Origin of the sequence: Jatrophihabitans sp., from assembly GCF_036388195.1 — a bacterium.
GTDB lineage: Bacteria > Actinomycetota > Actinomycetes > Mycobacteriales > Jatrophihabitantaceae > Jatrophihabitans_A.
In genome coordinates, this window is record NZ_DASVSG010000150.1 from 1 (window position 1) to 43,144 (window position 43,144).

At 70.4% G+C, this 43,144-nt stretch carries 39 protein-coding genes and 1 riboswitch; of the genes, 15 read left to right on the forward strand and 24 right to left on the reverse strand.

Going from position 1 to position 43,144, the window contains the following annotated elements; genetic code table 11:
- Positions 1-541 (forward strand): Na+/H+ antiporter NhaA (locus VF612_RS15105; RefSeq protein WP_408660677.1); only part of this gene is annotated, 541 nt, incomplete at its 5' end.
- A gap of 118 nt (positions 542-659) precedes the next feature.
- Here the strand turns inward: VF612_RS15105 and VF612_RS15110 are convergent.
- Positions 660-3,317: an AMP-binding protein gene (locus tag VF612_RS15110; protein ID WP_408660678.1), complete on the reverse strand. Its 2,658-nt coding sequence runs from the start codon at positions 3,315-3,317 to the stop codon at positions 660-662.
- A gap of 122 nt (positions 3,318-3,439) precedes the next feature.
- Positions 3,440-4,639, reverse strand: a complete 1,200-nt coding sequence (locus VF612_RS15115; protein ID WP_408660679.1) for a cysteine desulfurase-like protein — start codon at positions 4,637-4,639, stop codon at positions 3,440-3,442.
- A gap of 65 nt (positions 4,640-4,704) precedes the next feature.
- On the opposite strand from VF612_RS15115, the gene VF612_RS15120 reads away from it, so the two are divergent.
- Positions 4,705-5,463 (forward strand): SDR family NAD(P)-dependent oxidoreductase, encoded by a 759-nt coding sequence (locus VF612_RS15120; protein WP_408660680.1) that lies wholly within the window; start codon positions 4,705-4,707, stop codon positions 5,461-5,463.
- Between the two features lie 174 nt (positions 5,464-5,637).
- Here the strand turns inward: VF612_RS15120 and VF612_RS15125 are convergent, their stop codons facing one another.
- The 6 genes from VF612_RS15125 to VF612_RS15150 form a co-directional block, all read right to left on the reverse strand.
- Positions 5,638-6,549, reverse strand: a complete 912-nt coding sequence (locus VF612_RS15125; protein WP_408660681.1) for a S1 family peptidase — start codon at positions 6,547-6,549, stop codon at positions 5,638-5,640.
- A gap of 311 nt (positions 6,550-6,860) precedes the next feature.
- Positions 6,861-7,571 carry a S1 family peptidase gene (locus VF612_RS15130; protein WP_408660682.1) on the reverse strand — a complete coding sequence of 237 codons (711 nt, stop codon included), beginning with the start codon at positions 7,569-7,571 and terminating at the stop codon, positions 6,861-6,863.
- Positions 7,572-7,664: 93 nt separating this feature from the next.
- Positions 7,665-8,084, reverse strand: coding sequence for a DUF4232 domain-containing protein (locus VF612_RS15135; RefSeq protein WP_408660683.1), 420 nt, complete (start codon positions 8,082-8,084; stop codon positions 7,665-7,667).
- A gap of 307 nt (positions 8,085-8,391) precedes the next feature.
- Positions 8,392-9,336 (reverse strand): ROK family glucokinase, encoded by a 945-nt coding sequence (locus VF612_RS15140; RefSeq protein ID WP_408660684.1) that lies wholly within the window; start codon positions 9,334-9,336, stop codon positions 8,392-8,394.
- Between the two features lie 48 nt (positions 9,337-9,384).
- Positions 9,385-9,822, reverse strand: a complete 438-nt coding sequence (locus VF612_RS15145) for an SRPBCC family protein (protein WP_408660685.1) — start codon at positions 9,820-9,822, stop codon at positions 9,385-9,387.
- A gap of 66 nt (positions 9,823-9,888) precedes the next feature.
- Positions 9,889-10,272, reverse strand: a complete 384-nt coding sequence (locus VF612_RS15150) for a polyketide cyclase / dehydrase and lipid transport (RefSeq protein ID WP_408660686.1) — start codon at positions 10,270-10,272, stop codon at positions 9,889-9,891.
- 96 nt (positions 10,273-10,368) lie between these two features.
- Here VF612_RS15150 and VF612_RS15155 point away from each other — a divergent pair, with 96 nt between their 5' ends.
- The gene (locus VF612_RS15155) at positions 10,369-12,177 is read left to right on the forward strand and encodes an AMP-dependent synthetase/ligase (protein ID WP_408660687.1); all 1,809 of its coding nucleotides are present in this window, start codon (positions 10,369-10,371) and stop codon (positions 12,175-12,177) included.
- Positions 12,178-12,282: 105 nt separating this feature from the next.
- On the opposite strand, the gene VF612_RS15160 is transcribed toward VF612_RS15155, so the two are convergent.
- The 4 genes from VF612_RS15160 to VF612_RS15175 form a co-directional block, all read right to left on the reverse strand.
- Complete coding sequence (locus VF612_RS15160) at positions 12,283-13,410, reverse strand: glycosyltransferase family 4 protein (RefSeq protein WP_408660688.1); 1,128 nt, start codon at positions 13,408-13,410, stop codon at positions 12,283-12,285.
- Positions 13,407-14,666 carry a hypothetical protein gene (locus tag VF612_RS15165; RefSeq protein ID WP_408660689.1) on the reverse strand — a complete coding sequence of 420 codons (1,260 nt, stop codon included), beginning with the start codon at positions 14,664-14,666 and terminating at the stop codon, positions 13,407-13,409. Before VF612_RS15165 ends, VF612_RS15160 begins: the two co-directional genes overlap by 4 nt.
- A 104-nt stretch (positions 14,667-14,770) precedes the next feature.
- Positions 14,771-15,859 carry a C40 family peptidase gene (locus VF612_RS15170; protein ID WP_408660690.1) on the reverse strand — a complete coding sequence of 363 codons (1,089 nt, stop codon included), beginning with the start codon at positions 15,857-15,859 and terminating at the stop codon, positions 14,771-14,773.
- A gap of 69 nt (positions 15,860-15,928) precedes the next feature.
- Positions 15,929-16,088, reverse strand: a riboswitch (cyclic di-AMP (ydaO/yuaA leader).
- A 151-nt stretch (positions 16,089-16,239) separates the two neighbouring features.
- Positions 16,240-16,455: a hypothetical protein gene (locus VF612_RS15175; RefSeq protein ID WP_408660691.1), complete on the reverse strand. Its 216-nt coding sequence runs from the start codon at positions 16,453-16,455 to the stop codon at positions 16,240-16,242.
- 206 nt (positions 16,456-16,661) lie between these two features.
- On the opposite strand from VF612_RS15175, the gene VF612_RS15180 reads away from it, so the two are divergent.
- The gene (locus tag VF612_RS15180; protein WP_408660692.1) at positions 16,662-18,449 is read left to right on the forward strand and encodes a DEDD exonuclease domain-containing protein; all 1,788 of its coding nucleotides are present in this window, start codon (positions 16,662-16,664) and stop codon (positions 18,447-18,449) included.
- Positions 18,446-18,733 (forward strand): Lrp/AsnC family transcriptional regulator, encoded by a 288-nt coding sequence (locus VF612_RS15185; protein ID WP_408660693.1) that lies wholly within the window; start codon positions 18,446-18,448, stop codon positions 18,731-18,733. The genes VF612_RS15180 and VF612_RS15185 overlap by 4 nt, the downstream gene beginning before the upstream one ends.
- 93 nt (positions 18,734-18,826) lie before the next feature.
- Here the strand turns inward: VF612_RS15185 and trpD are convergent, their stop codons facing one another.
- The 3 genes from trpD to VF612_RS15200 all read right to left on the reverse strand — a co-directional run bounded on the left by trpD (position 18,827) and on the right by VF612_RS15200 (position 21,389).
- A complete protein-coding gene (gene trpD, locus VF612_RS15190; protein ID WP_408660712.1) occupies positions 18,827-19,840 on the reverse strand; it encodes an anthranilate phosphoribosyltransferase in 1,014 nt (337 codons plus the stop codon).
- 95 nt (positions 19,841-19,935) lie between these two features.
- The gene (locus tag VF612_RS15195) at positions 19,936-20,352 is read right to left on the reverse strand and encodes a hypothetical protein (RefSeq protein ID WP_408660694.1); all 417 of its coding nucleotides are present in this window, start codon (positions 20,350-20,352) and stop codon (positions 19,936-19,938) included.
- Positions 20,352-21,389 (reverse strand): cytochrome c oxidase assembly protein, encoded by a 1,038-nt coding sequence (locus VF612_RS15200; RefSeq protein ID WP_408660695.1) that lies wholly within the window; start codon positions 21,387-21,389, stop codon positions 20,352-20,354. The genes VF612_RS15195 and VF612_RS15200 overlap by 1 nt, the downstream gene beginning before the upstream one ends.
- Positions 21,390-21,473: 84 nt before the next feature.
- Between VF612_RS15200 and VF612_RS15205 the strand changes: the two genes are divergently transcribed.
- The 4 genes from VF612_RS15205 to VF612_RS15220 all read left to right on the forward strand — a co-directional run bounded on the left by VF612_RS15205 (position 21,474) and on the right by VF612_RS15220 (position 25,876).
- Positions 21,474-22,151 carry a cytochrome c oxidase subunit 3 gene (locus tag VF612_RS15205; protein WP_408660696.1) on the forward strand — a complete coding sequence of 226 codons (678 nt, stop codon included), beginning with the start codon at positions 21,474-21,476 and terminating at the stop codon, positions 22,149-22,151.
- 199 nt (positions 22,152-22,350) lie between these two features.
- The gene (locus VF612_RS15210; protein WP_408660713.1) at positions 22,351-23,097 is read left to right on the forward strand and encodes a c-type cytochrome; all 747 of its coding nucleotides are present in this window, start codon (positions 22,351-22,353) and stop codon (positions 23,095-23,097) included.
- Between the two features lie 2 nt (positions 23,098-23,099).
- Positions 23,100-24,215, forward strand: coding sequence for a ubiquinol-cytochrome c reductase iron-sulfur subunit (locus VF612_RS15215; protein ID WP_408660714.1), 1,116 nt, complete (start codon positions 23,100-23,102; stop codon positions 24,213-24,215).
- Positions 24,212-25,876 carry a cytochrome b gene (locus tag VF612_RS15220; RefSeq protein ID WP_408660697.1) on the forward strand — a complete coding sequence of 555 codons (1,665 nt, stop codon included), beginning with the start codon at positions 24,212-24,214 and terminating at the stop codon, positions 25,874-25,876. Before VF612_RS15215 ends, VF612_RS15220 begins: the two co-directional genes overlap by 4 nt.
- Before the next feature lie 162 nt (positions 25,877-26,038).
- Here VF612_RS15220 and VF612_RS15225 read toward each other — a convergent pair whose 3' ends face one another.
- From VF612_RS15225 to coxB, 3 genes are read right to left on the reverse strand one after another with little or no spacing between them, the layout of a single operon-like run.
- Positions 26,039-26,464 (reverse strand): hypothetical protein, encoded by a 426-nt coding sequence (locus VF612_RS15225; protein WP_408660698.1) that lies wholly within the window; start codon positions 26,462-26,464, stop codon positions 26,039-26,041.
- A gap of 49 nt (positions 26,465-26,513) precedes the next feature.
- Entirely contained in the window at positions 26,514-26,939 is a 426-nt protein-coding gene (locus VF612_RS15230) for a cytochrome c oxidase subunit 4 (protein ID WP_408660699.1), read from the reverse strand.
- A 10-nt stretch (positions 26,940-26,949) separates the two neighbouring features.
- The gene (gene coxB, locus VF612_RS15235; RefSeq protein WP_408660700.1) at positions 26,950-27,816 is read right to left on the reverse strand and encodes a cytochrome c oxidase subunit II; all 867 of its coding nucleotides are present in this window, start codon (positions 27,814-27,816) and stop codon (positions 26,950-26,952) included.
- Positions 27,817-28,060: 244 nt separating this feature from the next.
- Between coxB and VF612_RS15240 the strand changes: the two genes are divergently transcribed.
- The 4 genes from VF612_RS15240 (at position 28,061) to VF612_RS15255 (ending at position 32,620) form a co-directional block, all read left to right on the forward strand.
- The gene (locus VF612_RS15240; protein ID WP_408660701.1) at positions 28,061-29,503 is read left to right on the forward strand and encodes a cysteine desulfurase/sulfurtransferase TusA family protein; all 1,443 of its coding nucleotides are present in this window, start codon (positions 28,061-28,063) and stop codon (positions 29,501-29,503) included.
- 110 nt (positions 29,504-29,613) lie between these two features.
- A complete protein-coding gene (locus VF612_RS15245) occupies positions 29,614-30,198 on the forward strand; it encodes a dTDP-4-dehydrorhamnose 3,5-epimerase family protein (RefSeq protein ID WP_408660702.1) in 585 nt (194 codons plus the stop codon).
- A 2-nt stretch (positions 30,199-30,200) separates the two neighbouring features.
- A complete protein-coding gene (asnB, locus tag VF612_RS15250) occupies positions 30,201-32,126 on the forward strand; it encodes an asparagine synthase (glutamine-hydrolyzing) (RefSeq protein WP_408660703.1) in 1,926 nt (641 codons plus the stop codon).
- A gap of 116 nt (positions 32,127-32,242) precedes the next feature.
- Positions 32,243-32,620, forward strand: a complete 378-nt coding sequence (locus VF612_RS15255) for a type II toxin-antitoxin system PemK/MazF family toxin (RefSeq protein ID WP_408660704.1) — start codon at positions 32,243-32,245, stop codon at positions 32,618-32,620.
- A 147-nt stretch (positions 32,621-32,767) separates the two neighbouring features.
- Here the strand turns inward: VF612_RS15255 and VF612_RS15260 are convergent, their stop codons facing one another.
- Both VF612_RS15260 and VF612_RS15265 read right to left on the reverse strand, forming a co-directional pair.
- Positions 32,768-33,499: a hypothetical protein gene (locus VF612_RS15260; RefSeq protein WP_408660705.1), complete on the reverse strand. Its 732-nt coding sequence runs from the start codon at positions 33,497-33,499 to the stop codon at positions 32,768-32,770.
- A 24-nt stretch (positions 33,500-33,523) separates the two neighbouring features.
- Positions 33,524-34,273, reverse strand: coding sequence for a helix-turn-helix domain-containing protein (locus VF612_RS15265; protein WP_408660706.1), 750 nt, complete (start codon positions 34,271-34,273; stop codon positions 33,524-33,526).
- Between the two features lie 296 nt (positions 34,274-34,569).
- On the opposite strand from VF612_RS15265, the gene hrpB reads away from it, so the two are divergent.
- Both hrpB and VF612_RS15275 read left to right on the forward strand, forming a co-directional pair.
- Complete coding sequence (gene hrpB, locus VF612_RS15270; protein ID WP_408660715.1) at positions 34,570-37,047, forward strand: ATP-dependent helicase HrpB; 2,478 nt, start codon at positions 34,570-34,572, stop codon at positions 37,045-37,047.
- Positions 37,048-37,322: 275 nt separating this feature from the next.
- The gene (locus VF612_RS15275; RefSeq protein WP_408660707.1) at positions 37,323-39,473 is read left to right on the forward strand and encodes a DEAD/DEAH box helicase; all 2,151 of its coding nucleotides are present in this window, start codon (positions 37,323-37,325) and stop codon (positions 39,471-39,473) included.
- A 10-nt stretch (positions 39,474-39,483) separates the two neighbouring features.
- Here the strand turns inward: VF612_RS15275 and VF612_RS15280 are convergent, their stop codons facing one another.
- The 4 genes from VF612_RS15280 to VF612_RS15295 all read right to left on the reverse strand — a co-directional run bounded on the left by VF612_RS15280 (position 39,484) and on the right by VF612_RS15295 (position 42,831).
- Complete coding sequence (locus tag VF612_RS15280) at positions 39,484-40,155, reverse strand: DUF998 domain-containing protein (RefSeq protein WP_408660708.1); 672 nt, start codon at positions 40,153-40,155, stop codon at positions 39,484-39,486.
- A gap of 36 nt (positions 40,156-40,191) precedes the next feature.
- Complete coding sequence (locus VF612_RS15285) at positions 40,192-41,166, reverse strand: carbohydrate kinase family protein (RefSeq protein ID WP_408660709.1); 975 nt, start codon at positions 41,164-41,166, stop codon at positions 40,192-40,194.
- 96 nt (positions 41,167-41,262) lie between these two features.
- Complete coding sequence (locus VF612_RS15290; protein WP_408660710.1) at positions 41,263-41,649, reverse strand: HesB/IscA family protein; 387 nt, start codon at positions 41,647-41,649, stop codon at positions 41,263-41,265.
- 159 nt (positions 41,650-41,808) lie between these two features.
- Positions 41,809-42,831 carry a DoxX family protein gene (locus tag VF612_RS15295; RefSeq protein ID WP_408660711.1) on the reverse strand — a complete coding sequence of 341 codons (1,023 nt, stop codon included), beginning with the start codon at positions 42,829-42,831 and terminating at the stop codon, positions 41,809-41,811.
- Between the last annotated feature and the right edge of the window lie 313 nt (positions 42,832-43,144).

The following is a 43,144-nucleotide window of genomic DNA, read 5'->3' on the forward strand; positions in this document are numbered from 1 at the left end:
TGTGCATGCCACCGTTGCGGGGGTGCTGCTGGCATTAACCGTGCCAGTGATCCGCAGCCAGGCTGCCGGCGGTAAGGACGCCGGCCCAGGGTTGGCCGAGCATTTCGAACATCGACTCCGGCCCATATCTACCGGCTTCGCGGTGCCGGTGTTCGCGTTCTGCTCTGCTGGCGTGGCGGTGGGCGGCTGGTCCGGGTTGACCTCCTCGCTCACCAACCGGGTTGCTTTGGGCATCGCGGCGGGGCTGGTGATCGGCAAGAGCGTCGGCATTTTCGTCACCGCCTATCTCGTGGCTACCTTTACCAAGGCCGACCTCGACGATGGCCTGGCTTGGAGCGACGTCGCCGGCCTGTCACTGCTGGGTGGGATCGGATTCACCGTGTCCCTGTTGATCAGCGAACTCGCCTACGGCGCGGGCAGTCCACGCGATGAGTACGGCAAAGTCGGCGTTCTTGCCGGCTCCCTGCTCGCCGCTGTGCTGGCCGCCATTGTGCTCCGTTTGCGCAACCGCGCCTACCGCCGCGCTGCTCGCCACGCCTGATCGTTCCTGGTCGATCAGCCTGGCACTGCGACCGCCTGTTCTGTCCGCAGGTGATGACTCCAGACGCTCCGATCTGACCTCCTCGAACCGTCCAGGCTAGGCCCCTGTCGCCTCGCCCCTACCTAGCAGCCGCATAGGTACGCCGAGCCGACAGTTGCTCATGCTGGTCTACGCCGGATGCATCCCCGGCACCACCTTTCCGGGTCGCGCGCGCCAGCCGGGTGACGGTCTGCTCGAGCCGGTTCACCGTTGTGCTGGCGAGCACTCCGACAACCAGGCAGGCGACCACGATGAGGGGTCGCGGTAGGCCGAGGCCGAGCAGGGGCGGCCAGACGAGCCAGTGCGTCAGGTAGATCCACAGCGACGCCGACGCCAGCCGGCTGAGCAGCGGCGCGAGGAGCCGCGGGAGAGGCAGACACGGCAGCCAGGTGAGCAGCAACAGTCCGGCCTGCACGGCCACCCCACGCGAAGGCTCGTCCGGGAAGTACCCGGCGAACGTGACCAGCACCGCCGCGCTCACCAGCAGCCGCCCGGCGACCCCGGAGCTGACCTGGACCAGCCAGCCGAGCACGAAGACCCAGAACACCAGGTGGGTGCGGCTGTAGCGCAGCGTGGTCTCGCCCGTGCTCAGCACGTCGGCGCGCAGCAGCAGCCCGACCGCCAGCAGCAGGGCCGGCAGCAGCACCCGGTGCCGGCGTTCGAACCGCCGCACGGCCGGCACCGCCAGCAGGATCGCCAGCGCGCCCAGGATGGTCACCAGGGCTTCGATGAACCAGAAGTTCCAGCTCTGGGCCCACCTCGGCGGGCCGAGGACCTGGTTGAGCAGCACGGCATTCGTCCAGCCATAGCTGTCGCTCGCGGCTGCCACTGCCCCTATGAAGAGCACACTCGGCACCGCGAACCGGGCGAGCGAGCGCAGCAGCCCGCCCACCCGGTCGCTGTCGCGGACGGCGGCCAGCGGGAAGCGCGCGAAGGTGTAGCCGGCCACGCCGAGCAGCAGATGCGCCCCGCCGCGAACGCTGGTGACCTTCAGATGCACCAGGACCACCATCAGGATCGCCAGCGCGCGCAGCACCATGCTGGTGTCCAGGTCGGCCACCCACCGGCGCCGTCGTGCGCGCGCGGCCACCGACTGCTGCGGTGGCTGGCAGTCGGACTCCGCTGGGGCCCCGCTGGCCGAGGCCCCCCGATCACAGCCGGCGGCCAGCTCGCGGATGCTCAGCCGCGGCCAGTCCAGCGGCAGCCGCCCCAGCAGCTTCTCCAACCGGAACGCCATCTCGACGAAGCTGAGGGAGTCCCCACCCAGCTCGACGAAGCTCGCGTGCGGGTCCACCCGGTCATAGCCAAGCACCTCTGCATAGGCGGCCCGCACCGCGCTTTCGGAGTCGGCGACCTCAGGGGCCCCGCTCTGGAAGCCGGTGTCCGGTTCGTCGAGGCCGCACAGCGCGGCAAGGTCAGGCTTGCCATTGGGCAGCAGCGGCAATTCGGGGTACTGGCGTACCGACACCAGGCCGGGAGGCAGGCCGGTCAGCCGGGCGGCAGCGTCGCCTACCCTCAGCGGGTCAGCGGTCGTCACCCCGACCAGCAGTCGCTGATCGTCGCTGTGGCAGACCAGCGTCGGATCGAGGGCGGCCAGCGCCGACTGGAGCCGGTCCAGGTCGATCCGGTGGCCGAGCAGCTTGGCGAAGCGACGGGTTCGGCCCACCACCTGGAACAGCCCGGAAGCCGGCTGCCGGCCGAGGTCGCCGGTTCGCAACTCGGTCAGCACCGGAGCCGCGGCCAGGTCACCGGAACCCTCGGCGTAACCCATCATCACGTTCGGGCCCGAATAGACGAGCTCTCCGACCCCATCGGCATCCGGTTGGTCGACCCGGAGCACGCCGCCGGGAAGCGGGTGCCCGATGCACTCCGGGTGGGCCCGTGCCTGCGCCGGCGGCAGGTAGGCCATCCGGGCGGTGGCCTCGGTCTGTCCGTACATCACGTACAGCTGCCAGCCGTGCCGATCACCGAGGTTCACCAAGCGGCGGACCTCCGCCGGGTCCAGCCGTCCGCCGGCGCATGTCACGTACCGCAGGCTCGCAACGTCGTACCAGCGCTCGGACGTCCGGTTGAGCAAGGCGAAGGTGTGCGGGACGGCGGCGAAGGAGGTCACCGAGTGCGAGCGGGCCAGCGACCACAACCCGGGATCGAGAACCGAGTGCTCGGTCAGCACGACGCTCGCCCCCACCTGGAGATGGCTGTGTAGCACGGACAGCCCGTAGCTGTAGGCCAGCGGCAGACTGGTCATCGCCCGATCCTCTGCCGTCAGGCCGAGGTAGTCGGCAATCGCGGCGGCGTTGCTCTGCAGGTTGCTCGCCGACAGCCGGACGAGCTTGGGCGACCCGGTCGAGCCCGACGTCGACAACAGCAACCGCAGGTCCGGATGCAGTTCGTGCCGGCTGGTCAGCCGCCGTTCCTGCCAACCGCCCGGCTCCACCACCAGGTCGGGATCGAACCGGGCACAGAGCTCAGCGACCTGCTCCCTGCGGGCGACGTCGACCAGGATCACCGGATGGCCACCTCGCAGGGCGGCGAGATAGGTCACCACGGACTCGAGCGTGTTGCTGCCATGCAGCAGGATCAGCCTTCGGTCGGCTCCCAGCCGCTCCAGGGTCTCCTCGACCCGAACGTCGAGGTCGGCATAGGAGACGACCTCGTCGCCACTCAGCAGCGCGGGGGCCTGCTCGAAGTCGGCCAGCCGGTCGACGAAGCTGTCGCTGAGGATCGACGCGCGCACAGCACCCCCACCGTCGTGATCAAGTAAGGGAACCCTAACCTAAGTGCAGGCCGCTACGCCCTCGGGGTGGGTCGGACTTTGCCGGACGAGCCGCGCGACGCTGGTTGCGGCTCGCTGGTCGGTTAGCCGACGAACTTGGCCAGCCCGTCGAGCAGCCGGTCTACGTCGGAGTCGTCGTTGTACGGGGCGAGCCCGACGCGCAGCCCGCCGTCGGCCAGGCCCAGCCGGCGCGCGGGCTCGTAGGCGTAGAACGTCCCGGCCGGCGCGTTGACGTCGAGTTCGGCGAGGAACCGGTAGGCATCGCCGGCCGACCGGTCGGCGAAGGTGAGCAGCAGCGTCGGAGTGCGATGCCGGGCGCGCGAGTGCAGCGTCACGCTCTCGAGCTCCGCGAGACCCGCCTCGATGCGCTGGCGCAACCGGTCCTCGTGCTCGTCGACCGCGGCCATCGACGCCAGGATCCGCTCCCGCCGGTCACCGGCAAGCTCGCCACCGAGGCCGGCGATGAAGTCGACCACCGCGGTGGCGCCGGCCAGCAGCTCGTACGGCAGCGTGCCCAGCTCGAAGCGCTCGGGCACCGCATCGGTCGAGGGCAGCAGCTTGTCCGGCTGCAGCGTCTCGAGCAGGGCCGGGCTCGCGGCCAGCACCCCGAAGTGCGGGCCGAAGAACTTGTACGGCGAGCAGGCGAAGAAGTCCACCCCGAGCGCGGCGATGTCGATGCCGGCGTGCGCGGCCAGGTGCACCCCGTCGACGTAGAGCAGCGCGCCCGTGCCGTGCACCTGCTCGGCGATCGCGGCGAGATCCGGCCGGGTGCCGATCAGGTTCGAGGCGCCGGTCACCGCGACCAGCCGGGTGCGGTCGCTGAGCTGGTCGGCGACGTGCTGGGGCGTCAGCTCGGTCGACTCGGGGTCGAAGTCGATCCAGCGCACCGTGGCGCCGGCCTTCTCGGCCCAGATCACCCAGGGCCGCACGTTGGCGTCGTGGTCCAGCCTGCTGACCACCACCTCGTCACCGGCGGACCAGGAATCGGCCAGCGTCCGGGCGATGTCGAAGGTCAGCTGGGTCATGCTGCGCCCGAACACGATGCCGCCCGGGTCGGCGCCCAGCAGGTCGGCCAGCGCTGCCCGGGACCCTCCCACGATGGCCTCGGCGCTGCGCTCGGCCCGGGTCACCGTGCCCCGGTTCGCGATCGGCGAGACCAGCGTGTCGTGGATGGCGCGGGCCACCACTCGCGGCGTCTGCGAGCCGCCCGGCCCGTCGAAGTGCGCGGCGCCGGCGGCCAGCGCGGGGAACTCGGCACGGACCGCGGCGACATCGAAGCTCATGGCCTTACTCTCTCATCCGCGACGCTCGCCCTCCACCCGCGGCGACGCCCGGTAACGTCGCGGCCGTGACCACCTGCAGCCTGGTAACCGGAGCCAGCCGCGGCATCGGCGCCGCCATCGCGCACGCGCTGGCCGCGGCCGGCCACCGGGTCGCGGTGCACGCCGGGCGCGACACCGCCGCTGCCCAGCGGGTACGCGACGCGCTGCCCGGCGACGGGCACCTCGCCGTGACCGGTGACCTGACCTCGGCCGACAGCTGCGCGCGGGTCATCGCCGAGGTCGTCGAAGGGCTGGGCGACCTGGACGTGCTGGTCAACAACGCCGGCATCTACACCGCGCACCCGATCGACGCCACGTCCTATGCCGACTGGCAGCAGGCCTGGCGGACGACGCTGGAGCTGAACCTGATGGCTCCGGCGAACCTCTCCTGGCTGGCCGTGGACCACCTGCTGCGCCGCCAGGCCGGCCCGGTGGGCGGCCGGCTGATCAGCGTCGGCTCCCGGGGCGCGTACCGCGGCGAGCCCGCCAACCCCGCCTACGGCGCCAGCAAGGCGGCGCTGCATGCCATGACGCAGTCCCTGGCGGTTGCCCTGTCGCCGCACGGCATCATGGCGGCGGCGGTGGCCCCCGGCTTCGTCGACACCGAGATGGCGCGCGGCGTCCTGGACGGCCCGGACGGCGTCGCGGTGCGGGCGCAGAGCCCGTTCGGACGGGTCGCCTCCCCATCCGAGATCGCGGCGGTGGTCGGCTGGCTCGCCACCGAGGCGCCCGAGTGGGTCAGCGGCTCGGTCCTCGACGCGAATGGGGCCTCCTACCTCCGCTGAGCCGCAGGGACGGCCGAGCCATCCGGAGGCCAGAGCCCGCGGGAGCATGACAGGACCGGCCGCCCGCGCGAGGCGCGAGCGGCCGGCCTGGTGCTACTTACTGGAGGGACTTGCTTACTTGGAGGGACTTGCTACTTGCCTGGAGGGAATGCAGTACTTGGTTTCCGGGACGGACTAGTAGACGTTGACGCCGTACACCGACAGCGCCTCGGTCACCGGCTGGAAGTACGTGGTTCCACCGCTGGAGCAGTTGCCGCTGCCGCCGGAGGTCAGGCCGAGCGCCTTGGTGCCGTCGAACAGCGCGCCACCCGAGTCGCCAGGCTCAGCACAGACGGTGGTCCTGATCAGACCGGTGACCGTGCCCTGGGCGTAGTTCACCGTGGCGTTGAGCGCGGTCACGCTGCCGCTGCGGAGACCGGTGGTGCTGCCGCTGCGCTTGACCGCTTCACCGACGTAGGCGTTCGCCGCGGAGGTGATGTCCTGGGTGGAGCCGTTGTACAGGTTGACGGTGCCAGGCTTGGAGATGGAGGTGTTGGTGTACTGCACGATCCCGTAGTCGTTGCCCGGGAAGCTGCTGCCCACCCGGTTGCCCAACACCGTGCTCTGCGAGGAGTTGGCGTACCAGGTCGAGGCGATGTTGGTGCAGTGGCCGGCGGTCAGGAAGTACGTGGTGCCGGCGCTGTTGCGCACGTTGAAGCCGAGCGAGCAGCGTGAGCCACCGCCGTAGATGGCGTCGCCACCGGCGATGTACTTGGTGAGGGTGCCGGCCACCCGCTCGATGCGCACAGCGCTGCCGAACTGGGAGGTGACCGCGGTCATCTTGGCGAGCTTGGCGCCGGCGAAGGTCTGGTCGAGCGACACGACGACCTGGTTGGTCTTGGTGTCGACGTACCACGCGCTGCCGGGGATGCGAGCCGACTTGTCGAGGGCGTGCAGCACTGCGCTTGCCGAAGCGGGCGACGCTGCCGTGGAGGCCGGAGCGGCCTGGGTGGAGGGAGCGATGAGCAGCGTGCCTGCTGCCAGGGTGCCAACGGCGACAGCGACGGCGCCGGTGATGCGGATACGACTCACTACGAGCCTCCTCATGAGGGACAGAGCGGCCTGGGGGTAGGACGCTCACGGGACTCGGCGGGGGCCGTCCACCAGCGCGCCGTGTGGGGGTTGACAGGCGCGCGTCGATGCGACGGGCAATTTCCGAGGTGCTTCCAGGTCTATCACGAGATGGCTTATTCGGACAAGAGCAACAATCAGTATGACTGCATTGCTTAACGTATTGCATACACTAAGCTGACAATTTCCCCACATCAGATTGACTTACTCAAAACAAGGCCGTTCTAAAGCGTTTGCAGGTAGCGAACCGGCAAAACACGACCGCCGAGAAGCGAGCCCGGTGGTGGTTAGTAGACGGTGACGCCGTACACCGCCAGCGGCTCGGTGACCGGCTGGAAGAACGTGGTGCCGCCGCTGCTGCAGTTTCCGCTGCTGCCGGACGCCAGGCCGATCGCCTTGGCGCCGTCGAACAGCGGACCTCCCGAGTCGCCGCTCTCCGAGCAGATGTTGGTCTTGATCATGCCGATGAGGGCGCCTTCGGCGTAGTACACCGTGACGTTGGTGGCCGTCACGCTGCCGCTGCGGACGCCGGTGACGCTGCCACTGCGCTTGACCGGTTCGCCGACGTACGCAGTGGCGGCCGAGGTGATGTCCTGGCTGGCGCCGTTGTACGTGTTCACGGCGCCGGGGTGGGAGATGCCGCTGGCGTACCTCACGATCGCGTAGTCCTTGTTCGAGGGACTGATGCCGACGGTGGTGCCCAGCACCGTGGTGCGCGAGGAGTCGGTGTAGAAGACGTAGCCGACGTTGACGCCGCAGCGCCTGGAGGTCAGGAAGTAGTACACATTGCTGCTGTCGCGCACGTTGAACCCGATCGTGCAGCGAGTGCCGGGGATCGGATCGCCTCCCCGGAAGCTCGTCGCGCTGACGGCGGAGGCGGCGGCTGTCGTCGGCGGGGCGGCCTGGATGGCCGGAGCGGTGAGCAGGGCGCCTGCCGCCAGCGTGCTGACAGCGACCGCTATCGCGCAGGTGCGGGAAGGAATGGGGATCGGTCTCACTACAGCCTCCGGAAGCAGAGCACGCCAGTGCCTAACCTGGCAAATTACCCCACATCGGGCAGATCTGCGTCAACTTGGTACTGGGCGACGCGATCAGGCAGCGACCCGGTCGAACCAGGAGCTCCACAGGTTGGTCGCCGGGCCTGTCGCCGAGGGCTGGCGGGGGCCGGAGGCCGGCACGTCGGCCTGTCCCCCCGGCCACTCGACGCGCACGATCCCGCTGGCCGCAGGGCCGTCCCAGCCTGCCCAGCCGATCTTCGACCGCGCCGACTCGCCGGGGTCGAGCTCGACATAGCCCGGCATCCGCATCTCCAGGGTCACGATCGCCATCGCGTCGAGCGGCTGCCCGTCGGCATCCAGCGGGGTGAGGCCGGGCTTGCCGGACAGCCGCACCCGGCGCTGGCTGACGTTGCGCGCCTCGAGCACGCCGGACAGCGCGCCGTCCTCGGCCAGCCAGGTGAGCGTGAAGGTGACGTCTTCAGGACTCGCTTCAGCAGCGTCGGTATCGGTCATGAGTGCCAGCATTGCCTCTGCCCTGCCGCCCGGGCAAACCCAGGTGGTTACATCCGCACTCGAATTCCGATGATCGGCGGGGGTGAATACTTCTGCCGAAAGTGGGGCGACTGCCTGTCGCGTCGGACTGCATGTCCGCGCCGGCTGGGCAGTCATCCAGATCGATAGCGGCGCCTGGCAGAACGGGGAGAATTGTTCGCAAGGCAGATCGGTTTCCGGCTCACCGGGGAGCCGGTCGAGCGCCTGTCAGCCTGAGGCTGGCCCGGCTCAGCCACGGCGGGGCAGGTCAGCCTGAGGCTGGCCCGGCTCAGCCACGGCGGGCCAGATCAGCAGCGCCCACCAGGCCGGCCTGCGGGCCCAGCTCGGCCAGCAGGATGTCGGCCGCCGGACGGAAGCCCCGCCCGGTCAGGCTCTCCCCGAACGCCTGCCGTGCCGGGCCGAGCAGCAGGTCACCGGCCTCGGACACCCCGCCGCCGATCACGAACACGGTCGGGTCGATCACGGCCGCCAGGTTGGCCAGGCCCCGGCCCAGCCAGCGTCCCATCGCGGTGTAGATCTCCACCGCCGCCGGATCCCCCTCGCGGGCCGCCTCGGTGACCAGCGGCCCGGTCAGCTGGTTCAGATCACCCCCGGCGAGGGTCATCAGGCGGTGCGCCCCGACCGGCGAGACGTCGGCGAGCTCGCGGGCATCGCGGGCCAGCGCCCTGCCCGAGGCATACATCTCCCAGCAGCCCCGGTTGCCGCAGGCGCACCGGCGGCCGTCGGGCACCACGCACATGTGGCCGTACTCGCAACCCACCCCGTACGCGCCGCGGTAGAGCACCCCGTCGACCACAAGGCCACCGCCGATCCCGGTGCCCATGGTCACCATCACCGCCACCCGGGCGCCCCGGGCCGCGCCGTAGCGGTACTCGGCCCAGGCCGCGGCATTGGCATCGTTCTCCACCACCACCGGCACCCCGATGGCTTCGGCCAGCGCGTCGCGCAGCGGCTCGTCCCGCCAGGCCAGGTGCGGGCTGAACAGCACGGTGGCCAGGTCGTTGGCGATCCAGCCGGCCGCTCCGATGCCGACCGCCGACACCCGGTGCCTGGCCGACAGCTCGTTGACCACCTCGGCGATCACCGCCTCGGTCCGGGCGACGTCGGATCCGGGGGTCGGACGCCGGGTGCTGTCGATCACCCGGCCTTCGTCGTCCACCACCCCGGCAGCGACCTTGGTGCCGCCGATGTCGACCCCGATCGCCAGCGCCATCAACAGCCACCCGGGTCGGCCTGGAAGGAAGTCACCCGAGCGCCCGGGTCAGCCGGCCTCAACGCGCTTCTTCAGCTCCTTGAGCGCGGTGTCCATCACGACCTTCTCGGCCTTGCGCTTGAGCATGCCCAGCATCGGCATCGCGAGGTCGACGGCGAGGTTGTAGGTCACCTCGGTGGCGCCGGCGCCGGCCGGCGTGAGGGTGTACGAGCCGCGCTGGGACTTCTGCATCTGGCCCCGGACCAGCGTCCAGGACACCTGGCGCTCGCCGTGCCAGTCGTAGGCCAGCTCGTAGTCGTCCCGGATCACGCCGGCATCGATCTTGAAGGCGACCTGCTTGGCGCGGCCGTTCTCCCCCGGCACGGTCACCTCGGCGGAGGTCACCGACTTCGCCCACTGCGGGTAGGCGGCGAAATCGGCGATCACCGCCATCACGGCGGCCGGAGCTGCGTTGATGGTGATCGACTGGGTTGACTCATCGGCCATGATCCGAAGGTTACCGCCGAGTTCACGGGCCGGCGGCGGCTGGCCCGCGGATCGCCGGTCGGGCGTTCAGCGGCCGGCTTCGAGTTCGTCCTTGAGCCGCCAGAACACCTGCTTGGCATGCCAGCCGGCCTCCCGGGTCCATCGGCGGGCCGCCCGGGCGGTCAAGGGCTGGCCACCGGCGGGCTCGAGCCGCAGGAAGTGGTGCAGGATGACCCCGGTCTTGAACGGCTCCAGCCAGATCTCCACGGTTCCGGTCAGGGCCGGCCAGCCGCTCCCGGGCGCCGGAGCGGCCGCGAACTGCATGCCCTTGACGCCCCGGTCCCGGGTTACTGTGAGCGTGAGGTAAGGCCACCACCGCTGCCAGTTGGCTGGATCGGCCACCACGGCCGACACTGTTGCAGGCAAGGCGTCGATCCAGGTTTCGTCGATCAGATGCACCGGCGGTTGCATAGCGGGCAGGATGACACGCCAGGCAACCGGTGGTTCGGCTACCCTGCCCGTCCAAGCTACCTTGCACACAGACACATCTCCTCGAGAGGCGATCGAGTGCGTGAGCTGACCATCCCCAGTGCCGGTGCACCCCCGCAGAACAACGCGGCCCAGTACGTCTTCGACAATGCGAGCACGCGTCCGGACCTGGTGTCGCTGAAGGTGCGCGACGGCGACCGCTGGCGAGACGTGACCGCCGCGGAGTTCGCCGAGCAGGTGCTCGACGTCGCCCGTGGCCTGATCGCGGCCGGCATCTCCGCCGGTGACCGGGTCGCCCTGATGAGCAAGACCCGCTACGAGTGGACGCTGTTCGACTTCGCGGCGCTGGCCGTGGGCGCGGTGGTGGTGCCGATCTATGAGACGTCCTCGGCCGAGCAGGTCGAGTGGATCCTGTCGGACTCCGAGGCGGAGTCGGTGGTGGTCGAGACGGCAGCACACGCCGCGATCGTCGAGGAGGTGCGCGGCCGGACGCCGCAGCTGCGCCATGTCTGGCAGATCGAGGACGGCGCGGTCGCCGAGCTGACCGCGGCCGGCGCCGACGTCGACCCGGAGCAGGTGCACGCCCGGCTCGCGGCCAGCAAGCCCAGCGACCTGGCGTCGCTGATCTACACCTCGGGCACCACTGGCCGTCCCAAGGGGTGCGAGCTGACCCACCTCAACTTCCTGTCCGAGGTGTCGGAGGTGGCCAGCCGGCTCGGCAACCTGTTCAACTCCAACTCCTCGACGCTGCTCTTCCTGCCGATCGCGCACGTCTTCGGCCGGGCCATCGAGATGGGCGCCATCGCCACCGGCTGCACCTTGGGGCACACCGCCGACATCAAGAACCTGATCGCCGACTTCGCGGTCTTCCAGCCGACCTTCGTGCTGAGCGTCCCCCGGGTCTTCGAGAAGGTCTACAACACCGCCAAGCAGCGCGCCCACGCCGACGGCAAGGGCAAGATCTTCGACCGCGCCGAGGCGGTGGCGATCAGGTACTCCGAGGCCATGGACGGCCGCGGCGCCGGTCCCGCCCTGCGGTTGCAGCACCGGGTGTTCGACAAGCTGGTCTACTCCCGGCTGCGGGCCGCGCTCGGTGGCCGGTGCATCGCCGCGATCTCCGGCGGGGCGCCGCTGGGCGCCCGGCTCGGGCACTTCTTCCGTGGCATCGGGGTGACGATCTACGAGGGCTACGGCCTGACCGAGACCACGGCAGGCGCCTGCCTCAACGTCGAGGACCAGATCAAGGTCGGCTCGGTGGGCCGGCCGGTCGCCGGGATGAGCGTCCAGATCGCCGACGACGGAGAGATCCTGCTGGCCGGCCCGGTCGTGTTCGACGGGTACTGGAAGAACCCGACGGCCACCGCGGAGGCGTTGGAGGACAAGGGCGGCAAGACCTGGTTCCACACCGGCGACATCGGTGAGATCGACGACGACGGCTTCGTCACGATCACCGGACGCAAGAAGGAGCTGATCGTCACCGCCGCCGGCAAGAACGTGGCGCCGGCGGTGCTGGAGGACCGGGTCCGGGCACACTGGCTGATCAGCCAGTGCCTGGTGGTCGGCGACCAGCAGCCCTTCATCGCCGCGCTGATCACCCTGGACCCCGAATCGATGCCCACCTGGGCCGAGAAGGCCGGCAAGGCCGACCTCAGCATGGCCGAGCTGGCGCAGGACCCGGAGCTGCACGCCGAGATCCAGCAGGCCGTCGACGACGCCAACAAGGCGGTGTCCCAGGCGGAGGCGATCAAGAAGTTCACCATCCTGGGCAAGGACTGGACCGAGGCCGGCGGCCAGCTCACCCCGTCGCTGAAGCTCAAGCGCAACCTGGTGATGACCGAGTGTGCCGACGACATCGCGGCGCTCTATTCCGGGTCGGCCCGGAGCTGACCTGCAGCGGCCGCTACCGCTGAGCCCTTAGCTGGCCGGCTATCACTGGCCGGCTGCTATCACCGGCTGGCCGGCTACCACTTGGCCGCTGCTACCACTGGCCGGCTACAGCTGGAGCAGGCCGGCCAGCCGGTCGGCCATCGCGTCCCACCGCCAGGACTGCTCGGTCCAGCGCCGGCCTGCCGCGCCCATCGCCGCGGCTCGCCGCGGATCCGCGAGCAGGCTGCTGACCTGCTGGGCCACTGCCGCGACGTCCCGGCCGTCCACGACCTCGCCGGTGATCCCCTGCCGGACCGCCTCCGGAGCGCCACCGGAGTCGCCGGCGACCACCGGCAGGCCGGCCGCGGACGCCTCCAGGAACACGATGCCCAGCCCCTCGACGTCCATCCCCCACCGCCGGGTCCGGCACGGCATCGCGAACACGTCGCCCGCCGCGAAGTGCTCGGCCAGCTCCGCCGCGGGCACCGGGCCGGTGAAGACCACCCGGTCGGCCACCCCGACGTGCTCGGCCAGCGCGCGCAGGCGCTGCTCGTAACGGCCGCCACCGACGATCAGCAAGGCCGCCTCCGGCACCTTCGCCACGATGGCGGGCATCGCCTGGATCAGCACGTCCTGGCCCTTGCGGGGCACCAGCCGGGAGACGCAGACCACCACCGGACGGCCGGTCAGGCCGTGCCGCTGCCGCACCGCCGCTCCGGAGACGGTCGGGTTGAAGGTGTCGAGGTCCACCCCCGGGGTCAGCTGCGCCAGGGTGGCGCGGGGACCGAAGCCGCCGGCCACCTGCCGCCGGGTGTACTCGGCCAGATAGGTCACCACGTCGACCTGGCTGCCGATCCGGCGCAGCGCCTGGCGGGCCACCGGCAACATCGCCCAGCCGGCCTCATGCCCATGGCTGCTGGCCACGATCCGCCGCACCCCGGCCCGGCGCAGCGGTCCCGCCAGCAACCCGAGCGGCGCCGATGCCCCGAACCACACAGCGGTGCTGCCGAAGTCCGCGCGGGCCTGCAGGATCTTGCGCCGCGCCGCCGGCGTCGGGATCAGCAGGCCGCCGGGATGGCGGCGGACCGGAAAGCCCTGCTCCGCGTCGAACGCCGCCGCGCCCGGGTAGCTCGAGGTGTAGACGGCCACCTGATCAGCCGGCAGCCGCCGGGCGAGCTCATGCACGAAGGACTGGATGCCGCCCTGCCGGGGCGGGAAGTCATTGGTCACGATCAGCAACCTGCGGGTGCTCATCGCAGCTGGCCGATCAGGTAGGACCGCCAGGCCGCGGTGAACGCCGCCACGTCCGTGCGCAGCACCTGCCGCAGCCCGATCGCCACCGCCGTCGCCGGATCGACGCCGGCGGCCTCGGCCACCACCCGGTAGAACCGCACCAGACCGTCCTGGCCGACCCGGTCGGCGATCAGCCGGCAGGCGAGCCAGGACTTCTCATACGCCTGCGGCAAGGCGCTGCTGCCGGTGAACTCGGCATCGGACGGCAGCGCGGACGGCGCCTTGCCGGCCCGGACGTCGGCTGCCAGCTCGGCGGCGGTGGCGGCCACCGACAGGCCCGAGTCCAGGTTGCCGACGTAATCGGCCATCCCCTCGATCAGCCAGGTCGGCATCTGGTCGGAGGTGACGGCCCGGGAGGCGATATGGCTCAGCTCGTGGGCGACCACCAGCCGGCGGCCGGCGGCGTCCAACCGCGCGAGGTTCGTGGGGTTGATCACGATCCGGGCGCCGAGCACCACACCGTCCGGACGGACCTGGTCGGCGACTGCCACGGCGGCCAGCTCATGGCTGTCGGCCTGGCCGCCGGTGACCGCCGCGAACTCCTGCGGGGTGTCGGGGATCAGCACCGCGACCTGGTTGTTCCAGTCCCGGCCCCAGACCCTGGTCACCACCGGCAGCGACGTCTCGATCAGGTCGGCGAACACCGCCTCATCCTGCCGGTGTGCCGGGTGCGCGAGCACCAGGGTGTGCGGGCCACGCCGTACCAGCAGCTGCCCGAAGTCCCACGGCCCGCGCCAGGACGCGCCACCGGCGCCGGCCGCGTCGTCATCGGCCGCCAGCTTCCAGCCCGCCCCGCGCCGGACGCCGGTCAGCCACAGCTGCTTGCCGGTCGGCGCCGGATCGACCTTGGCGAGGGCGTACTGCAGCTCGACGTGCACGATCACCACCTGGCCACCCAGCCGCGCCGCGGCGGGGGCCAGCACGTTGGAGTCGGTGACCGGCGCGATCAGGACGTACCGCCAGGCGTCCAGCGGCGCCTGCGCCAGGTTCGCGAACACCTGCCGCTGCCGTCCGGCGTAGCCGGCCGCGGCTGCCGAGTCGTCCAGGTCCGCCGTCCAGGCCTGCTGGTCGCGGTCGATCAGCGCGGCGGCATGCCTGCGCAGCACGCTCAGCACGGCCGCGACGTCGGTGGAATCCGGACCGGCCGCCGTGGCCTGACCGGGCTCGGCCCGGCGGTGCTGGACCAGCAGGACCACCAGGCTCGCGAGCACTGCCACGGCGAGCGCCGCCGCCAGGACTGCCAGCCCGCCGCGCGTGCGCCGGGACGGCCGAACGGGCGGGACCGTTACCGGTTCCCGCCCGTTCGCGTCAGCTGGCTGGCTCACCCGACCCGGGTGGCACCTGAGTAATCGCTCATGTAGGACAGCGACGAGATCTTGACGACGTCACCGGTCGTCGGAGCGTGGATCATCATGCCGTCACCGATATAGAGCCCGACGTGATAGGCCGGCGAGCCGAAGAACACCAGGTCACCGGGCTGCAGGGCGCCGCGGCTGACCGAACGTCCCATGCCCTGCTGCGCGGCGGCGTTGTGCGGCAGGCCGACACCGCCCGCCCGCCAGGCCCAGGCGGTCAGTCCCGAGCAGTCGAAGGAGTTCGGCCCGCTGCCACCCCAGGCGTACGGCTTGCCCAGCTGGGCGCGGGCGGCGGAGATGGCCGCGCCGGCGCCACGGGAGGCCGGCGAAGACTGCGAGGGCTGGGAGGGCTGGGAGGGCTGGGAGGACTGGGACTGCTGCGAAGGCTGGGATGTGCGCGTCCAGCGGCTGACAGGGGCCGGAGCAGGCGCGATCGCGCGGGCCATCACCCTGGCGACCACGGTCGCCGACGGCTGCGGAACCGGGTTGTAGTACTTCGCCCGTTCCGCGGCGGTCAGGGTTGCCAGCAGGGCCTTGTACTTCGCCACCTGCTTGGCCAGGTCGGCCTGCCGCTTGGTGATCAGGGCCCGCTTGGCGACCGCTGCGTCCGCAGCGGCCTTGGCCCGGGCAGCGGCCGCGTCCGAGGTCGAGATCGCCTTCTTCGCCGTCAGCGCGACCACGCTCTGGTGCTGGGTGAGCAGGTTCATCGACTGGATCGTCTGCAGGTAGCCGTCGGTGGAGCTGCTGGCCAGCAGCGCGGCGGTCCGGCTGAACGAGGCCGCCTTGTACTGCGAGGCCAGCGACGTGGCCAGCTGCCGTTGCGCGACGCGGGCCCGGACCTGGGCGGCAGCGGCGACCCGGGTGGCCTCAGCGGCGGCCCGCTGGGCGGCGACGACGTCGATCTGGGCCTGGTTCAGCTGCTCGGCCAGTTGCTCGCTGGCCTTGGCGAGCTCATGCAGCCTGACGGTGACCTGCTTGGAGGTCTTGGGAGCCGGAGCCTCCGGATGGGGTATGGCCTGGGCAGCCAGCGGGGCCGCCAACACGGCGCCGGTCACAACCAGGGAAGCTAGAACGGTGCGGCAAAGCCGCGTGACACGAGTCAACGCCACAGTTGGCGGAACTCCTCTTCCACTCGACCGCCTACCGAGTTAGCTGTCGGGTTCGGGCTTGGAAGTAGCCCTACGGAGCATGGCCGTACCGGGTCGTCGAGCGCCCCGTCACTCCGATTCACCCCAGATAACCTGGGTCCCCGGTTCGGCTCCAGCAGCCCAGCACCTCTATTGGCTGCCATCGACGCCGATTCGGCGGTGCTCCCGGTGCCTCCCGTCGGGAGGCGGCAACCGGAAGGTCTCGGAAAGATTACGTGACGGTGACGGGATTCAGCAATCCGACCCGGCCGTGTCGGCGTGTCGGTTTCTCACACCGACTGAACAATTCAGGCAATTGCGGTGCGGGTGTGCGGATCCTCCGGAGGGCGGGTCGGCACCAGGCGCAGGGGCGGCAGCAGGCCGCCACTGGCCAGCACGCCAAGGGCATCCTGCTCGGCGCTGTCGAGTTCGACCGAGCCACGACGCGGACCCAGCAGGGCAGCCACCACGCAATCTCCGCAGCTGATATCGCGAGCCGCGCAGCTGTCACAGTCGATGAGCATCTGATCCTCCTTCTAGCCGGCGGCTGTAGTCCCGCAGGATGGCTACACCGTAAGTAAGGGCACTGACAGTTTTGGCTGGGTCGGTCCGCCAGGACCTGCGGCAGGCTCGTCCGGACAGCGAACGGGAGCCGAGACAGCGCCGCCCAGCAGGCGATCCGAGACGATTTCGTCGGAGCTTACCGCTAGCGTGTTCGATTATGACGGTGATGACCAGAGGCCAGCTCAGCCTGGACTGCCTCGATGAGCCACTGCAGGCGACCACGTTCGTGGTGGTCGACCTCGAAACCACCGGCGGCGCCTCGGGCGCGGATTCCATCACCGAGATCGGAGCGGTCAAGGTACGGGCCGGCGAGGTGCTGGGCGAGTTCGCCACCCTGGTCGATCCGGGGGTGCCGATCAGCCCGTTCGTCAGCGTTCTCACCGGCATCACCGACCGGATGGTGGCCACCGCCCCGTCCCTGGATGCCGTGCTTCCCTCGTTCCTGGAGTTCGCGGCCGGAGCGGTGCTGGTCGCGCACAACGCGCCCTTCGACATCGGCTTCCTCAAGGCGGCCTGCGCGCGTCAGGAGCGGCGCTGGCCCAATCCGGCGGTGCTCGACACCGCGTTGCTGGCCCGCCGGGTGCTCACCCGGGACGAGGTGCCCAACTGCAAGCTCAGCACCCTGGCCGCCTTCTTCCGCTCGTCGACCGCCCCGAACCACCGGGCACTGGCCGATGCCCGGGCGACCGTGGACGTGTTGCACGCCCTGATGGGACGGCTCGGCAACCTCGGGGTGCACTCGCTGCCGGAGTTGCGCGCGTTCACCTCCCAGGTCACCGACGCCCAGCGGCGCAAGCGGCATCTGGCCGACCCGCTGCCGCACGCGCCCGGGGTGTACCTGTTCAACGACGCCGCCGGCCAACCGCTCTACGTCGGGACGAGCAAGGACCTGCGCAGCCGGGTGCGGCAGTACTTCGTGGCGTCGGAGACCCGCAGCCGGATGGGCGAGATGGTGGGCCTGGCCGAATCCGTCGAGTCGATCGTCTGTGCCCATCCCCTCGAGGCCCAGATCCGCGAGCTGCGGCTGATCACCTCGCTCAAGCCGCGCTACAACCGGCGGTCCAAGCACAGCGACCGCACGATCTGGCTCAAGCTGACCAGGGAGCCCTTTCCGCGGCTGTCGGTGGTGCACCAGGCGAAGCCCGACGGCGCCCAGTACTTCGGCCCGTTGCGCTCCACCAGGCAGGCCGAGCAGCTGCGTGACGCGATTCACGACGCCGTCCAGCTGCGGCAGTGCACCGACCGGCTGGCGCCCGGCCGGCCCGTCCGCCATGCTTGCGCGCTCGCCGGGATCGGCAAGTGCTCGGCGCCGTGCGAGGACAGGGTGTCTCCCGAGGACTATGCCCGGCTGGTCGACACCGTCGTGCAGGCCTGGCGCGCCGATGTCTCGGTGCTGATCGAGCCGCTGCGGCGCCGGCTGGCCGCGCTGTCGGCCGACCAGCGCTACGAGGAGGCCGCGGCGGTACGCGACCGGATCGCCACCCTGGTGCGCAGCTGCGCCCGGATGCAGGCGCTGGTCTCGCTGACCCGGATCGCCGAGCTGGTCGCTGCCGCTCCGGACGGGGAGGGCGGCTGGGAGCTGGTGGTCATCCGGCATGGCCGCCTGGTTGGAGCCGAGGTGGCGCCCCGGGGGGTGCCCCCGATGCCGATCGTGGCGACGCTCCTGGAATCCGCCGAGATCGTCGACCAGACCTCTCCCTCGGCCACCCTGGCCACCGTCGCCACCGTCGAGGAGACCGAGTTGCTGCTGCGCTGGCTCAACCAGCCGGGCATCCGGTTGGTGTCGGCCAGTCATCCGTGGAGCTCTCCGGCAGCCGGCGCCGCCCGGTTGCGCAGCTGGCTGGTCTCGGCCGACGGCGCGCGCCGCCAGGCCCAGCCGTTCGCCGACCGCCGGCGGCTTCCGGTCCTGCACCAGCCCAACCGGGCCGTCGCGGGTTCTAGGATCAGCGCATGATCACCACCATCGTCATGGTCCGGGTTGCGGCGAACAGGATTCCGGAGGTGGCCCAGGCCATCGCCGACCTGGACGGGGTCAGCGAGGTGTACAGCGTCGCCGGCGACGTCGATCTGATCGCGATCGTGCGGGTCCGTGAGTTCGACCAGATCGCCGACGTCATCGCCGGCCGGCTGAGCCGGATCGAGGGCGTGCTCAGCACCGACACCCACGTGGCCTTCCGCGCGTACTCCCGGCACGATCTGGAGTCGGCGTTCTCGATCGGCTACTCCGCCCCCGAGTAGCCCCACGGACCTGAGCCGACGGGCTCGGGCCTGCGGACCTGGGGACCGCTTGCCCGACGGGCTCGGGCCGGCGGGCCACCCAACCGCGAGCGGTCAGCGAGCCTGGTCGGCGCGGAGCTGCCGGCTGAGCCCGGCCCAGCGCTGCAGCAACCCAGCGGCGGACCCGTCATCGATGGACGCCGCGGCGATCGGCAGGCCGTACTGCACAGCCGCCCCCGCCGAATCCAGCACGCCGTCGAACGCGGCGATCGCCGCCGCCGCGTTGAGCAGCACCGCATCCCGCACCGGCCCGGTCTCACCGGCCAGCAGCCGCCGGACCACCTCCGCGTTGAACGGCGCCGCCCCACCCCGCAGCGCGGCCGGCTCCGCCGCGGGAATCCCGGCCGACGACGGGTCGAACACATCCGCGCGCACAGCGCCCCCGGACACCAGCCAGACCTTCGACGTCGTGGTCGTGGTCAGCTCATCGAGCCCGTCGTCGCCGCGGAACACCATGCCGCGATCGCCGCGGTCGGCCAGCACCTGAGCCATCACCGGCGCCATCTGCCCGTCGTAGACCCCGATCGCCGCCGCCGCCGGCCGGGCGGGGTTGGTCAGCGGGCCGAGGTAGTTGAAGGCCGTCGGGACGCCGAGCTCCCGGCGCGGACCGCCGGCGTGCCGCATGCCGGGGTGGAAGACCGGCGCGAAGCAGAACCCGATGCCCACCGCGGCGACGGTCGCCTGCACCCCGTCGGCCTGCAGGTCGATGGCCACCCCGAGCTCTTCGAGCACGTCCGCGGTGCCACAGGCCGAGGACGCCGCGCGGTTGCCGTGCTTGACCACCGTCCGGCCGGACCCGGCCGTCACCAGCGCCGCCATCGTCGAGATGTTCACGGTCTGGGCCCGGTCTCCCCCGGTGCCGACGACGTCCACCGCCGGCTGGTCCAGCCGCACCGGAGCCGCCCGGGCCAGCATGGCGCGAACCAGGCCGGCCAGTTCCGCGGGGGTCTCGCCCTTGGCCCGCAGCAGCACCGCGAAGGCGGCCAGCTGCGCGGCGGTCGCCTCGCCGGCCATGATCTCGGCCATCGCCCAGGCGGCAGCCTCGCCGGACAGCGACTGGCCACGCATCAGGGAGGCGAGCACCTCGGGCCAGCTGTGCTGGCCGGCTGAACCCTGGCTGGGCGCGGTCACGGAGTCAGTTCGGTCACGGAGTCAGGTGAGGCTCAACGCACGACCGGAATGGCGGAATCCCGGTCCCGCAGGATCTGGGCGACGGTGCTGGCCGCCAGCACCGGATCGATCGGCCGCACGATGGTGGCATCTGCCTGCGACCAGGTCGCCAGCCAGCGGTCCTGTGAACGGGCCAGCAGCACGATGATCGGCGGGCAGTCGGTGATCTCGTTCTTGAACTGCCGGCACAGGCCGATGCCGCCGCTGGGCTGGGCGTCGCCGTCCACGATCACCAGGTCGATGTCGCCGGAGTCCAGCTGGTTCCTGAGCTGGCTGTAGTTCGCGCACTCGACCCAGTCGATCCGCCCCAGGTCCGGAGCTGCCCGGCGGCCCACCGCGCTACGGACCTTCGCCCGCAGGTCGGGGAGCTGGCTGTAGACCACGACGGTGAGGGAGCGAGGCGAGGTCATCAGCTGTGAACTTCCTTCTTCGCAGAACCGGTGGGCCGGACGTCATCGAGCGCCATCGTATCCAGCGGGACGGGCGTGGCCGCCTCCCGGCTCAGCGCCGCGGCCTCGGCGGCCTCCAGCCGGTCCAGCCGGCGGTCCTCCCGGGCCCCCTCGCGCTCGGAGGCCCTGATCCACTGCACGACCACCACGCCCAGCATGATCAGCCCGACCAGCTCGCCGGAGCTCCACAGCAGGCCGCCGCCGACCCGCTGGTCGGTCAGCGGATCCAGCCAGCCGAGGTTGAGCCCCTCGTAGTGCCTGGCCGCGATCACCGTCGTCTGGGTGTAGATCGACAGCCCGAGGATCGCGTGGAACGGCAGCGTCGAGACCAGGATCAGGAACCGGAACGGGTGGGACTGCCGTCCCGGGATCGGATCGATGCCGACCATCGGCCAGAAGAACAGCGCGCCCACCAGCAGGAAGTGCAGGTGCAGCATCTCGTGCAACACCGGGTTGTCCAGGGTGGCGGGGTACCAGCCGGTGAAGTACAGCGCGAACGGGCTGGCCACGTAGACCCCCCAGCCGATCAGCGGGAAGGTCAGCAACCTCGCCAGCCGGCTGTGCAGCACCGCAAGGAGGGCCGAGCGGAACCCGTGCGGGGCGGTGCGCAGGGCCAGCGTGACCGGCGCCCCCAGCGCCAGGAAGATCGGCGCCACCATCGCCAGCAGCATGTGCTGGATCATGTGCAGCGAGAACATGGTGGTGTCGTAGGCGCCCAGCCCGCTCAACCCGGCGAAGGCGATCACGCCGACGCCACCGGCCAGGAAGGCCACCGTCCGGCCGGGAGGCCAGTGGTCCCCGCGAAGCCGCAGCTGCCAGACGCCCCACAGGTAGAGCCCGGTCACGATCAGCAGCGGCAGGAGCAGGAACCAGTCCAATTCGAACTCGGTGAACAGCCTGATCGGGGTGAATCGGGGCAAGATCTCCGGCGGCGTCCCGCCCTCGGACTCGCCGCCGTGGGCAAGCACCGGAGCGAGTGAGAACGCGGCACGGAGCACCCTTCCAGGGTAGTTATGCAGAACACGTCCCGCACACGGACCCCGTACCTAACACTCTCTCCCCGATGGGGCAATAATGCAGAGGTGACCTCGACTGCACAGGCTGCGCCAGCCGGGCGCTTTCCCTCGTCCCAGGTTCATTCGCTCACCCGGCCGAACCTGGTCAGCGTCGGGACGATCGTGTGGCTCTCCAGCGAGCTGATGTTCTTCGCGGGCCTGTTCGCGATGTACTTCACGGTGCGGGCCAACAACCTCGACAACTGGCCCGGCGCGCCGGCGATCAACGGCAACCCGGCGTACCCGATCCATCTCGAGGTGCCCTACGCCACCGCCTTCACGGTGATCCTGGTCCTGTCCTCGGTGACCTGCCAGTGGGGCGTCTTCGCAGCCGAGCGCGGCGACGTCTACGGCCTGCGCCGGTGGTTCTTCCTGACCTTCGTGATGGGGACGGTCTTCATCCTCGGGCAGGCCAACGAGTACCGCAACCAGGTGCTGGAGTACCGGCACCTGGTCGACGGCGTGCACGAGGCCGGGATGACCCTGTCGTCCTCGGGCTATGGCTCGGTGTTCTACCTCACCACCGGCTTCCACGGGCTGCACGTCACCGGCGGCCTGATCGCCTTCCTGTTCTTCCTGGCCCGCACCGCCCTGGGCCGGTTCACGCCGGCCCAGGCGACCGCGGCCATCGTGGTGTCCTACTACTGGCACTTCGTAGACGTCGTCTGGATCGGGCTGTTCGCCACGATCTACCTGATCCATTGAGCCCGGTGAGCAGCGCAACCGGGTCCGCTCGGCGCCCGAGCCGACCAGCGAAAGGACGTCCATGACCGACGAGGAACACCTCGACGCGGACGGCGACCTCGGCTTCACGCCGGTTGTGGTGGACAAGGCCGCAGGAGACAGCCGTCCCACCCCGGCCACGTCGCGACGCCGTGGCGCCCTGCGCCGCCGGATCACCAGCATGGCGGTGCTGGCGGGCGCGCTGACCGTGGTCGGCGGCGGTTACGCGATGCTCGCGCCCGCCTCCGGCGCCGATGACACCGCCGTCACCAGCAAGGACGTCGAAGCGGGCCGTCAGCTCTACAACAACAGCTGCATCACCTGCCACGGCGCCAACCTCGAAGGGGTGCCCGGCCGCGGCCCGACCATCGTCGGCACCGGCTCGGCCGACGTCTACTTCCAGGTCAGCACCGGCCGGATGCCGGCGCCGGTCCAGGGCGCCTGGGAGCTCCGCAAGGTCCCCAAGTACAACGAGCAGGAGATCCTGCAGCTCGGCGCGTTCGTGCAGTCCAAGGGCGGCGGGCCGGAGGTGCCCCCGGCCAACGCCGACCTGCGGGCAGGCGCCGCGGAGCTCGGTGAGGGCGGCGAGCTGTACCGACTGAACTGCGCCGCCTGCCACGGGGCGACCGGGCACGGCGCGCCGCTGTCGGCGGGCAAGATCGCGCCGGACCTCTACCGGGCCACCGACCTGCAGATCTACACGGCCATGCAGGTTGGGCCGGAGAACATGCCGGTCTTCGCCGACAACCAGATCACCCCTGAGCAGAAGCGGGCCATCATCGGCTACGTGCAGGCCATGAAGGAGTCCAAGGACCCGGGTGGCGCCGGTCTTGGCCGGATCGGCCCGGTCGCCGAAGGCCTGGTGATCTGGACCGCCGGGATGGGCGTCCTGATGGTGTCGATCCTGTGGATCGGAGCACGGCTGTGACCATGACCCACGGGCGGGGAACCCACGGGCAGTCAACCCACGGGCAGGCAACCCACGGGCAGGCAACCGGCGAGGACCTGACGCCCGAGGAGGCCGCGGCGCTGAGCCCGGAAGAGGCGATGATCGCTGGCGCCGAGGCTGACGGCATCTACATCGTCCACCGGCGCGACCGCTTTCCGATCGCCGGCACCAAGGCCGAACGGCGCGCCGAGCGCACCATCGCGGCCGTCTTCCTGCTCGGGTTCCTGTCCGCGGTCGCCTTCATCGTGGTCTTCTGCGGCGCGGTGCCGTTCGAGTGGCGGTTGCCGGGCGCCGGCAACCAGAACTACCGGTTCTTCACGCCGCTGATCGGCAGCCTGCTGGGGCTCTCGCTGGCCTGTGTTGGCATCGGCGTGATCCTGTGGGCAAAGTGGCTGCTTCCCGAAGAGGAAGCCGTCCAGGACCGGCACGACGGCGCCTCGGACATGACCCAGCAGATCCTGGGCGCCGGCACCCTGATGTCGGGCTTCCAGGACATGGGGGTCGCCCGCCGCTCGATGCTCAAGACCACCCTGGGACTGGCCGGCGGGGCGCTGGCCCTGACGCCGCTGGTCGCCCTGGTCGGCGCCATGATCAAGAAGCCGAACCGCGGGGAGGGCCAGAGCCATTTCCACACCCCGTTCGGCCCCGGCGTGCCGCTGGTCTACGACGACGGCCGCCGGGTCAGCCCCAACGACCTGCTGCCCGGTGGCATAGCGACGGTGTTCCCGGGCGTCGAGGGCGGCACCAAGGACGCCGACTCCCCCACCCTGCTGATCCGGCTGCGGCCGGGCGAGACGGTCAAGGCGCGCAAGGGCCAGGCCGACTTCGGCTGGGGCGACTACGTGGCGTTCTCCAAGATCTGCACGCATGCCGGCTGCCCGGCCTCGCTGTACGAGCAGAAGACCGGCCGGCTGCTGTGCCCCTGCCACCAGTCGCAGTTCGACGTGCTGCAGGACGCCAAGCCGGTGTTCGGCCCGGCCACCCGCAGCTTGCCCAAGTTACCGCTGGACATCGAGATGGTCGACGGCCAGCAGTACTTCACCGCCCGGGACGACTATCCTGAGGCTGTAGGCCCATCGTTCTGGGAGCGGCCATGACCACCACTGACCCGGCGAACCTGCGCGGAGAGCCCACCGGCCCGACCGTTCAGGGGCCCAAGCGCTTCGACAAGCCCCGGACGCCGCAGGGCAAGGCGGCCCGCTGGACCGAGGACCGGCTGGGCATAGCCGGGGGCATGCGCAAGCAGTTGAACAAGGTCTTCCCGGACCACTGGTCATTCATGATGGGCGAGATCGCGCTGTACTCGTTCATCATCCTGATCCTCAGCGGCACCTTCCTGACCTTCTTCTTCGACGCCTCGATGGCCGAGGTGCGCTACGACGGCTCGTACGTGCCGCTCGAGGGCGTGGAGATGTCGCGGGCCTACGCCTCGACCCTGGACATCTCCTTCGACGTCCGGGGCGGGCTGGTGATGCGCCAGATCCACCACTGGGCGGCGCTGCTGTTCATGGCCGCGATGCTGATCCACATGTTCCGGGTGTTCTTCACCGGAGCGTTCCGCAAGCCCCGTGAGCTCAACTGGCTGATCGGCCTGGGCCTGGTCACCCTCGGCTTGGTCGAGGGCTTCGCCGGCTACTCGCTGCCCGACGACCTGCTCTCCGGCACCGGCCTGCGGATCGCCGCGGCGATCATGCAGTCGATCCCGGTGATCGGCAGCTGGACGGAGTTCCTGGTCTTCGGCGGCAAGTTCCCGGGCACCGTGATCATCGGCCGGCTCTACATCGTGCACGTGCTGCTGGTCCCGGGCATCCTGGCCGGCCTGATCGGCGCGCACATGGCCCTGCTCATCAAGCAGAAGCACACCGAGTTCCCCGGCCCGGGCAAGACCGAGCAGACCGTCAGCGGCGAGCGAATGTACCCGACCTACGGCATGAAGGCCGGCGGCTTCTTCTTCATCGTCTTCGCCGTCTGCGCAGCGCTCGGCGGGCTGGCCCAGATCAACCCGGTGTGGCTGTTCGGGCCGTACAACCCGGCGCAGGTGTCCTCCGGCTCGCAGCCGGACTGGTACATCGGCTTCCTCGACGGCTCGACCCGGCTCTTCCCGTCCTGGGAGATCAGGCTGTTCGACCACACGATCCCGCCGCTGTTCTGGCCCACGCTGGTGTTGCCGGGCATCATGTTCACCCTCGCCGGGGCGTACCCGTTCCTGGAGGCGAAGTTCACCAAGGACAAGTCGGCGCACAACCTGCTGCAGCGGCCGCGGGACGTACCGGTCCGCACCGGCCTCGGCGCGATGGCGATCACCTTCTACACGGTGCTGCTGATCTCCGGCGGCAACGACCTGATCGCCAAGGCCTTCGACATCTCGCTGAACGCGATGACCTGGGCCGGCCGGATCGGCCTGCTGGTGCTGCCACCGCTGGCCTACGCGGTGACGTACAAGATCTGCCTGGGCCTGCAGCGGCATGACCGCGAGGTGCTCGAGCACGGCATCGAGACCGGCATCATCAAGCTGCTGCCGAACGGGGAGTTCATCGAGATCCACCAGCCGCTGGGCCCGGTGGACGACCACGGCCACGGCCAGCTCGGGTACGCCGGCGTGCCGGTGCCGAAGAAGATGAACGAGCTCGACAACCGCCGTGGCGGGATCCGGGGCTTCTTCTACCCGGTTCGCGAGAAGGCCGACATCCAGGCCGAGCTGGACGCGTTGGCCGCGGCCTCTCGCGAGCAGCGCCGCGAGCGGGAGCTCACCGACTGATCAGCGTGATGGAAGAGACTCTGTTTTGGCAGTCTCAGCCGGGAGCGCGCGAGGATGTCGAAGCAGGGCGGGCAGCAGCGCGCGAGGACCTGTACGACGAATCCGACGTTCGCCGTCGTTACGGCGATGACGCGAAGCACATGGTCCGGGTGTTCCGAGTGTCTACCGGGGCACACGCCTACCGGCGTCGCTAGGCGGGAGGCCCCCATCCACCGCCACCAGCGGGTATGGGGTCACGACGACTTGGTCGGCGTCGGCATAGCGGACCACGCCGGGGTCGGCGCTGTGGCGCTCCCGCCACCCGATGCCGTAGCGGTCGAGCAACTCCAGATGGCCGGGCACCCGGCAGAGCAGGGGCTCGGCGCTGGCGCGGAACCAGCAGGTCACCGCTGGATGCCTACCCCTGTCGAACAGCGTCGGGTCGACGGTGGCTGGGTCGCGGTACGCGGCGTCGTACCAGTCGTTGCTGGCACGCCACCAGGCCCAGTCCGCGGCTGAAAGCGTGCCAGAGCGGGCTAGGCCGTTGGCCAGGCCGAAGATGCCGGGATGCGCGCCCCGGGCGTCCAGGACCGCCGACTCGTACCGCACGCCGAATCCTGCCACCGCCGGTACGGCGACCGGAGCAGGACACAAGCGCTCAGCGCAGCGGGGAGTTCTCCCCGGTGTAGTACTCGAACAGCAGCCCGCCGCTGGTGATCAGGATGAACACCACGCCGAGGCCGACCAGCCAGTACTGCACCGTCGCCATGCCTACCGCGGTCATCATCGCGCCGAAGGCGATGGCCACCGGCCAGTAGCTGCCGGGCGAGAAGAAGCCGAGCTCACCGGCGCCTTCGGCGATCTCGGCGTCGTTGCGGTCCTCCGGACGGGGATCGATACGCCGTGACACGAACCAGAAGAACGAGCCGCTGATGCCGAACAGGCCACCGGACAGGATCAGCGCGGCGGTGCCGGCCACCTCTATGCCGCCGCCGCTGTTCCAGTTCGTCCAGCCGGCGTAGATGCCGGCCACCACGAAGCAGAACAGCGCGATCCAGAGGAAGATCCGGGCTTCGGGTTTCATCGGTTACCGCCTAGCTGGGGCCGGCGCTGCAGGAGAGCGCGCCGGGCTGGGACGCCGACCGGCGCAGGCGCTCGGTCTGGAACGGATAGGTGGTGGTGGCACACGGTGCCTCGCCGATGGACTGCAGCGCCTTGCTCTGGCGTGCCGGGTCCCCGGACGGGATCGCGGCCAGGTTGGTGAGGTACTTGGCGAAGTTCTCGGCCGTGACCACCCGCACCTCGAAGTTCATCTGCGAGTGGTAGGTGCCGCAGAGCTCGGCGCACCGGCCCACGTAGTGCCCGGTCTGGGTGGCGACGAACTCGAACTCGTTCGGCTTGTTCATCGGGATCACGTCGCGCTTGAACAGGAAGTCCGGCACCCAGAAGGAGTGGATGACGTCCTTGCTGACCTCGATGACCCGGACCCGCTTCTCCACCGGCACCACCAGCACGGGGATCTCGTCGGAGCTGCCCACCGTCGACAGTGAGGTGCCGGCCGCCGGGTCGCCGTCCGGGTAGTTGGTCTGCTGCGAGACGCCGTTGACCGTGTTCGACTTGTACTCGAACTGCCAGTTCCACTTGAACGCGTTGACCTGGACGACGGTGTCGGGGTTGGGCGGGAGGTTGTCGACGTAGTCCTCGGTGATCGCGGTGAAGAAGAACAGCACCGCGATGATGAGGAAAGGGGCGATCGAGTACGCGATCTCGATGGGCAGGTGGTACTTGGTCTGGGTGGGCAGCAGGTCATCGGTCTTGCGGTACCGCCAGCAGCACCAGAAGATCAGGCCCCAGACGATCACGCCGACCACCAGCGCCGCGACCGAGGACCAGGTCCACAGGGTGCGCATCCGGTCGGCCTGATGGGTGACGCCGGTGGGCCAGCCGAACCGGAGCTTCATCTCGATGTCGCGAACGGTACAACCGGTCAGCAACACGGCACACCCCGCGAGCAGACCGAGCCGCAGAATTCGGGACCGGAGACTGCGCTGCACTGGCGGAACCGCCTTCCTCGTCTGGCCGGGTCAAGGCCATTCCCGCCTTGAACAATCCCGCCCCTTGGAGCCTATCCGAGAAGAGAGCACGGCAGCGGTGAGGGGTGGCGCGCGGCGCGAATCTGCCCTCGCGGTACTACCGTCGGCAAGCATGAACCAGCCGGGCTCGGGCTATCTGGACGCTGCCGCCGGCCTGCCGCTGCACCCGGTCGCCGCCGAGGCGATGCAGGCGGCCTGGCAGGACGGTTGGGCCGACCCGTCCCGGTTGACCGGCGCGGGACGGCGCAGCGCGGTGCTGCTCGATGCCGCCCGGCAGGCCGCGGCGGCCGAGCTGGGGGTACGCCCGGACGAGCTGAGCTTCCTGCCATCGGGCGTGCATGCCCTGCAGCAGGCAGTGCTGGGCAGCCTGGCGGGCCGGCGGCGGGCCGGCAACGTGCTGGTGCACTCCGCGGTGGAGCACTCGGCGGTGTTCGCGGCCGCGGACTGGCACCGGCAGCACGGCGGCCAAGCGCTGGTGGCCGGCGTGGACCCGACCGCCCGGGTGGACCTGGCCGAGTTCGTCGAGCTGGCCCGCGGCCCGGGAGTGGCCACGGCGGTGTTGCAGGCCGCCAACCACGAGGTCGGCACCCGGCAGCCGGTGGCCGAGGCCGCCGGGCAGCTGGCCGAGCTGGGCGTGCCGCTGGTGGTCGACGCCGGCCACGAGCTGGTCTACGGCCAGGCGCCGGCCGCCGCGCCGATCTTCACCGCCGACGCCCGGCTGTGGGGCGGCCCGGCCGGTGTGGGGCTGCTGGTGGTCCGGCAGGGCAGCCGGTGGCGGCCACCCTTCCCGGTGGACGAGGCGGAGTCCGGCCGGGCGCTCGGCCCGGCGAACGTGCCGGCGATCGTGGCCGCGGTGGCGTCGCTGCGCGCGACCCGGGCCGGGCGGGCGGCCGAGGGCCGGCGGCTGGCCGGGCTGATCGAGCGGATCCGGGACGGGGTGCCGCGCGCCGTTTCCGACACGGTGGTGTTGGGCCCGGACGACCCGGCCGCCCGGCTGCCGCACCTGGTCACCTTCTCCTGCCTGTACCTCGACGGCGAAGCCCTGCTCACCGAGCTCGACCGGCGCGGCTTCGCGGTGTCGTCCGGGTCCTCGTGCACCGCCGACACCCTGACCCCGTCGCACGTGCTGGTCGCGATGGGGGCGTTGACCTCGGGCAACGTCCGGATCTCGCTGCACCCGGGCGTCGGGCAGGCCGATGTCGAGCGGTTCCTGGCGGTGCTGCCCGAGGCGGTGGCGGCGGTTCGCGGGCAGGCCCCGGGCTCACCGGCCGCCCGACCTGCCCCAGCAGCCGATGCCGCGCTTACCGACCCGGCCCCGAACCAGGACCACGGCCCCGTCCTGGACAGCCGCGGCCGGCGCTGCCCGCTGCCGGTGCTGGACCTGGCCCGGGCGCTGCCGGGCATCGAGGTGGGCTCCGAGCTGACGGTGCTGGCCGATGACCCGGCGGCGGCCAGCGACCTCGCCGCCTGGTGCCGGATGCGTGGCCAGCAGCTCGTCGACCAGGCCGGGCTGGACTCCGGCGGCACCGCCTACCGGGTGCGGCGCCTGCGCTGAGCCTGCCGCGCATGGAAGGATCAAGGCATGAGCGAGCATCGCAGCGAGGTACGAGCGAGGAGCGGAGCGAATGGACGCGATGAGCGCTCGCGCGAAGAGCTGGTGAGTGCATGAGCATGCAGATCACCGACATGCGCAGCAGCGACACCGGCATCGAGGGCCTGCTCATCCTCACCCTCAAGCAGGTCAGCGACGAGCGCGGCACGGTCCGGGAGTTCTTCCGGGCCTCGGCGCACGACGCTGCGCTCAGCGGTCTGGGTGATTGGCGCCAGATCAACGTCACCGAGTCCGGCTACGGCGCGGTCCGGGGGCTGCACGGCGAGGCCACTACCAAGCTGGTCGGGTGCATCGCAGGCAAGGCGTTCGGGGCCTACCTCGACGCCCGGCCGGGTTCGGCCAGCTACGGCAAGCTGGTCACCGTCGAGCTCTCCCCCGGCACCCAGGTGCTGGTGCCGGCCGGTGTGTGCAACGGGTTCCAGTCGGTCAGCCGCGAGGGCAGCCAGTACCTGTACTGCTTCACCGAGGAGTGGCGGCCGGGCATGCCGGGCTCGGCGTACTCCCCGCTGGACGAGGGCCTCGGGCTCAGCTGGCCGATCCCGGTGGACCCAGGCAACCCGGCCCAGATCTCGGCCAAGGACGCGGCCGCTCCGAAGTTCAGCGAACAAAAGCTCAGCGAGCAGATTGTGGGCAGCTAGGGATGTGCGGGCTGATCGGCTTCCTCGCCGCGGCGGGTGGAGCCAGCGATACTGACCTCTCCAAGACAAGGCAGGCGATCGCGGACTCCCTCGTCCAGATGCGCCACCGCGGGCCGGACGACGGCGACACCTGGTCCGACGACGAGGTGGTGATCGGCTTCCGCCGGCTGTCCCTGATCGACTGGGAGCACAGCCACCAGCCGCTGCCCTACCTGGACGGGCGCTACCACCTGATCTTCAACGGCGAGATCTACAACTACCTCGAGCTGCGGGAGCGGCTGCGCACCGAGTTCGGCGCCGAGTTCGCCACCCAGGGCGACGGGGAGGCGATCGTCGCGGGCTACCACTACCTCGGCGAGCGGATCGTGAACGAGCTGCGCGGCATGTTCACCTTCCTGATCTGGGACAGCCAGGAGCGGGTGATGTTCGGCGCCCGGGACTGGTTCGGCATCAAGCCGCTCTACACCTACACCGACGAGCGGGGCTCGTTCTTCGCCTCGGAGAAGAAGGCGCTGCTCTCGGTCGCCCCCGACGTGGTGGCCTCCGGGGACGCAGCCGTCAACACCGAGGCGCTGCAGCACTACCTCACCCTGCAGTACGTCCCGGAGCCCGCGTCGATGCACCAGGCGATCACCCGGATCGACTCCGGGACCAGCTTCACGCTGCGTCCCGGCGGTGACGTGGTGACCACCCGATACTTCAAGCCGGACTTCCCGATCCGTCCGGTGACCGAGCCCGACAAGCTCTACCGCGAGATCGCCGACGCGCTGCGGGACTCGGTGGCCAAGCACATGCGCTCGGACTTCACGGTCGGGGCGTTCCTGTCCGGCGGCATCGACTCCACCGCGATCGCGGCGCTGGCCCGCGAGCACAACCCGAAGCTGCTGACCTTCACCACCGGCTTCGAGCGCGAGGGCTTCTCCGAGATCGACGTGGCCGCCGAATCGGCCGCGGCGATCGGGGTCCAGCACATCACCAAGGTGGTCAGCGCCCAGGAGATGATGGACACCCTGCCGCTGATCGTCTGGTACCTCGACGATCCGGTGGCCGACCCGGCGCTGGTGCCGCTGTACTTCATCGCCCGTGAGGCGCGCAAGCACGTCAAGGTGGTGCTCTCAGGTGAGGGCGCCGACGAGCTGTTCGGCGGCTACACCATCTACCGGGAGCCGATCTCGCTGCGCCGCCTGACCGCCGCGCCGGACCCGGTGAAGCGGCTGCTCGGGATGCTGTCGACCCGGCTTCCGGAGGGGATGCGCGGCAAGGACCTGCTGCGCCGGGCCTCGATCGGCATCGAGGAGCGGTATTACGGCAACGCCCGGATCTTCCGTCCGGATGAGATGCGCGACCTGCTGCGGACCTACTCGCCCGACGTCAACTACACCGACGTCACCGCGCCGTACTACGCCGCGACCACGCATCTGGACGACTCAACCCGGATGCAGTACATCGACCTGTTCACCTGGCTGCGTGGCGACATCCTGGTCAAGGCCGACAAGATGACGATGGCGAACTCGCTGGAGCTGCGGGTGCCGTTCCTGGACACCGAGGTGTTCCGGGTGGCCTCGGCGATCCCGGTGGACCAGAAGATCACCCGCGAGACGACCAAGTACGCGCTGCGACGGGCGCTGGCCGAGATCGTGCCGGGGCATGTATTGAACCGGGCCAAGCTGGGCTTCCCGGTGCCGACCCGGCCGTGGCTGCGGGACGAGATGTACGACTGGGCGCGGGACATCATTTCGTCGGCCGGAACGGGTCACCTGATCGACACCGCTGCTGCTTTGCAGCTGCTGGACGCCCATCGGGACGGCCCGATCGACTACTCACGCAAGATCTGGACGCTGCTGGTGTTCATGGTGTGGCACGGCATCTTCGTCGAGGGGCGGATTCGTCCGGAGATTCCGCAGCCGGTGTACCCGGTGGCGATCTGATGATCTTCCGCTGGTTGCGGCGCGACCGGCAGGAGAGCCGACGGCTTTCTGGCAGCGAGGCGGCCCTCGGGCGAGCCGGTGTTGACGGTTATCCGGGTGACTTTGTGGGTTCCGTGGTGCCCAGCTATTCGCCGCATCCGGACGGCCTGGCCGACCCGGGCGAGGTGGTGTGGGCCTGGGTGCCGTACGAGGAGGATTTCGGTCGCGGTAAGGACCGGCCGGTGCTGATCATCGGCCGGGATTCCGGCTACCTGCTGGGGCTGATGCTGACGTCTAAGGACCACGACCGGGACCACGCGGACGAGGCTCGGCACGGGCGGCACTGGGTGGATGTCGGCAGTGGCGGCTGGGACTCTCAGGGGCGGCCCAGCGAGGTGCGGCTGGACCGGGTGCTGCGGCTGCGGCCGGAGTCGGTCCGGCGGGAGGGCGCCGCGTTGGGCCGTCCGGTGTTCGAGCAGGTCAGCCAGGCCTTCACGGCGTTGCCCCGCGACTAGCCTTCCAGCACACTTCGGGTGGGATGCCCAACAGTGCACGATGACGAGCCGACCGTAGAACGCGCCAAAGCGAGCACCTAAGCGACGGAACCGCCGATGACGATCCGATCGCTCGAAGAAGGCGAAGTCGTCATTCCTGGAACGCGACTATTTGTCCGTTGCGCGCTCGCGCGCCTTAGCCGCACCCCTCAGAGCATGCTCGAGTCGTTCTAGCCGGCGGGTGGCTCCTGGGTGTTCTTGCAGCGCCACCGGGGTCAATCGCGTCGCCTCGATCATTCTGCCAAGTCGTTGGCGGTCTTTCTTGGTCAATTGGATTCGCGCGATGTCGGATGCGGCAAGGACCGAGGCAAGTGCTGCAAAGTCGTGGCAATGCCGATCGAGCCCCGTCCCTGTTGTTTCCGTCCGTGCCGCAGCCTTCAAGATCATGGCGCTGAGCAGCACCGGACGCGGTACGTGGCCGGAGCGTTCGCCGACCACAACCGCTACCACCTCGGACCGGTCCAACGCCTGGGTTCCGCCCGGAGCCGCAACTGTCGGGAAGCCGCTGGCGCTCTTGCGCGCCTCCGTTCGCGCGCCAGTTCCTTCTGGAATCAGCACATCGATGACGGCATCACCGCGTTTCCAACGGTGCTGGACCCCGTCGCTGCTTGGGTCTGGCTCGAAGGCCAGGTTCAGCAGTGCTGACGTCACCTGGCCGAGAACCTCGGGCACTCGAGCGTTGACGACGGCGTCTGCGTCACTCGTGGGGCGCTGTGGCGAATAACCTCGTTCCGCGCAGAGCAGGTGGACGAGCTGTCCGCCGATTAGTGTCCAGCCGCCGGACTGCAGTTCATAGAGATCGAGGAGGCTGTGCCATGCGGCCTGCTGTGCGTGGTTCATTGCGGGCATGAGGACCATCGCCTGTCAGACCCCCGCGCCGATCGCAATGTCGAGCAGTTCGTGGGCTCGCCGACGCTCCCTCGGACCCTCGTGTTCAGCCAAGTCTGCCGCGAGCAACAGCGCTCCGATTCGCGAGGGGAGAGCTGGCACTATGTGCACGAACACATTCGGCCTTTCGTCAATCGACGGTCGTTCGAGCCAATGGTCCGCAGCAACTGCATGGATGTCTGCAGCGGCGACGTATCCCTCTGCCACTCGCGGATCACTCATCCCTGAGTCGGGGTGACTGAGTCCGGAGGGCAATAGGCGATTGTCGTCACGCAGCGGCTGTAGGTCTGCCATGGCTGCTTTGTACACACGGCGCTCGCCCCGGTTACGTAGCCACGACAAGATGGCGTCGTGGTCTTCGCGGGTGATCGCTGCTGACAATCGGGCGACGGCACGGTGGCGGGATGCCGGACTGATCTTCTTCGCCTCAGCGATTAGGTCCTGAGACAGCAGGTCAATCTTGGGCAGGTCGATCTTGGGCAGGTCGATCTTGGGCAGGTCGACTTGCGCAGCACGCTGTAACGCAAGCAGCGAATACCACACCGCCTCCGGGTGAACCGGCCGGCCTCTCTGCGGTCGATCAGCGGATCCAGACGAGGCAAGATCGACGAGCCAGCGACCGCCCACTTTCTCCGCAACTAGCGAGCCCTCGTCGATCCGCTGGCGTATGCGAGCGACGGACACCCCGAGCTCTGCAGCCGCTTCAGGTACCGACATCCGTGACATGTTCATAACCCTAGCGATTCCGAAAGGATTATGATAGCGAGGCGACCTCACGTTACGATCTCGCAACTGGCGCGACGCTATCCGAGGGTCGCGAATGCTTACCCACAGGTCCGGTGACCGTGGCGCACGTTACCGGGTTGGGCGTAACAGCGCGACCTGTGCAACTGATCGAGGACTGCTCACGATCATCAAGCGAGCCTCGTTGCGCCATAACAGCTCATCTGCGCCATCAGCTCGTCATAAAGGTGCTCGATATCGACGGGTGGCGCACGGCTAGCGTCTCGGGTGTGCCGTCCTTGCTGCCACCGCCTGACGTGCCCGGCGCGGACCTCCCCGTCCGGGCGGCGCTGCCAGAGACGATCTCTGCCCTTCACAGCACCGGTAAGGCGGTGCTCGTCTCCCCGCCTGGATCAGGCAAGACCTCGCTGCTCCCCCTCGCGCTCGCCGATGCCTTCAAAGGACAGATCGTGGTCGCCGAACCGAGGCGGATCGCCACCCGCGCCGCGGCCCGACGGCTGGCCGAGCTGCTGGGCGAGCATCCCGGCGACCGCGTCGGCTACGCCATGCGCGGCGAAAAGGTGAGCAGCGCCCAGACGCGGATCGAGGTGGTGACGACCGGGCTGCTCGTCCAGCGCATGCAGCGCGATCCCGAACTGCCGGGCGTCGCTGCCGTGGTAATCGACGAGTGTCACGAACGCCACCTGGACGCCGACCTGTTGCTGGCGTTCTGCATCGATGTCCGCGACACGCTACGCGCCGACCTCGCGCTGGTGGCGACGTCGGCCACCCCGGACACCGCTGCGCTCACCCACGCGCTCGACGCGCCGGTGATCACCGCGACCGCCGCGGCGCACCCGGTCGACCTCATCTGGGCCCCGCCGTCGCGTCCGCTGCCGCTGCTTCCGGGTCAACGCGTCGACCCGCGACTGCTCGATCACGTCGCGGATGTCACCCGGCGCGCGCTCGCCGAGGGCGACGGGGACGTGCTCGTCTTCGTGCCGGGCGAACGGGAGATCGCAACCGTCGCCCGGGCGCTCGACGGGGTGGCCGCCGACGTACGCCCGCTGTTCGGGCGTCAGTCCCGCGCCGAGCAGGACCTCGCACTCACCCGCGGGCCGCGGCGTCGCATCGTCGTCACCACGTCGGTGGCCGAGAGCTCGTTGACCGTGCCTGGCGTGCGAGCCGTCGTGGACGCCGGCCTGGCCCGCGAGCCACGAACGGACCAGGCGCGCGGGCTCGGCGCGCTGATCACCACCCGGGTGTCGAAGGCGTCGGCCGACCAGCGCGCCGGCCGGGCGGGACGTGAGGCGCCGGGACGCGCCTACCGCTGCTGGTCGCCCGAGGAACATGTGCACCTTGCGTCGCATGCGCTGCCCGAGATCGCCACGGCCGACCTGGCCGGGTTCGCGCTCGCGACCGCGGCGTGGGGAGCGCCGGGCGGCGAAGGGCTGGCACTGCTCGACCAGCCGCCAACTGCCGCCCTCGACGCCGCAACCGGGCTGCTGCGCCGACTCGACGCGACCGACACGCAAGGCCGTATCACCGCCCGTGGCCGGCGGATGGCCGCTGTAGGCGCGCACCCGCGGCTGGCCCGCGCAGTCCTCGACGGCGCGGAGCTCGTCGGCGCCGAGCGGGCACGGGAGGTCGTGGCGCTGCTGTCCGACGACTCGCTGACCGGCCGCGGCGACGACCTGGCCGCCCGCTACCGCGAGCTGCGCGAGGGCCGCGACCGCGACGCCGCGCACCGGTGGCGGCAGGAGACGCGCCGGCTCGGCAGCGGCGGACAACCCCGCACCGCGACGTCCGACGACCTCGCGGTGGGCACCGTCGTCGGGCTCGCCTATCCCGATCGCGTCGCCCGTGCCCGCAGGACGGACACGGCCAGCTACCGGATGACCGGCGGCACCGGCGCGCAGCTCGCCGAATCCTCACCGTTGCGAGGCACACCGTGGCTCGCGATCGCCGTGGCCGACCGGCAGCCCGGCCGCGCCGAAGCGCGAGTGCGGGCTGCGGCGCCCATCGACGAAGCCACCGCCCGGGCGGTGGCCGCCGACCTGCTCAGCACGTCCGAGGAGATCGAATGGGCCGACGGCGCCCTCGTCGCCCAACGAATCCAACGGCTCGGCGCGATCGAGCTCTCGGCCGCTCCGCTGCGCAGCCCCGATCCGCTGCGCGTCCAGGCCGCCGTACGCGAGGGGCTGCGCAGGCAGGGCCTCCACGCCCTGAATTGGACCGACGCCGCCCGCGACCTGCGCGCCCGGCTCGGCTTCCTGCACGCGGTGCTCGGCGACCCGTGGCCCGACGTCGGCGACACCGCGCTGATCGAGCGTCTGGACGAGTGGCTGGACATCAGCGCAGTGCGGCGCAGCGCCGACCTGCGCCGCATCGACGTGCACACCGCGTTGCGCCGGTTGCTGCCCTGGCCGGCGGCGACCCGGCTGGACGAGCTCGCGCCAGAACGGCTGCAGGTGCCGTCCGGATCCCGGGTCCGCGTCAGCTACGTCGGCGCCGAGCCACCGGTGGCGGCGGTGAAACTGCAGGAGACCTTCGGGTGGACGCAGACACCGGCGCTCGCGGACGGGCGCGCTCCGGTCGTCCTGCACCTGCTCTCGCCCGCCGGCCGCACGGTCGCCATCACCGCGGACCTGGCGTCGTTCTGGCGCCAGGGCTACCCGCAGGTGCGCGCCGACTTGCGGGCGCGCTACCCCAAACATCCGTGGCCCGAGGACCCGTTGACCGCCGAGCCGACCGCGCGCACCCACCGTCGCCACTGACCGGCGCTAGCATGGATGCACCCCCAAGGCGGACGTTGCTCGGTGAGCGGCGACCTTCGGGTGCGGTCGTCGACCTGCCCGTCAACCGGCGGCTCAGGAACCGGCGGTGGGCGGCCCGTCCGGTCCCGCGGTGTCGATGCCGCGGGGGCCGGTGGGGGCAGCGGCGTCTGGAGAGCAGCCGCCCGGGCCCTGCTGGCGGGGAAATTCGTCGACCGCGGGGTAGGTGTGCGGGACTCTCGCCCGGCCAGCGTGCCGGGCGTTCGGAGGAGGAGTGCGTGGCTCGAGCAGGCCGGCGTCCGGCGGGAGGTGGCCGTACCGCTTCGCGGAAGCAGCGAGACGCCCCCGCTCCCGAGGACGTCATCTCGGTGCTGGCCCGCGCCGTCCGCGAGGTGGAAGCAACTGTCGAGCGTCGCCGCGTGACGCCCGCGGTGCGCACCAAGTTCCAGGTCGTCGCGCTGCTGCTGCGCGAGGAGAACGCCCGGGTCCGGCAGGAGCGCACCAGCAGCCAGGCCCACCGGACCGAGCAGCTGAAGCGCCTGGACGGGATCGCGACGATCCTCGCCAAGACCGCCGTACGCGATCCCAGGCTCCTGGCGCTCCTCGCCGAAGATGCCGAAGTCTCCGAGGCGGCCAGATTGCTCAAGCGGGACATGTTGCGGGCGGCGGGCATCGAACCGCCACCGGAGGAGATCGCGCCGACGGAGCCCGCGGACGCCAGCACCGAGCGTCGGGTCGTGCCCCGGTCGGTCGTCTCTCGACAGCTGGCCAACCCGTTCCTCGCGCCCGACTTCTCCACCGCCCGGCCGAGCACGGTCAGTCCGCGCCGCTTGTCCGGCTGGGAACTGCTCAACCCGCTCCTCAGCGCCTTCGAACGTGCCGATCGCGCGGCACCGGCGTGCATGGCCCTGCCTGCGCCGGCGCCGGTGCGCGTGCCGGGGAACCGGGAGCTGATGCCCCACCAGGCGCAGCTGGTCGCCGCTGCCGCGGCCGGCCACCGGACCTTCCTGCTCGCCGACGAGCCCGGCCTGGGCAAGACGGCTCAGGCGCTGCTCGCTGCGGAGGCGGCGAACGCCTACCCGCTGCTGGTGGTCGTACCGAGTGTCGTGAAGGTCAACTGGGTGCGCGAGGCCGGTCTGTGGACCCCGAACCGCTCGGCCACCGTGGTCCACGGCAACGGTCACACGGTCGACGGCTTCGCCCAGATCGTCGTCGTCAACTACGAGGTGCTCGACCGGCACGTGGGGTGGTTCGGCGACTTCGGCTTCCGGGGCATGGTCGTCGACGAGGCGCACTTCATCAAGAACAAGGCCTCCCAACGCTCGCAGCACGTCCTGGAGCTCTCCGAGCGCATCCGGTCCCGCACGGCGCGACCCTTGCTGATGGCGCTCACCGGCACCCCGCTGATCAACGACATCGAGGACTTCCGGGCCATCTGGCAGTTCCTCGGCTGGATCGACGAGACCGAGCCGCTCGCCGACCTGATGGACTCCCTCGAGGCGACCGGCCTGACCCCCGCGGACCGGGGGTTCTACCCCGCCGCTCGCAAGTGTGTGATCGACCTCGGCATCGTCCGTCGCCGCAAAGTGGATGTGGCTGCCGACATCCCCGCCCGACGCACCGCCGACCTGCCCGTCGAGCTCGACGAGAAGGTCGGCCGTTCGATCCGGGCGGCGGAGCGCGACCTCGCTCGCCGGTTGGTGGCGCGGTACCAGACCGCGCTGGCGAACCGCCGGTCCGGCGCCGTGGAGGGCATCGACCACGACCTCGTGCGCAAGGTGGCCACCTGGGAGCAGAAGGATGCGAGCACGACGAAGACCGGCGAGAACGTGTTCAGCATGATGCGACGCATCGGCCAGGCGAAGGCCGGCCTCGCCGCCGACTACGCGGCACAGCTCGCGCGGAGCGCCGGCAAGGTGGTCTTCTTCGCCAAGCACGTCGACGTCATGGACGCCGCGGAGGAGGCCTTCGCCAGGCAGGGCATCCGCTACGCCTCGATCCGCGGCGACCAGACGCCGGTGTCGCGGCAGAAGAACATCGACGCCTTCGTGAACGATCCTGAGGTCGCCATCGCGGTCTGCTCCCTGACGGCGGCCGGCGTGGGCCTCAACCTGCAGGTCGCCTCCAACATCGTGCTGGCCGAGCTGTCCTGGACCAACGCGGAGCAGACCCAGGCCATCGACCGCAGCCACCGCATCGGTCAGACCGAGCCCGTCACCGCCTGGCGCATCATCGCCGCACGGACGATTGACAGCAGGATCGCTGAGTTGATCGACAGCAAGGCCGGGCTCGCCGCCCGAGCGCTGGACGGCTCGGATGAGGAGGTGTGGTCCTCGGCCGACGTGCAGCACGAGGCGCTGGTCGCACTGTTGACAGACGCGTTGTCCGCGTCGTCCCAGGAGCAGGCAGTCTCACCGGGCGGCCACTGACCCAGGCGCCTCACGGCCAGCCAGCTGGTCTACCGTCGGCTGAGCCTGCCACGCGCATCGACCGACGATGGCTGGTTGCGACGGCAAGCACCCAGCCGAGGGGGCACAACGCTTCGGCGCCGGCGACGACCCGCTCACTGAGGCCGAGCAGGTTTCCGCCCTGGAGCTCCCAGGCAAGCCAGGCCAGCATCGCGACCAGCAGCACGGCGGTCCCACGTGCTGATCGACGCCACGGGAGCTGGGAGGCCGCCGGCCACAAGGCCAACGCGACAAACCCGAGCGTGGCGGCTGGAACGTGGCCGGAGGACGGCTGCGGCAGCGCAGCGACTCCGATCGTGGCAGCGCCGCCCACCGCGAGCACGGCACGCGAGAGGGGGCCAGCGTGTGAGAAGCCTGCCGCTGTCACCAGGTGGCACGCCCCGAGCATCGCCAGGCCGATCGTCATGATCCAGCGGTCGGTAGCCCCATGGGCTGCCAGGGCGCTGATGGTGTCTCGGAGCGGGTCATAGCCGTCAGGCTGGACGGATCCGGCCCACGTCCAGCCACCGATCAGCGCAACCGGCGCGATGCCTGCAGATACCAGAGCCCACCGATGCACGTCTGGCGAGTGTGCTGCACCCCTGCCCGCTACCGGACGTGCACGTTCGGGCTCGCCGTCACCGGCGGACGCTCGTCGCGCCACGGCGAGCGGCTGTGCGGACGGGTGGTGTCGACGATCTCAGCGGGTGAGCAGCGGCAGCACGTCGGCGGCCGCGTCGTCGCCGTAGGACTCGGCCAGCCGGTCGGCGAACTCGTGCGCCTTGACCACGTACTCCTGGGTGCCCACCGTCTCCAGCACCAGGGTGGCGAGCAAGCTGCCGACCTGCGCCGAGCGCTCCCACGACAGCCCCCAGGTGCGGCCGGCCAGGAACCCGGCCCGGAAGCCGTCCCCGACACCGGTCGGGTCGACCTTGGCGCGCTCCTTGGCCACCGGGACGTACACCCGGTCCACGCCCTTGCCCACGATGTCCACACCGTTCTTGCCATGCGTGGTGACCTGAACCTCCACCTGGGCCAGCACGTCGGCATCGCTCCAGCCGGTCTTGGACTCCAGCAGGCTCTTCTCATAATCGTTGGTGAACAGCAGCTCCGCGCCCTCGACCAGGCTGCGCAGATCCTCACCACTCATCCGGGCGATCTGCTGGGACGGATCCGCAGCGAACCGGTAACCGCAATCCCGCGCCTCCACCGAATGCCGCACCATCGCCTGCGGATCATCGGCGCTGATCACCACCAGCTCCGCCCCGGTCCGCTCGACCGCCGGGCGCAGCTCGATGTTGCGGGCCTCGCTCATGGCGCCTGCGTAGAACGAGGCGATCTGGCACATGTCCTCGTCGGTGGTGCAGACGAACCGGGCGGTGTGCTGGGAGTCGGAGATGTGCACCGAGTCACAGTCCACGCCGTTGCGCTCGAGCCAGGCGCGGTAGTCGCCGAAGTCCTGGCCGACCGCGCCGATCAGCACCGGCCGCTCCCCCAGCTGCCCCATGCCGTAGGCGATGTTGGCAGCCACCCCGCCGCGCCGGACCACCAGGTCGTCGACCAGGAAGCTGAGCGACACCTGGTGCAGCTGGTCGGCCAGCAACTGCTCGGCGAACCGGCCGGGAAAGTGCATCAGATGATCGGTGGCGATGGAACCGGAGAGGAGAACGGGCATGGGTCGGCACCTGTCTTCAGAGAAGAACGGGCGTCCCGAGCAGTCGCTGGTAGCGAATGCTGGTGACGCCCGTTCGTAGCGGTGTGGAGGTGTGGACTAGCCGCAGAAGGAGTTGCCGCAGGCGCAGCCGCCCCCGGCGTTCGGGTTGTCGATCTCGAAACCCTGCTTCTCGATGGTGTCGGTGTAGCTGATGGTGGCGCCGGCGAGCAGCGGGACGCTGGCCCGGTCGACCACCAGCGGCACGGTGCCCGCGCCTTCGATCGGCTGGTCGATCATGACGTCGCCGTCGAGGGAGCGCTCGTCGAAGAACAGCTGGTACTGCATGCCCGCGCAGCCACCGGGCTGCACGGCGACCCGCAGCCGCAGGTCGTCACGGCCCTCGGCGTCGAGCAGCTCACGGACCTTGAGGGCCGCGGCCTCCGACAGCGCGACGGGAGCCGCGACGGTCTCCGCGGGCGTGATCGAGATTTCAGTGGCAGTCATCTGGTCCCCAAACAGTCGCTGTGAGCGCGCGGCTCAGCAGTATGGCCTCAGCAGTACATTCTGCCCAGGACAACCGGTGAGCGCTAGGCAGCTATTCCATCGTACGGGGCGCACGCGCCCGATCTCACATGATACCGAATCGGCCGTGGCGTGGCGCGGCTAGCGATCCCCCGGTTCGGACGGTCGCCGGTCCGCCGGAGGCTGCTCGCCAGGGCGCCGGCCCTGCGTCCACAGCGAGTTGGGCTCGGGCTCGGGGTCGTCCCGGTACTCCTCGTCCTGCTGGCTGGTGCGGTAACCGGACGGCTGGTGGACGGTTGCCTGCTCGGACGGCTGGTGTGTCCGCTGCTCGGCCGGCTGGTGGACGTTGTGGTCGGCGGCCGGGTGGTGCGCGGTCGGCAGCTGGGCAGTCGCGGTCCCGGCGGTCCCAGCCGGGGCGGTTCCAGCCGGGGCGGTCCCCGCCGGGGCGGTCCCCGCCGTCCCGGCCGCAGCCGTCCCGGCAGCGGTGGCCCCGGTAGCGGCGCCGTACGCCGGCTCGCGGGAGCCTGCGCCGTGCTCGGCCATCGGCTCACCCTGCAGCCGGCGGCGGGAGTCATCGAGTTCGGAGTCCCGGAAACTGGGCTCGGCGTCGTCCCGGGCACGCTGCCGCTCGCGAGCCCGGATGAACAGGTTGTCCAGCGCGAGCGGCCCGGCGCCGCCGAGCAGGAACACCGACAGCGCCGCGATGAGGGCAAGCTCGACGGCGGTGAACCAGCCGCTGGAGCCGGTGTACTCCTTGACCCCGTTCCAGCTGATGCTCAGCACGAGCATGGCGCTCAGGATCATCCCGCCCACCGCCGCGAGCCGGGTCAGCAGGCCGACCAGCAGGCCCAGCCCGATCGCGATCTCGGCATAGGCGGTGACATGGCCGAACAGCGACGCGTGATCGCTCAGCGGCCCCATCACGCCGCTCAGCGGGGTGTCGCCCTCCTTGGCCGAGTCCACGGCCGACTTGAAACCGTTGCGGGAGGCCGGATCGAAGAACCGGGGATAGCTGAACTTGGCGTAGCCGGCGAAGAGGAACAGGCCGGCCAGGAACAGCCGTAACGGCAGCACCGGCCAGCCGTTGGCCAGGATCCGGCGACGATCTGTGAGGTCAGTCCGGTCCGGCGGGTCGCCGGCCGATCGCATTCGAGCTCTGCGCATCTCGTCCTGCCTTCAGGTTGCGGCCCGGAGGTGGACGGCCCAGCCCGCAGCCGATCCCCCGCCCGACCGGCTCAGCTGCCACCCCGGCCCGCATGTGCTGATCCTCATGCCGACGGATCGGCGCTCAGCAGGCAGACTGTCAGCTGTGACCAGCATTGATGTGTATAAGGATGCATACGCAGCGACCGGGGCGGACGGTTCAACACACGTTGCGCCGGCTCCGGTTGACGCGGCCGGTTCCACGTCCAGGGCCCTGCTGCTGCTCGGCCGGGGCAGCGACCCGGACTCCGAGCGCGGGGTGGACTGCCCCGGC

Coding starts and splice junctions, on each gene's coding strand:
- trpD (WP_408660712.1), bottom strand. CDS start 19,840: ATGCGTGGCCAGTCGCTGTCCGGCGAGGCTGCCGCCTGGGCGATGGCC.
- VF612_RS15160 (WP_408660688.1), bottom strand. CDS start 13,410: ATGAGCACCCGCAGGTTGCTGATCGTGACCAATGACTTCCCGCCCCGG.
- VF612_RS15115 (WP_408660679.1), bottom strand. CDS start 4,639: ATGAGCTTCGATGTCGCCGCGGTCCGTGCCGAGTTCCCCGCGCTGGCC.
- VF612_RS15175 (WP_408660691.1), bottom strand. CDS start 16,455: ATGCTCATCGACTGTGACAGCTGCGCGGCTCGCGATATCAGCTGCGGA.
- VF612_RS15260 (WP_408660705.1), bottom strand. CDS start 33,499: ATGAACCACGCACAGCAGGCCGCATGGCACAGCCTCCTCGATCTCTAT.
- coxB (WP_408660700.1), bottom strand. CDS start 27,816: ATGAAGCTCCGGTTCGGCTGGCCCACCGGCGTCACCCATCAGGCCGAC.
- VF612_RS15210 (WP_408660713.1), top strand. CDS start 22,351: ATGGCGGTGCTGGCGGGCGCGCTGACCGTGGTCGGCGGCGGTTACGCG.
- VF612_RS15290 (WP_408660710.1), bottom strand. CDS start 41,649: ATGACTGCCACTGAAATCTCGATCACGCCCGCGGAGACCGTCGCGGCT.
- VF612_RS15180 (WP_408660692.1), top strand. CDS start 16,662: ATGACCAGAGGCCAGCTCAGCCTGGACTGCCTCGATGAGCCACTGCAG.
- VF612_RS15145 (WP_408660685.1), bottom strand. CDS start 9,822: ATGGCCGATGAGTCAACCCAGTCGATCACCATCAACGCAGCTCCGGCC.
- VF612_RS15245 (WP_408660702.1), top strand. CDS start 29,614: ATGAGCATGCAGATCACCGACATGCGCAGCAGCGACACCGGCATCGAG.
- VF612_RS15240 (WP_408660701.1), top strand. CDS start 28,061: ATGAACCAGCCGGGCTCGGGCTATCTGGACGCTGCCGCCGGCCTGCCG.
- VF612_RS15220 (WP_408660697.1), top strand. CDS start 24,212: ATGACCACCACTGACCCGGCGAACCTGCGCGGAGAGCCCACCGGCCCG.
- VF612_RS15265 (WP_408660706.1), bottom strand. CDS start 34,273: ATGTCACGGATGTCGGTACCTGAAGCGGCTGCAGAGCTCGGGGTGTCC.
- VF612_RS15230 (WP_408660699.1), bottom strand. CDS start 26,939: ATGAAACCCGAAGCCCGGATCTTCCTCTGGATCGCGCTGTTCTGCTTC.
- VF612_RS15195 (WP_408660694.1), bottom strand. CDS start 20,352: ATGACCTCGCCTCGCTCCCTCACCGTCGTGGTCTACAGCCAGCTCCCC.
- VF612_RS15150 (WP_408660686.1), bottom strand. CDS start 10,272: ATGCAACCGCCGGTGCATCTGATCGACGAAACCTGGATCGACGCCTTG.
- VF612_RS15125 (WP_408660681.1), bottom strand. CDS start 6,549: ATGAGGAGGCTCGTAGTGAGTCGTATCCGCATCACCGGCGCCGTCGCT.
- VF612_RS15285 (WP_408660709.1), bottom strand. CDS start 41,166: ATGCCCGTTCTCCTCTCCGGTTCCATCGCCACCGATCATCTGATGCAC.
- VF612_RS15135 (WP_408660683.1), bottom strand. CDS start 8,084: ATGACCGATACCGACGCTGCTGAAGCGAGTCCTGAAGACGTCACCTTC.
- VF612_RS15185 (WP_408660693.1), top strand. CDS start 18,446: ATGATCACCACCATCGTCATGGTCCGGGTTGCGGCGAACAGGATTCCG.
- VF612_RS15215 (WP_408660714.1), top strand. CDS start 23,100: ATGACCCACGGGCGGGGAACCCACGGGCAGTCAACCCACGGGCAGGCA.
- VF612_RS15140 (WP_408660684.1), bottom strand. CDS start 9,336: ATGGCGCTGGCGATCGGGGTCGACATCGGCGGCACCAAGGTCGCTGCC.
- asnB (WP_408660703.1), top strand. CDS start 30,201: ATGTGCGGGCTGATCGGCTTCCTCGCCGCGGCGGGTGGAGCCAGCGAT.
- VF612_RS15295 (WP_408660711.1), bottom strand. CDS start 42,831: ATGCGCAGAGCTCGAATGCGATCGGCCGGCGACCCGCCGGACCGGACT.